Genomic DNA, 41,170 nt, shown 5'->3' with positions numbered 1-41,170 from the left:
GATTTTCGCGCGGCGGCTTTGCTGCGGATCGGGCGCGGCCCTTCGGCCGCGATTTTCGCGCGGCGGCTTTGCTGCGGATCGGGCGCGGCCCTTCGGCCGCGAGTTTCGCGCGGCGGCTTTGCTGCGGATCGGGCGCGGCCCTTCGGCCGCGAGGTTCGCGCGGCGGTTTTGCTGCGGGGCGGGCGCGGCCCTTCGGCCGCGAGTGGCCGGCTTCGTCGCGGCCCTGCGGCCGCGAGTTTCGCGCGGCGGTGGTGCTGTGGGGCGGCGGGCCATCAGGGGCCGGCAGCTTCGCGGATGCGCCGGACGATCGCCGGGTCGGTGGCGATCCCCAGGATCCCGTTGACGATGAACCGGATTCCGATGCACAAGGTCACGGAGGGCGTTGTCCGCCGACAGTTGGGGGCAGCGTGGACGGTCATCCTGCGCTGCATCGGCGATCTTTTCATAGCTGCGCAGAACGCCAGTCGCTATTCACGAAACATGGCTCTTTCGTGAATAGCGAGTCACGGAACCGCGCGATGAGGAGCGCTGGCCATCATTCCCGGCCGTTCGCGGAGCGACCGGACGACCACTGGCGGGGCGGCTGTTCACTCATGGCGTGAATGATATTCATTCGCCACGTGAATAATTATCGAGCCGGTCGGCGGCAGCCGTCAGGCGCTTTGCCGCAACTCGGCGGCGTCGAGCCTGCGTCGCTCGGCCTGCCGGTATGCGTGATGGATTCCGAGGCCGCCCGGAAGGATCGAAAAAAGCATCATCGCGCCGAGCAAGAGCGGCCACATCCAGACATGCCCTGGTTGGCCGAGGACCAGCGCCGTCGCGTGCAGCGCCATTCCCCCGAGTCCACTGGCGATCAGCAGCGCCATCAGGCCGTAGACGAGCGGCTTGCCTCGGCCGCGCGGCACCAGCAAGCCCGCCAGCGTGCCAAACAGGCCGCCGAGGGTTCCGTAGACCGCCCCGGCGGTTCCGAAAATCAGGCCGGTCGACATCTCGGACCACCACTCGTTCATGTGTCCCTCCTGTGTGTGCCTCCCGGCCGCGAACCCTGGCCGCGGACGAGATCGCGGATCGCCCGTGCGCCCGCGGTCGAAAGCTCTCCGCGTTCGACGAGATCCGCCACCAACTCGATCACCGGATCGGGCGTCCGCCCCGCGAGCACTTCCCTGAGGCGGGCGATGGTGCGGTCGAGCCGGGCCCGAATCGTCGGGTAACTCACCTCATAGGTAGCTGCCAGGTCCGTGAGCGATCCCGACGCGAGAACGAGCTGCACGACCAGGTCGAGGTCTTCGCGTTGGAGACTCAGCAGCGGATGATCGGCTGCCTCCTCGATCGACGCCCGCTTGAATGAATCGGAAGCCATGTTGAATAAAAATAAACTTGTTTTCGTTTTGTCAATCACCGTTTTCAATAGTCGTCATTTGATCCGCCGTGCCTCGGAACACGCAAGCAAAAGGGCACGCCGTTGCGTCGGCCGGAAGCGAAGGACACGATAGAGCGCCCGTTATGCAAGACGTTAATCAAAACAATGTCCGACAAACACGACATTCACTCCTCCTCGTCGCGGTCAATGCCGTTGCCAGCCCGCGCTGCGCTCGAGCGACTCGGCCGCGACCTCGCCCTCGCCCGCCGCAAGCGGCGGATTTCGACCGCCGACATGGCAGCACGGTTGTTCGTCAGCCGCGACACGCTGTGGCGGCTCGAGCGGGGCGACCCCGGTGTGGCGGTCGGAACACTGGCGACCGCGGTCTACGTGCTCCAGCTCCGTGATCGACTGGCGGCGCTGGCGGCGCCCGACCGCGACACGCTTGGTCTCGATCTCGACGCCGCGGCCCTGCCGCGCCGCATCGGCCGCCGCCGGCCCGCTGGGAAGCGAGCGACCTGATGGCGGAACGGATCGCCGTGTGGATCGAGTGGGCCGGGGCCACGGTCGAAGTCGGAACGCTGTATCCCGCCGATCGCAGCGCCGCGGTCGCGTTCGAATACGCCCGCGATTGGCTGTCTCGGCCCGATGCGTTCGCAGTCGACCCTCCGCTGCTACCGCTCCGTGCCGGCGTATTTCACACCGCCGGGCTCCCCGGAGCGTTTGCCGACTCCGGGCCGGACCGCTGGGGGCGGATCGTGATCGAGCGCTCCGTGCGACACGGTGTCCTCGAACGGCGGCCTTATCGGGCGATCGACTACCTGCTGGCGATCGAAGACGCCGGACGGATCGGAGCCCTCCGGTTTCGCCGGCCCGGGGCCACGGAGTTTCTCGGCGCGACGCGGGGCGTGATTCCGCCGCTCCTCCGCCTCCGCCAGTTGCTCGCGGCGACCGATGCCGTGCACGGCGACCGGGCTTCGTCTCGGGATCTGGCGTTCTTGCTCGGGGCGGGATCGCCGCTGGGCGGGGCCCGCCCCAAGTGCTTCGTGTCGCTTCCCGATGGAAGAGTGGCGATCGCCAAGTTTCCCAAGCCCGATGACACCCGCGACGTCGCCGTCGGCGAGGTGCTGGCACTCGCGGTCGCTCGCGCGGCCGGAATCCGTACCGTCGACCACCGCTTGGTGACGGTGGATGGTCGGGGCGTGGCGATCATCGAGCGCTTCGACCGGGAGGGCCACGACCGGATCCCGTTCGTTTCGGCTGCGACGCTTCTGGGACTCCTGCCGCTCGCCCACGGACGCCCAGGCATGCATCTCGACACTGTGGAACTGTACGGGCGGCGGGGGCGCGGGCCAGGGGCACGCCCTCGGCGCGGCAGCGTTACCCTCCGAACAGGGTATGGTGTACGATCCCCACTGCTGCCGAGCGACCGGTGGACGACGGCTCGTCGACCGTCGACGGTAGGTAGCGAATCCCGCCCCTGGCTGCACCGAGACCATGAAGATCGCCGAAGCGCTGCTCCTCCGGGCCGACATGAAGAAGAAGCTCGCGTCGCTCCGCGAGCGGATCGCCGCCAACGCGGTGGTCCAAGAGAAGGAGAAGCCCCACGAGGATCCGGCGAAGCTGATCAAGGAGGCGGTCGGCGTCCTCGCCGAGCTCGAGGAGATCGCGTTGCGGATCGATCGGGCCAACCAGGCCACGAAGCTCGCCGACGGCCGGGCGCTCGCCGTGGCCGTGGCGCACCGCGACACGCTCGCCCAGCACCACTCGCTGCTCCAGGCGGCGATCGTCGCGTCGCGGAAGGAGCCCGACCGCTACAGCATGAAGGAGATCAAATGGGTCGCCACGCTCGAGGTCGCCAAGCTGCAGAAGCAATGCGACGACCTCGCGAAGCAACTCCGTGAAACCAATGCCGCCATCCAGGCCACCAACTGGCAGGCGGACATCGACTGAGAAGTCCCGGGCGAGTGCCGACCCCGGCGCCGGGCCGAGGGGTTGAAAACATATCGGGCCGGCTCCATGTGCGCCGTGGGCGGGCGCGAAACGCTTACCCAACACGCCCCGACACCTGACATTTGAGCGGCCTCGGGCTGGTCACCTGTCACATTTCACCACCGGGCACTGACGGGACTTCTCTTTTTTATACGGTAGCGGGCTGTCTCCGGGGGCACCTTTGCGGGTCATGTGACGGGGAGCATGGCGATGGTCGTGCGCGGTGGACTCACGCTCGCCGTGGCGTTGGCCGCGCTGGTGGCCGGGGCCGCGGGCCCGGCCGGCGACGGCGCCGACGAGGTGGGGCTGCGGGGAGAGCTCGCGGCCGCGGTGCAGCCGGTGCTTGCCGAGTCGTGCGTCGGCTGCCACGACGCCGACACCCACGAGTCGGGCGTCCGCCTCGACGACCTCGCCGCCGTGCCCGACGACGGCGCGATCGCGCTGTTTGAGCGGATCGAACGTGAGCTCGTCGCGGGCACGATGCCGCCGGAGGATGCTCCGCAGCCGAGCGCCGAGCAGCGCGCGGCGCTGGTCGCATGGGTGCAGCGCGGCCTCGAGGTGGCGCGGTCGCGGCCGGTCGCCCGGCACGGGGCGACGCGGCGGCTCACCGTCGCCCAGATCCGTCACACGCTCCACGACCTGCTCGGCATCGACGACGACGTCACCGCCGGCCTGCCCCCCGACGCCGTGGCGCGCGACGGGTTCACCAACCAGATCGGCTCACTGCAGGTTTCCGAGCTCCACCTCGAGGCGTTTCTCGCGGCCGCCGAGCGGGCCCTCGACGCGGCGCTCGTCGACCCGCGCGTGCCGCCGCGGATCCAACGCTTCCGGGTGGACTTCGGCACCGGGGTCAATCCCGCGCCGGCGCGAGAGGCGCTCGTCCTCGGCCACATCAGCCAGTTGCTCTCACCGGCCGACGTCCTCGTCACCGAGCCGCCGGTCGCGAAGCCCTTTGCGTTCGAGGCCGTGGCGATGCAGCGGCAGTTCCGGTTCATCGAGGGTTATCAGGGCAACGACACGGTCCGCGGCTGGCGCGAGTTCGACGGCATCCACCATGCGGTGTTCGCCTGCCTGCGCGGCTCCGACGGCGACGACGTGCGCCGGATCGTCGACCCGCGCGGTCGCAATGCCGAGGTCGTCGGCGACGGGCTGCTCCTGCGGCCGTCGATCCCCGGCGCCCGATTCCTCGGCGACGCGAGCAAGTATGGTCCGCTCCCCAATTTCAAGATCGCCCTCCGCGAGCTGCCGAAGCGCGGGCGGTTCCGCGTCACGGTCCGGGCGGCGCGTGTCGACGACGGTCTGCTCGTCGGTGCTCTGCCGACGGCACACGGGCCCGGCGCGGCGGCGGTCGCGGCGACGCCCGGCGACACGGCGGGGCGGTTTACCGCCACGGTGGCCGAGCCGGGGATCCATCTCGTCCATGTCCGACTCGCCGGCGCCGCGCCACGGGCGCTGTTGCCCGACGGCACGCCGCCGCCGGAGGCGAAGGAGGTGGTGCTCGACGTCGGATCGCGCCATTTCGCCGCCCCGTGGTACCAATCGGGGTTCGTCGTCGTCCGCCTTCCCGCGGGACCGGTCGCGCTGGCGGCCACGACCGCCGGGAGCGAGCCGATCGAAGGCCTGGCGCTCGAGCGGCTCGACGAGACAGGGACGTTGGCGAGGCGGTTGATGGCTTTCGAACGCCGCACGCCGTGGCTCGGCGTCCACCTCGGCCTGCGGCGCGACTGCGGCAGCACGCTGGCGCCAGTCGGCGCGCCGCAGGCGGTCGGATCCACGGAGCTGGCTGAATTCCGGTTCGAGGGGGCGATCGCCAACTTCCCCGATCCGGACGTCGAGCCCGGCAACCCCAACTACCTCGCCGGTATCCGCGAGATCGCGGTCCGCAGCGAATACACGGCTGACCGCGACGTGCCGAGGGTGCTGGTGCGAAGCGTGGAGTTCGAGGGGCCGCTCGTCGAGTCGTGGCCGCCGCCGTCGCACCGGATGATCATCGACGTGCCGGGTGCCGACGTCTCCGATCGCGCAGCCCGCGCCCGCGCGATCCTCACGGCGTTCGCGACGCGCGCCTATCGCCGGCCGGTGACGGGCGTCGAAGTCGAGGCGCTCGTGGCGGTGTGGCGCGGAGCGGTCGAGTCCGGAGCCGACGACGAGGCGGCCCTCCACGACGCCCTGCTGGCCGTGCTCGCGGCGCCGCAGTTCTTGTTTCTCGTCGAGACGAGCACGGGCCCCGAGGCCGAGCCGCTCGGCGGCCACGAACTGGCCGCCAAGCTGTCGTATTTCCTCTGGAATTCCCCCCCTGACGACGCGCTCCAGAGCCGCGCCGCCGACGGCACGCTCGCCGCCGCGCTGTCCGGCGAGGTCGAGCGGCTCGTGGCCGACCGGCGCTTCTCGCGCTTCGCCGACGCGTTCGTCGGCGAGTGGCTCGGGCTCGGCCGGTTCGACGTCGTCGAGACCGATCGGACCCGCTTCCCGCGGCTTGGCGCCCATGCCAAGCCGTCGCTCCGTGCCGAGCCGGCGCGGTTCTTCGAGCACCTCGTCCGGACCAACGCGCCCCTCGGGCAGCTCGTCGCCGCCGACGTGGTCGTCGTCAACGAGGTGGTGGCCGACTACTACGGCTGCGGCGAGCGCGTCGAGAGCGGCTTCGAGTTCGTGCCGGTCGCCGTCGGCACCCGTGCCGATCTCGGCGGCCTGCTCACGATGCCGGCAGTCCTGGCGGGGCTGTCGGACGGGCGCGAGCCGAATCCGGTGAAACGCGGCGCCTGGTTCGCGCGGGCGATCGTCGGCCGGCCGCCTCCCGACCCGCCCCCCAACGTGCCGAAGCTCGACGACCTCACGGCGCTGCCGCTGCGCGAGCGGCTCGAGCGCCACCGCTCCGCGAAGGGCTGCACCGGCTGCCACGAGGGGATCGATCCGTGGGGGCTGCCGTTCGAGGCATTCGATGCCGCCGGGCGGCTGCGCAGCGACGCTGTCGACGCCGCGTCGCGGCTGCCCGACGGGACGGTCGTCGCCGATTTCACGGCGTTTCGCGACCATGTCCGGACGGCCCTGCTCGATGACGTGGTCGCCGAACTGCTGCGCCGCCTCGCCACCTACGGCTGCGGTCGCCCCCCGGTGGGAGCCGATGCGAAGATGTATCGCGAGCTCGCCGTCGCCCTCCGCGCCCGCGGGGCGGGTGTCCGCGATGCCCTCCAGGCGGTCGTCGCCAGCGCGCCGTTTCTGACCAAGTGAGGCCGTGATGAGCAACCGTGCCGTGCGCCACGCCGTCGCTGCCCGCCGGGTCGAGCGCCGTGCCGTCCTTCGCGGGATCGCCGGCACGGCGCTGGCCCTGCCGCTGCTGGAGGCGATGGGAGACGAGGTGGCGGCGGCGCCGCCGCGCCGGTTCTGTGCCGTGTACACCGCCAACGGCATGGCGCTGCCGCGGCCCGAGCTGGGGATCGACGAGTGGTTCTGGTTCCCGCGGGTCGGCGACGACGGCCGCCTCCGCCTCGGCACGTCGACCGCAGCGCTCGAGCCGTTCATCGACCGGCTGAGTTTTTTCGGCGGCCTCTCCCATGGCAACGGGCCCAAGGCCGACTCGCACATCTGCTCCGACATGTGGCTCACCGGTGCGCCGTTGCAGGCGCCTGCGCCCGGATCGTTCAACAGCGTGTCGCTCGACCAGACGGTGGCGCTGCACACGAAGCGCTTCTGCCGGCAGCCGTCGCTGGTGCTGTCGATCGATGCCGGCGTCGGGTTCATGTCGCGCACCAGCACCCTGTCGTACGACCAGGAGGGGAAGCCGATCCCCGCCGAGAACGACCCACGGCGCGTGTTCGAGCGGCTGTTTTCCGCAGGCGGGGAGGCCCGCGACCGGCGCCGCGCCGGCCTGCGCCGGAAGATGTCGCTGGTCGACGCGGTCCTCGGCGAGGCGCGGTCGTTTGCCGGCGGGCTCGGCCACACCGACCGGGAGACGATGGACACCTACCTGTCGAGCCTGCGTGAGATGGAGGAGCGGCTCGAGGCGGCGGAACGCTGGCTCGACGTGCCGCTGGTCGCTCCGGACCGGGCGACGCTCGATCTCGACGCCACGACCGACGGCGACCCGGCCCGCTACTACCGGACGATGTTCGACCTCGTCGCGCTGGCGTTCGCGGCCGACATCACCCGGTCGGTGACGTTCATGCTCAGCCGTGAAGACGGGATGGGGATCAGCGACACCTTCCCGCTCAAGCTCGGCCTCGGCGCGACCCACCACAACCTGTCCCATGCCGGCGATCGCGACGGCCTGCTGGCGTTCGCGAAATACGACCGGTTCCTTGCCGAGCAGATGGCATTCTTCCTCGGCCGGCTGGCGGCCCGCGACGAGCACGGGGCCAGCGTCCTCGACCACACGCTGGTCCTGTACGGCAGCGGGTGCAGCACGACCCACTGGCCGCGCGACCTGCCGACGCTCGTCGCCGGCGGCAGTCGCCTCGGCTTGGCGCACGGCCATTGCGTGCGCGATGGCGAGAAGCGGATGACGAACCTGTTCGTGAGCATCCTCCGCGCGCTGGCCATCGAGCAGGAATCGTTCGCCGACAGCACCGGCACGCTCGGCGACCCGGTCTTCGGGTGACGCGGTCCCCACGGGCGCCGGCCCGGCAGTCAGCGGGACCGCGTCGCGCGCGGGTTGGCGAGGAAATAGAGCCGACCGTCCTCGGCGCCGCCGAGGAAGTCGCGGATGCCGTCGCCGTCGAAGTCGACCGTCGTCGGGCTGACGTCGTGCCCCTCGATGTTGGCCGGCGCCAGGGGGCCGACATTCTCGAAGCGCCAGCCCTCGTCGTCGTCGGCCACCTGGCGGAGCCAGTCGGCGTTGCGCGAGTTGACGAGGATGTCGAACCGGCCGTCGCCGTCCCAGTCGGTGATGCAGAGCTTCCGCCGGCCGCTCTTGCCCGCGGTGCCGGTCGCCAGCCGCAGCGGCGTGCCCAGGGCATCGAAAAACGCCCGCCGCGGCGGGAGCACCACGCGATGCCCGGCGCGGATCGCCCGCTCGAACAGCGCGAGGTAGCCCTCGTGGTCGAGCATCACGAGGTCGGGGAGGCCGTCGCCGGTGACGTCGTGGACGACCGGCGTGGTGCGCCACTGCGTGAGCAGCCCGGCGCCCTGCGGCACGCGCCACCCCCAGGCGAGCCGCGGCTGCGGTCCCTCCCAGGCGACCTCGACCGGCGCGGGGCGGTCGAGGCGCGGCGCGCCGCGCATGCCGACGTTGCGCAGCCAGACGACGTCGCCGAGGATGCTGTTGAGGACGATGTCGGGGAGCGCGTCGCCGTCCCAGTCGGCGACGCTGAACGTCGTGTAGCCCCACTTGGCCTCGGCCGGTCCCTGGATGCTGCCGGCAGGGCCGGCCATCACGCGAAACGTTTCGTCGCCGGCCGTCAGCCGCCGTGGCGCGGCGAAGCGCGGCCGGGCGACCGCCGGCCCCGAGAGGTTCTCGAACCACTCGACGTAGCCGGCGGTGTTGCCGGAGAGGACGTCGTCGTCGCCGTCGCCGTCCCAGTCGTGGCCGACGGGAGTGGCCAGCGCGCCGCACTTGAGCCGGTCGGCTTCCTGGCGGAGGTATTCTGGCGCCGTGAAGAGCGGCGCCCCGTCGGCACCATGGCGACCGGAGTGGCGGGCGACCGCGACGCGGCCGTCCTCGTCGCCGATCACGAGGTCGGGGAGGCCGTCGCCGCTGAAATCGACGGCGACCGGCACGATCATCTGCAAATCCATGCGGAGCGGAATGCCGGCCACGGTCGGGAGCGGCACGCCGGGGGCGAAGTCGGGTCGGGTCGGCGTGCCGCGGTTGGCGAAGTAGGTGCAGCCGTCGAGGAACGAGCCGCAGAGGAGATCGAGGTCGCCGTCGCCGTCGAAGTCGGCGAGGTTCGGCGACGGGCAGCCGAAGACGTCGATCGGCGTGCCGCCGGCCGTGAGCTGCTCCGGTTCGCCGTACGTGCCGTCGGGCCGCGCGCGGAGCAGGAACACGAAGCCGTGGAGGGGCCCGTGCGTCCACCTGCCGGTGGCGTCGTAGCCGTCGTCCCAGCCGTAATCGCTCCAGTCCTCGATCCCGATGACGAGGTCGTCGTGACCGTCGGCATCGACGTCGGCGAGGCGCCACTGGTTGTGGCGGACCTTGGGCCCCTTCGGCTGGCCGTAGCGCGGCACGTACCAGTTGGCCGCGACCGGCAGCGGCCTGCGCTCCTCCGTGCCGCGGCGGAGGAAGTCGGGGAACTCGACACCCGGCCCGAGCACGCGCAGGTCACCGCCGACGACACTCGGCATCACGTAATGAACCGTGCGGCCGAGACGCCGGCCGGGCCGAAAGGCGGGCGGCGGAAACGAACCGGCCGGGTTCTCGAACAGCCAGACGCCGTTGGAGGGTTTGTCGGGGCAGGAGACGAGCAGGTCGAGGTCGCCGTCGCCGTCGGCATCGGCCGGCACGGGCCACGCCCAGAGGCCGACGCCGAGATCGACGACGAGCCCCGGGTGTTCGTAGCCGATCGGCGTCAGGTCGGCCGCCGGCGCACGCCCCGCCAACGCCGCGATCAGCGCGACAAGGGCCGCGACGAGCGGCGTTGGGCGTGCGAATGCGATCGCCACCGGGCCTCCCGTCATTCGTAGAGCAGATGGGGAGCGCGGCGGGCCATGAATTCGCGCACGCCGGCGGCGGCCCGGTCGACGGCCTCCTGTGGATCGCCGCCGGCGCGGATCGCTTCGAGCACCCCCTTGTTGCCGAGGAGGCGGCCGTAGCCGTCGACCTTCCAGGTGTCGGGGTGGAGCCGGCGCAGGGCGGCAGCGATCTCGAGTCCGGTCCGGACCGGTTCGAACGCCGCGCGGTCGGTGATCACGACGTTCACGCCGCCGCAGCGCTCCCCCTTGAACGTGCTCGACTCCGGCGTGAACGACACCGGGACGAACGCCACGCCGGGGATCCGCCGCGAAGCCAGCGCCCCGGCGAGCGCCGTTCCGTCGATCCACGGGGCGCCGAGGACCTCGAACGGCGTGTCGGTGCCGCGCCCCACCGAGACGTTGGTCGTCTCGAGCAGCCCGATGCCGGGGTACAGGAATGCCTCGGTGAGGCTGCGCATGTTGGGCGACGGGTTGACCCATTCCAGCCCCGTGGCCTCGAAGGCATCGGCGCGCCGCCAGCCCTCGCAGGGGACGACCACGAGGTCGAGACCGAGCTTCAGCTCGTCGTTGAACAGCCGCGCCAGCTCGCCGACGGTCATGCCGTGGCGCAGCGGGAGGGTGTGCCAGCCGACGAACGACTCGCTGCCGGCGTCGAGGACCGGCCCGGCGACGTCGACGCCACCGATCGGATTGGGGCGGTCGAGGACGACGAACCGCTTCCCCTCTGCCGCGGCGGCCTTCATCGCCTCCCCCATCGTCGAGACGTAGGTGTAGAACCGGCAGCCGATGTCCTGGATGTCGTAGACGAGCGTGTCGAGGTCGGCGAGCATCTCCGGCGTCGGGCGGCGCGTCTTGCCATACAGGCTGCGGACCGGGAGGCCGGTCGCCGGATCGCGGGCATCGGGCACGTCCGATTGGTCGAGCGCACCGGCGAACCCGTGCTCGGGGCTGAACAAGGCGACGAGGTCCATGCCGGGGGCGTTTTTCAGGACCTCGGGAGTGGTGCGGCCGGCGCGCGACCGGCCGGTGTGGTTGGTGATCAGGCCGACCTTCCGCCCGGCGAGCTGGCGGAAGCCGTCGCGCTCGAGGACGTCGAGGCCCGTGAGCACCTGCCGCGGGGGCTCGGCCACCGGGGCCGGGGCACGGATCGCCGCCACCGCCAGTGATCCGATCCGGGAGGCGAGCGGATTGACCGTGCCCTTGCCGTCGGGGTGGAGGCGGCTGGAGAGGAAGATCACGAACAGGTCGAGGCGTGGGTCGATCCACAGGCTCGTCCCGGTGAACCCGCCGTGGCCGAAGGCGGCGTCGGTATAGAGATCGCTGCGGTTGGAGGAGAAGCCGCTGCGCTTGTCCCAGCCGAGGCCGCGGAAGGCGCCCCCCGGCACGCGCCAGGAGCGCGTCATCTCGGCGAGCGCCTGCGGCGAGAGGATCGCGTCGGCGGCGGGGCGATCGGCGCGGAGGCCGGCGAGCAGGGCACTCGAGTAGCGGGCGAGGTCGGGGGCGGTGCCGAACAGGCCGGCGTGGCCGGCGGCGCCGCCGAGCTTCCAGGCGCGCGGGTCATGGACCTCGCCGCGGAGCATCGCCCCGTCGCGCGGCTCGGTGGGGGCGATCCGCGCGCGGAGGTCGGCCGCCGGCAGGTAGCCGGTGTCGGCCATCCCCAGCGGGCGGCAGATCCGCTCACGGACCTGGTCGGCGAGCGGGCGCCCCGAGAGCGTGGCGACGAGCTGGCCGAGGAGGATGAAGTTGACGTCGGAGTAGATGAAGCGCTCGCCGGGGGGGGCGAGCGGCTCGAGCTCCATGATCTTCTCCAGCGCCTTCTCCGGTCCGTCGGCGTAGTCGGCCAGCGCGTTGTCGGCGATCAGGCCGCTGGAGTGGACGAGCAGGTCGCGGACGGTGATCTTCTCCTTGCCCTTGGCGGCGAACGCCGGGAAGTGGCTGGCGACGGTGTCGGAAAGGCGCAGTTTCCCCTCGTCGACCAGCTGCATGATCGCCGTCGCGGTCGCCACCGGCTTGGTGAGCGAGGCGAGGTCGAAGATCGTGTCGACCGTCATCGGCTCGGCGGCGGGCGCCGCCTGCCGCTCGCCGATCGCCTCGAGCCAGGCGATCCGGCCGCCCCGGCCGATGCATACGACGCAGCCGGGGAGATTGCCCGCCGTGATCTCGGCCTCGACGAGCGGGCGGATCGCCCGCAGCCGCTCGGCGTCCAGCCCGACGGCCTCCGGGGCGGCCACGGCCGGTGTCTGTGCCGCCGCCATGCCCGCCAGCGCCGTCGCTGCCAGCCCGCCCATCACCACGAGAGCTCGTGCGATCATCCGTCCGTCCTCCGGGGAAACACCGCCGCCGCCGCCATGCCGGCCACGATCGTCGCCGTCGCGCCGACCAGCGCGTACCACGGCCAGGCAATCTTGATTCCCTGCAGGGGCAGCACGAATTGCACGGTCAGCAGGGCCGCGAGGCCGACGGCCGCCCCGACGAGCGCGGCCGCCTCGCCGACGCGCCGCGTCGCCACGCCGAGGGTGAACACGCCGAGGAGCAGCCCCGCCGAGTAGCCGGCGATCGTCAGCGCCCGGCTGACGACCGTGGCGTCGACGCGCGCCGCGGCGATGCCGACGGCGATCTGCACCACGCCGAACGCCACGGTCAGCCAGCGCGTCAGCGCCAGCGCCCTAGCGGCCGACAGCGGCGCCGTGCGCCCGGCCACCGCGCGGAGCGGCAGCCAGAGGTCGTGGATCATCGACGACGCCGAGGCGTTGAGCGAGCTGGCGATCGTCGACATCGCCGCGGCAAGAATCGCCGCCAGGAGCACGCCGATGAGGCCGGTGTCGGCCGGGAAGTGACGGATGATGAACGTCGCGAACACCTCGTCGGGGCGGGCCGGGGCGGCCTCGCCGCCGAGGTGGTGGAACGCTGCGAGGAGCACGCCGATACCGAGGAACAGCGCGAACTGGAGGAACACGACCACGCCGCTGGTCACCAGCGCCCGGGCGGCGTCGCGCTGGCCGCGGGCGCTCAGGTAGCGCTGGACCATCATATGGTCGGTGCCGTGGGTGCCGAGGCTGAGGACGGCACCGCCGACGAGCCCGGCCCAGAACGTGTAGGGGTTCGCCGGATCGAGCGAGAAGTCGAACACGCGCAGCTTGTCGCCGGCGGCGGCGAACTCCCGTGCCGCCGGCCAGCCACCCGGGATCCGCGCCACGATCACGAACACCGCCACGATCCCGCCGAACAGGTAGATCACCAGCTGCAGGCAGTCGTTCCAGACCACGCTCCGCAGACCGCCGAGCACGGTGTAGAGGATCGTCACCGCGCCGGTCACGACCACGCTCCAGGCCAGCGGCATCCCGCTGAGCTTGTGGAACACCAGCGCCGCGAGGAACAGCCGCAGCCCGTCGCCGAGCGTCCGGGCGACGAGGAACAACTGCGCCGCGGCGCGCTGGACGGCCGGGCCGAAGCGGTCGCGGAGCACCTCGTGGGCGGTGTTGAGCTCGCCGCGAAAATAGAGCGGAAGGAGGAAGCGGACGATCGCCAGCCGCCCCAGCATGTAGCCCAGGGGGAGCTGGAGAAAGCGCATCCCGGCAGCCCCGAAGCTCTCGCCGGGCACGCTCAGCACCGTGGCGGCGCTGGTCTCGGTGGCGACGATCGATCCGAGGATCACCCACCACGGCAGGTCGCGGTCGCCGAGCAGGTAGGCGTCGAGCGTCTTGGTCTTGCCGCCGGCGACCAGGCCGATGCCGATCGCCGACGCCAGGAAGGCGACGAGCACGGCGATGTCGACCGGGCCGAGCATGGGGTCCTCGCGTCGGGTCCACCACGGGCCGACGCTCGGCCGCCCTGGCCGCGAGCGCCGGCGGGCTCCGCGGCGACGGTGAGCGGGGAGTATAGTGTCGCCCATGCGTCCGCTCGCCACCGAGGCGGTCAATCCCGCCTCCGCCGCCATCGACTCGCTCGACGCCTGGGGGATCGTCGGCGTGATGGTCGCCGAAGACGCGCGCGTCGCCCCGGCCGTGGCGCGCGAGGCGGAGGCGATCGCCCGGGCGATCGACGCGATCGCCGCCCGGCTCCGCGCGGGGGGCAGGCTCGTGTACCAGGGTGCCGGCACGTCGGGGCGACTGGGCGTGCTCGATGCCAGCGAGTGTCCGCCGACGTTCAGCACGCCCCCGGAGATGGTCGTCGGTCTGATCGCCGGCGGGCCGACGGCGCTGACGCGCGCGATCGAGGGGGCGGAGGACCGGCCGGAGCTGGCCGTCGCCGATCTCGACGGGATCGGCTTCGGTCCCGGCGACGTGCTCGTCGGGATCGCCACCAGCGGGCGGACGCCGTACGTGCTCGGCGGGATCGAACACGCCCGGCGGCGCGGGGCGTTCACGATCGGCGTCGCCTGCTCGCCCGATTCGGCGCTCGCCGCCGCCGCGGACCTGGCGATCGTGCCGCTGGTCGGCCCCGAGGTGATCGCCGGATCGACACGGCTCAAGGCGGGGACGGCGACGAAGCTCGTCCTCAACATGCTGTCGACCGGCGCGATGATCCTCCTCGGCAAGACCTACGGCAACCTGATGGTCGACCTCCGCGCCACCAACTCCAAGCTCCTCGACCGTAGCCGGCGGATCGCCGCCCGGCTCACCGGGGTCGACGACGCGGCCGCCACCGAGCTCCTCGTGCGGCACGACGGCGAATTGAAGACGGCGATCGTCGCCGCGCGGCGCGGTGTGTCGACCATGGAGGCGCGGCGCCTCCTCGCCGCAGCCGGCGGCCAACTCCGCGGCGCGATCGGCACCGATCCGGTGCCGCGGCCCACCGCCGCGAGCCCCGATCTCGTGATCGGCGTCGACGGCGGCGGCAGCGGCTGCCGCGCGGTCGTCGGCCGCGTCGCTGCCGGCGAGCTCACGGTCCTCGGGCGCGGGAGCGGCGGCCCGGCCAACCCGCGGGCGATCGGCGGACCGGCGGCGGCCGCGAACATCCGCGCCGCCGTGGTGCAGGCATTCGCCGCGGCGGGGGTGCCGGCGGCCCCCGCGGCGCGCGCCTGCCTCGGCCTCGCGGGGGCGGGGCGCACCGACGATGCGGCCGCGGTCGCCGCGGCGCTGGCCGACGTGGCGACGGTGGTCACGGTCGTGACCGACGCCGATCTGCTCCTCGGCGACGCGGCGCCGGGCGCGGTGGTGGCGCTGATCGCCGGCACCGGCTCGATCGCCGTCGCCCGGGCCGCCGACGGCACGCTCGACCGAGCCGGCGGATGGGGCGCGGTGTTCGGCGACGAGGGGAGCGGCTGGTGGGTCGGGAGGGAAGCGCTGGCGGCCGTCACGGCGGCGGCCGATGGGCGCGGTCGAAACACGGCGCTCACCGCGCGGCTGCTGTCGCGCTATGGCGTCGATCGCCCCGGGCTCCTCGCCGCGGCGCTCTCGGGACCGGCCTTGCCGCGCGATCGGGTGGCGGCGGCGGCGATCGACGTCGTCGCCGCCGCGGCCGCCGGCGACGGCGTCGCAGTGCGGATCCTCGAGGCCGCCGCCACCGAGCTGGCGGCGCTCGTCCTCGCCGTCGAGCGCCGCCGGCCGGTGGCGGCAGCGCCATGGTGCCTCCGTCTGGCAGGCGGGCTCCTCGTCCATGCGCCGAGCCTCGCCGACGCGGTGACGGCGCGGCTGCGGCAGGAGGGGCGGCCGCCGGCGCGGGTCGAGGTGGTCGCCGACGCGGCCCTCGAGGCGGCGCGGATGGCACGGCGGGCCATGGCGCCTCGGCGCGACGGGTGAGTCACGGCCGCGCGGAGGCGCCCATGCTCTTCGGCATCGACCGGTTGCTCGCCGAGCGGCCGCTCCGCGAGCGCCTCCGCGGCAAGGCTGTCGGCGTCGTCGCCCACCCGGCGAGTGTCACGGCCGACGGGACGCACACGCTCGACGCCCTGGTCGCCGCGGGGATCGACGTCGTGGCGGCGTTCGGACCGCAGCACGGCCTGCGCGGCGAGAAACAGGACAACATGCGCGAATCGGACGACTTCCGTGACCCGCGCCTCGGGATCCCGGTCCACAGCCTGTACGGCACGGTGCGGCGGCCGACCGCCGCGCAGGTGGCCGAGTGCGACGTCCTCCTCGTCGATCTCCAGGACGTCGGCTGCCGCGTCTACACGTTTCTGACGACGCTCCGCTCCGTGCTCGAGGAGGCGGCAGCCGCGCGGCGCGCCGTGTGGGTGCTCGATCGGCCGAATCCGGCGGGACGGGCCGTGGAGGGATTCGTGCTCGAGCCCGGGCAGGAGAGCTTCGTCGGAGCGGGGCCGCTACCGATGCGCCACGGGCTCACGCTCGGGGAGGCGGCCGGTTGGTTCGTGGCGCGGCTGCGGCTCGGCGTGGAGTGGGAGGTCGTCCGCCTCGAGGGGTGGCGGCCGGAGGACGGCCCTGGCTTCGGGTGGCCCCTGGGAACGCGCTCGTGGGTCAATCCGAGCCCCAACGCCGCCAGCCCGTGGATGCCGCGCTGCTATCCCGGGACCGTGCTCCTCGAGGGCACGCACCTCTCCGAGGGGCGCGGGACGACCAGGCCGCTCGAACTGTTCGGCCACCCGGCGCTCGACGGCCACGAGTGGGCCGCGGAGATCGCCCGCCTCGCGCCGGAGTGGCTCGGCGGCTGCCGGCTGCGCCCCTGCTGGTTCGAGCCGACGTTCCACAAGCACGCCGGCCGCCTCTGCGGCGGCCTGCAGATCCACGTCGACGACGGCGCCTACGATCCGGCGCGGTGCCGACCGTGGCGGATCGTCGCCGCGGCGCTCAAGGCCTTCCGCCGGCTCCGCCCCGACGAGCCGCTGTGGCGGGATTCCGCCTACGAATACGAGTTCGAGCGGCTCGCGATCGACGTCATCGACGGTGGGCCACGGCTCCGCCGGTGGGTCGACGACCCGTCCGCCACGGCCGCCGATCTCGATCGCCTCGCGCGCCCCGAGGAGGACGCGTGGGCCGACGAGCAGGCGTGTCGGCTTCTCTACGCCGACGGCCCGGCGGCCCCGGGGCGCGGCTGAGCGGCTTCGCCCCGGGCCACGCGGTCGGCAACGGCGAGATCGGCGGTGACGTTGCAGGCCGTGGCGGCGATGTCGGGGACGAAGTCGACCGCCAGCAGGAGGCCGAGCGGTTCGACGGGAAGGCCGAGCGACTGGACCAGCGGCAGCGACGTGGAGAGGAGGCTCGCCTGCCCCGGCAGGCTCACCGCCCCGAGGCTGATCACGACCGCCAACGGGATCGCGACGGCCAGCGCCGTCGGCTCGAGGACCTTGCCTTCGGCCCAGGCGATGAAACTCGCCATCGTCAGGTACTGCGCCGGGCTCGTGATCCGGAACAGCGACACCGCCAGCGGGAGGACGATCCCGCTCACCGTCGGCGGGCAGGCTAGCCCGCTCGCCGCGCAGTCGAGCATCGTGGGGAGCGTCGCCAGCGAGCTCTGCGTGCCGGCGGCGACGGCCTGGGCGGGGAGGATCGCGGCGGCGAACCGGGCGAGCCCCGCTCCCCCGCCGGCGGCGACGACGTACACGAGCAGGGCGATCGCCGCGTAGACCGCCAGTAAGACCCCGACGTACAGCCCGAGGGCCCCGAGGGCGGCGCCGCCGGCGCCGGCCGTGACCGGGAGCACCAGTGCCGCGGCGCCGAGCGGCGCCAGGACCAACAGCCAGCGGACGATCACGAGCATCGCCTCGGCGACACCGCGGGCGACGGCGAGGATCGGCTCGCGCCGCTCGGCTTGCAGTCGCGTGAGTGCAGCGGCGAAGCAGAGCATGAACACCACCACCGGCACGACGCTGCCGCCGGCCAGCGCCGCGAACAGGTTGCGCGGCACGAGCGCCGCCACGCCGTCGGGCGCCGGACCGGCCGTCTCGAGCGCCGGGGACTGGGAGCGGAGCGTGGCGACCAGCCGCGCGTCGGGCGCCACCAGGCCGAACAGCAGCGGAGCGAGCACCGCCCCGACGATCGCTCCGGCCAGCGCCAGCACGACCATCAACGCCAGTGCCCGCCGCGCGATCCGGCCGCTGGCGACGGCGCTGGCCTCGTTGACACCGACGACGAGCATCGCGCTGACCAGGGGCAGGACCGTCATCTGCAGGCCCGACAGCCAAGCCCGACCGATCGGCAGCGCCCCGGCGACGACGGTGTCGGACCATCCCGCCGGCAGCCGTCCGAGGAGGAGCCCCGCGAGCCCGCCGGCGAGCAGCCCGAGAAAGACGCCGGCCGCGGCTCTCATCGGGCAGCCCCCGGCGCCCGCGGCACGGGAAGGCCCCATCCCGCGAGCCGCTGCGCTTCGGCCTGCGGGAGCAGCGCGAACAGCGGTCGGGCGTCGGCGCGGAGCCAGGCGAGAAGTGTGCGGAGGTCGCGCTCGGCGAATCCGGTGCAGCCCGAGGTCGGCACACCCGGGCCGGCGACGACGTGGCCGAAGATGCAGCTCCCCATCCCGGCCGTGCCCCGGGGATTGTGGCCGATCATGAAGCCGATCGCGTATTGCCCGTCGGCCGTCGGCGCGAGGTCGCGGCGCATCTGCTCGGTGCTGCCGACGACGGCAGCGTCACCGACGTCGCGGCGGTTGACCGTGCGGTTGTAGAGCGGCGATGCGGGCACGTCGATGCACCAGTCGTCGCCGTCGAGCGGGCGGTACGCGAGCCCGGTGTCGAGCGCCGGTGCCGCGCCGAACGCCGCACCGATCGCGAACACTCCCGCCGGCGAGCGGCCGTCCCCCTCGCGCTTCGCCGGACCCTCGAGGCCTTCGTGGTGGAGCCCCAGGCCCCAACCGCATCCCGCGCGGCCGACGGTCACGGATCCCGACCCGGCCTCCGTCCAGGCGCTCCCGGGCTGTCGGCCGAGCCAGGTGGCGACGCCGTTGGTCGCCTCCCACGAACGAGTCACCACGACCACCACCTGCCGCACCGACTCGTCGGCGACCGCAGCGCGCGCCTGCGCCGTCAGCCACCAGGTGGCGTTGACGGCGAGCAGCGCACGGCGGGAAACGGAACGTCGCGGCGGCATCGGGATCACGACTCGCGCTCGAGGAAAGTGGGGAAGAGCTTACCGCGACCGGGTCGGGGGCATTTCTCGGCGCCATCCGGGAGAACCGGCTGCCGCCCGATTGACGCCCCGGCCGGCCCGGTGATACTCCCGGGACAGTCGCGGTCGGACGGACCGGCCGCGAGCTCGAGCGGCTGAAGGAGCGTGGCATGGCCGGGCAAGGACCTGCCGACCGACCCCGGAGGCGGATGGTGCTGCTCACCGAGGGCCACTGCGCCGATCCGGTGATCGCCAAGACGGCCTCCTGCCTCCTCCGCTACTGCCCCGACGAGGTCGATGCGATCCTCGACGCCACGGCGGCGGGGCGCACCGCCGCGGTCGTGCTCGGCGTCGGCGGGGCGATCCCGGTGATCGGCCGGCTCGCCGACGCACCCCACGCGACGCATCTGGTGATCGGCATTGCCCCCCCCGGCGGCCGCGTTCCCGACGCCTGGCGGCCGGTCCTGCTCGAGGCGCTCGGCCGCGGGATGACGGTCGTCTCCGGCCTCCACGACTTCCTCGGCGATGATCCCACCTTGGCCGCCGCCGCGGCGCGGCATGGCGCCCGGATCGTCGACGTCCGCCGCAACGACGAGCGCGACGTCGCCTCGCGCCTCGGGATCCGCGAGGAGTGCACGCGGATCCTCACGATCGGGACCGACTGCTCGATCGGCAAGATGGTCGCGGCGGTCGAGCTTGCGCGCGGCCTCGGCCGCCGCGGGGTCGACGCCAAGTTCGTCGCCACCGGCCAGACGGGGATCATGGTCGAGGGGGACGGCTGCCCGATCGACCGCGTGATCGCCGACTTCGTCAACGGCGCCGTCGAGAAGCTCGTCCTCGCCAACCAGCACCACGACGTGCTCGTCGTCGAGGGGCAGGCGACGATCACCCACCCGCGCTATTCGGGCGTGTCGCTCGGCCTGCTCCACGGGGCGATGCCGCACGGGATGATCCTCGTCCACGAGCCGGGGCGGGTTCACCACGGCGGGCTGCCGCACGTGGCGCTGCCGTCGCTGGAACGCGTGATCGCCGCCTACGAGACGATGGCGGAGTTCTCCGGCGGCGGAAAGGTGATCGCCGTCGCCCTCAACACGCGCTCGCTCGACGCTGCCGCGGCCGCCGCGGAGCGCCGATCCATCGCCGATCGGCTCGGCCTGCCGACGGCCGATCCGGTCCGCGACGGCAGCGACGACCTCGTCGCCGCGGTCGAACGGCTCCGTCGAGAGCGTGGGGCTGCGCCCCGGGGAGGATCGGCATGACCACCGGGATCACGCTCGCCCACTCGCGCTTCGAGCTGCCGCTGCGGCACGTGTTCACGATCGCGCGCGGCAGCGTCGCCGTCCAGGAGACGTTCGTCGTCCAGCTCGGCGAAGGGGGCGAGCGCGGGTACGGCGAGGCGACCACCAACCCGTTCTACGGGCAATCGATCGGGCGGATGGCGGCCGCGGCCGAGCGTGTCCGGCCGATCCTCGCGGGGGCGACGACGGACGATCTCGACGCGACGCTCGCCCGTGTCGCCGCGGCGCTGCCCGACGAGCCGTTCGCACGCTGCGCCCTCGACATGGCGCTCCACGACCTCGCCGCGAGGCGCGCGGGGCAGGGCCTGGCGGCGTGGTGGGGCCTCGACCGGTCGCGCGGGCCGGTCTCCAACTTCACCATCGGCATCGACACGATCGCCGTGATGTGTGAAAAGCTCGCCGCCGCCGCCGACTGGCCGATCTACAAGATCAAGCTCGGCACCGCCGACGACCTGGCGATCGTCCGCGAATTGCGCCGTCACACCGACCGGCCGTTCCGCGTCGACGCCAACTGCGGCTGGTCGGCCGAGCAGGCGATCGCCCTCTCGCGCCCGCTCGCCGACCTCGGGGTCGAGTTCATCGAGCAGCCGCTGCCACCGGGCGATCCTGTCATGGCGGAGGTCTTCCGGCGCTCGGCCCTGCCCGTGTTCGCCGACGAGAGCTGCGCCGCGGAAGGCGACGTCGACGGCTGCGCGGGGCGGTTTCACGGGATCAACATCAAGCTGGTGAAGTGCGGCGGGCTGGCGCCGGCGCGGCGGATGATCGCCCGGGCGCGCGATCTGGGCCTGGCGGTGATGGTCGGCTGCATGACGGAGTCGACCGTCGGCATCTCGGCACTGGCGCAGCTCGTCCCGCTCCTCGATCACGTCGACATGGATGGCGCGGCCTTGCTCGCCGCCGACATCGCCAGCGGCGTGCGCGTGGTCGCGGGGCGGGCGACGTTTCCCGACCGCACCGGGACCGGTGTGGAATTGCTCGGCGGCGCGCTGTCGACGACGAGCCGGGCGGACGGAACCTGAGGGAGGGGGCGATGACGCGCCGACATGGTTCGCCGTGGATCCCGCGGCCGTGGTGGGCGGGCCCCGTCGTCGCCGCCGTGGCCCTCGTGACGTGGGGCACGTCCTTCGGCGCCGAGTCGGCCGACACCCTCGAAGACGCACTCTTGCCGCTGATCACCGCCCACGAGGGGCGGGTGGCGATCGCCGTCGAGCACCTCGGCACCGGCGAGCGCTACGCGCTCCGCGCCGACGAGCCGATGCCGACGGCGAGCCTGGTCAAGCTGCCGGTGATGCTCGCCGCGTACCGCGCCGTCCGCGACGGGAAGGTAGCGCTCGGCGAGCGGATCACGCTGGCGGCGGCCGATCGCGTGCCCGGGTCGCGCGTCGTCGACCTCCTTTCGGACGGCGCCGAGCTGGCGCTGGTCGATTGGATCCGGATGATGATCGCCGCCAGCGACAACACCGCCACCAACCTCGTCGTCGAGCGGATCGGCCGCCCGGCGACGACGGCGCTGATGGCCGAGCTCGGGCTCGGCGAGGTCCGGCTCAATTCGCTCGTCTACCGGCGCGACACCTCGCTCGACCCCGAGCGCAGCCGGGCGTACGGGCTGGGGAGCGGGACGGCGGCGGAATTCGTCCGGCTCCTGGCGATGCTCGAGCGCCGCGAGCTCGAGGCCCGGGGGATCGTGCCGGTCGGTGCCACGCCGGTGATCATCGGCCATCTGCTCGCCTGCGACGACGCGCGGATGGTGCCACGCGAGCTCCCGCGCGGCTGGCGCTGCGCCCACAAGACCGGCGGTGTGTCAGGGTCGCGCACCGACGCCGGCCTGCTGCTCGGGCCCGCCGGGCCGGTCGCCTACTGCCTGCTGACGACCGACAACAAGGACCGGCGCATCGACGGTGGCGCGGCGGAGGATCTCGCCGCCGCCTGCGGCAGGGAGATCGCCGCGTATTTCTCGGCGCGGCATGCCGAGGACCGCCCTGCCGCGCCGCAGGAGCTCGGCGAAGGGGCCACCGGCGTGCTCGTCGAGGAGCTGCAGCGTTCGCTCAACGCCCGCCTTCCGGCGGCCGAGCGGCTCGGCGTCGACGGCGACTTCGGGCCGGCCACGGCAGCCGGCGTGAGGCGATTTCAGGCGCTCGCCGAGCTGCCCGTCACCGGGCGCGTCGACTCGGCGACGTGGCGCGCGCTGGGACCGCTTCTGACCGCTGAGCCACCCCTGCCGGCGCCCGCAGAGGTCAACGGCCAGACGCTCCCTGTCGCGGAGGCCGACCGCCCCGGTGCGCCACCGCAGACGACGGCGCCGGCGTGGGTGATCGTCGACGCCGCCGACGGCCGGATCGTCGCCGGCAAGGAGCCCGATGCCAGACGGTCGCCCGCGAGCATCACCAAGGTGATGACCGCACTGGTGGTGTTGCGGATGGCCGAGGAGCGTCCCGGACTGCTCGACGAGACGATCACGGTCTCGACCCGCGCGGGTCAGGAAACCGGCTCGAGCGCGGCGCTGCGGCCGGGCGACCGGCTGGGCGTGGGGGAGATGCTCTACGGCTTGATGCTGCCGTCGGGCAACGACGCCTCGGTGGCGCTCGGCGAGCACGTCGGTGCCCATCTCCCCGACCCGGGTGCCGGCGCCGGGAAGGCGACCGATCCCCTCGACCGGTTCGTCGCGCGGATGAACGCGACCGCCGCCGAGCTCGGCCTCTCGGCCACGGGCTACCGCAACACGCACGGCAAGACCGAATCTGGCCACGAGACGACGGCCGTGGAGATCGCGAAGCTCGTGCGCGTCGCGATGGGGCTCGAACGCTTCCGCACGATCGTCGCCACCCGGCAGCGCGGCGCGACGATCGAGTCGGTCGACGGCTACCGGCGCGACGTCGTCTGGACCAACACCAACCGCCTCCTCCCGATCGCCGGCTACGCCGGGGTCAAGACCGGCACCACGACCGCGGCCGGCTGCTGCCTCGCCGCCTGGGGGAAGCGCGACGGCCGCGAACTGGTGGTCGTCGTCCTCGGATCGACTTCGTCTGACGCCCGCTACGTCGACGCGCGCAACCTGTTCGCCCACGGATGGGCGGTGACCGGCGCTGCCGAGTGACACCCGCCCCTGGTCACCGCGCGGGGGATGGCGGCAGGTAGCGCTGCACGACGGTGACGGCCTCGACCACGCTCCGGCCGTCGTCACGCAGCAGTGGTTCGAGCGGCGAGATGACGACCGAATTGGTCGGCAGCCGCCGCGGGCGGCCGTCGGGGCCGCGCACCGTGGCGGCGTGGGAGTCGTGGATGATCCAGGGGCCGCCTCCGTCGTGGCCGATGACCATCATCACGTGTCCGGGGACGTGGACGAGATCACCCGGCTCGAGCGCTCCCAGCAGCTTTAGCCGCGCCTCCCGGTCGGCGTGGGGCGCGACCGCCGTCCGGCCGAACGACGCCGTGCAGGCGGCCTGGTCGCGGCTGTTGCGCGGGATGACGAGCCCGAGGCTGCGGTAACACTCGCCGACGAATCCGCTGCAGTCGCGGCCCCCGCCACGGTGGCCCCAGCAGTAGCGCTCGCCGAGGAACTTGAACGCCTGGCGGAGGAGATTGGCCCGACTCGCCGGGAGCGGCCCGGGATGGGAGTCGGCGCCGCGGGGCAGCAGCGCGGGGGGGAGCACGAGCTTGCCGTCGGCGCCGCGCGACGGGAATCGGACGACGGTCGCCGCGAGCGTCCCCTGGCCGGCGAGGGGCTGGCCGAGCGGCCAGTCGGTCACCTCGGGAAGCGACACCCCCATGTCGACGACGATCTCCTCGGCCGCGCCGGCCGGTGGGGCCACGACCACCCGCGCGGTGGGGCCGGTGACGACGCGCCTCGGCTGGCTCCCCGCGAAGCCGAGCACCGTCGTGCGCTCTCCCTCTGCAAGTGCCGCGCCGGCGACCCAGGCGGCGTAGTGCGGGGCGACGACGAAGGCATAGCGGCCGTCGGCGCTGGTGTGGAGGATCGCCACCGGCGTGCCGGGAAACAGCGCCGATTCCTGGAACCGGTCGATGTCGGTGTCGGTGGGTTTGGCCCGCCCCGGGAGATCGGTGGGAAACGTCCGCAGGTCGGCCCGGCGGACCGCGAGGGCGAACCGCGGCGCGACCTCGGCGGGGATCGCGTCGCGGGCCACGAGCGTCTCGAGGTCGGGCACCGCGGCGGTGGGATCGGCGACGACGGGGAGGGCCTTGTTTCCCGCCGCCACGCCGGTGATCAGCGCCAGGACCTCGTCGCGCGACAGCCGTTCCGGCAGCCGCGCGAGGTCGTGGAGGCCGGGCCCGGCGGCGAGGACCGCGGCGTTCTGCCGGGAGACGGCCGCGGCATCGAGCAGCACCGTGTCACAGGCCGCGGCCCGGTCGATCCAGAATGCCGCGGTGAGCCGTTCGGCCGGGATCGTGTCGGGAAATGGCGTGCCGGTGCCGACCGGCGGCTCCGTCGCCACAGCGACGGCACTCAGCAGGCCGCCGGTGGCGAGGGCCATGGCCAGGAGGCATCGTGCGACGCTCATGACGCGGCTCCGGCGAGGGGGGAAAGCAGGGCCGTCAGACCGATCCCCGCCCAGGTTCCGAGAAGATAGCCGAGCAGCGCGAGGAGCACCGCGACGGGCACGAGCTCGCGGCGGTGCGCGGCGGCCAGGAGGGGCGTCGATGCGATCCCGCCGACGCTCGCCAGCGACGCGATCCCCACCAACGCCAGTTCGAGGCCGAACGCGCGAGCGGCAGCGGCGAGGAGGAGGCCGTGGATCGCCAGCGCCGTGAAGCCGACCGCGACGAGCCAGCCGACGGCTGCGAGCCCCTGCACGTCGCCGGCCGATGCCAGGGAGACGACGGCGACCGCCAACAGCGCTGCCCCGACCCCGCCCGCTCCCGGAATCCGTGCCAGCGGCGTGGGTGCCACCGCCAGGCCGGCGAGGGAGACCAGCAGGAGCGTCCAGGTGGCAGGCGTCAGCGGGCCGTCAGCCGGCAGGTGCGGTGCCGCGAGCGCGGCGGCGTTGCCCACGGTCAGCGCGGCTGCCAACCAGAGCAGCGCATGGCCCGGCGTGGTCGGACCCGACGGCTCGTCGACCGGTGTGGGCACGGCGATGCGGGCCGCGCCGCTCCAGCGGTCGAAGCGGTCCGCGAACGGCACCGTCGCGAACAGCAGGGCGACCCACGCGGCATAGCAGATCGTGTCGACGACCAGTGCCGCCCCCACCATCGCCGGCGCGGCTCCGGTGGCCTGACCGACCGCGTACAGGTTGGCCGTTCCCCCGACCCAACTCCCCGCCAGGCAGCCGACGGCCTGCCAGCCCTGTGGCGGCAGCAGGCCGTGCCAGACGCGCCAGGCCACGCCGAGTCCGAACACGATCGAGCCGGCTGCGCAGGCAAACGCCGCCAACGCCCGCGGCCCGAGGCCGAGGATCCCACGCAGGTCGCACTGCACCATCAACAGAAACACCAGCGCCGGGAGCAGCCGGGCAGACGCTTCGCGACGAACCTCGGCGATCCCCGGAACGTCGGCCCAGGCCCCCGCCATGGCCAACAGCGTGGTGGCGACATATGACCAGACGATCGGGGGCACGACCGCGAATGGCCTCGGCCACCGAGCGGCAAGAACGGGGAATAGTCCGGCGAGAGCCAGGACCGCGGCGGCGAATCCGGCGGCGGAATCGATCATGGAGGGAGCATAGCGAGGAGGACGCTGGTCCCACGAGCGGCCATGCGCCTGCACTGGCAGGCCCGGCGAAACCACCCCGGTTGGTCGCAAACCGACGCAATTCGCGATGCTTCTTCCAGGGCCGCGGTCGAGGACGTTGATCACCGGGGCTGTCGCTCCCTGAAAGTTTGCGGCTTTTCCCGGAACGGGCTAATCTCCCAGGGTCCAGAAGGGAGGCACCACCCCGGTTGCGGGTGGCTCTTCAGGTTCGGTGAATCGATCCGTCTCATCCCTGTCCGTCGGCGTGATTCGTCGCTGGTGACATCGGCCGATCATGCGTTCCCCATCGATTCCATCATCATCTTCGCGGAGAGATCCCATGTCCTCGTCCCGGGCCCGCGGCGGTTTCACGCTCGTGGAACTGCTCGTCGTGATCGCGATCATCGGCACTCTCGTCGGCCTGCTCCTTCCGGCCGTCCAGGCCGCCCGTGAGGCGGCCCGGCGGTCGAGTTGTGCCAACAACATGCGGCAGTGCGGCTTGGCAGCCCTCAACTACGAGAGCACCAACAAGACGCTGCCTCCGAATCGGCATTCAAAGGTGCTCCCGAACGCCAGTGGTGTTCCGACGACGTATTCGTCCGGGGCGGTGCCACAGGTATTGATCCTCCAGTACCTCGAGGAAGCGAATCGCTACCAACTCTTCGACCTCAACTACAACGTGAACAGCGACGCGGCGATCGCCCCGGGCATCCCGGCCAAGGTCGGAGCCAATTCCCGGGCCCGGCTTCAGGACGTGGCGTCGTACATCTGCCCGAGCGACCAGTCGCCGAACAACTACTTCGGCGCCGGCCGCAACAACCTGATGGCATGCACCGGGGGCGCCAACCAGCGCGGCGGAACGCCGATCGACGGGATCTTCGCGATGCCGTTTCCCGGGGCGGCAGCATCGGCCTCGTCGGCACAGGGTGGCCCGGCCGGCACGGCGCTCAAGGGGTATCGCACGGCGCAGGTCCCCGACGGCCTGTCGAAGACGGCGATGTTTGGTGAGGTGATCCGCGGTACGAAGACCTGGAACGATACCAATCAGTACGACAACACCACGGCCTTCAATTCGACCACCGCGTGGACGGTCGCCCAGGCGATGGACGGCCGCACCATTCCCCAGTGCCTTCCCAACGGCAACACGACGACATCGAGCTGGATCCGCTATACCGGGCATCAGTACTATCGCGACCTGCCCTACACGTTCTCGTTCAGCACGACGCTGCCGCCGAACTGGAATCGCAAGGTCTCCGACCTCACCCAGCAGCGCTACAACTGCGGCACGACGTCGTTCACCGTCGCGCACATCGCGGCATCGAGCTACCATCCGGGGGGTGCGATGATCGGCTACGCCGACGGATCGACCCGGTTCGTGTCCGACGACGTCGACTTCGCCGTGTGGCAGGCCACCGGCAGCCGCGAAGGGGGCGAGAACGTTTCCCTCGAGTAACCGTGCCGTCGTGTGCGATCGTCTCGCAGGGCCCCGACTTCGGCGTTGCCGTGGCAGCGCTTCGAGGATGACCGCGCCGAGGGAGGAAGACAGATGACGTCCGTTTCAGCCGCTCGCTGCCGTTCGCCGTGGTCATTCGCGGCCCTTGTCACCTCCATGGCGATCGCGGCGGCAGGATGCAGTGGCGGCGGGGGACCGAAGGACCCGGCGACCGCCGGCCCGAAGCCCAATGACGGGCTCCAGGACCTCAAGACCCTGCTCGACGCCGTCAAGTCGGGGCAGCAGAAGGCCCCGAAGTCAGCCGCCGAGATGGCGGCGATCGAGCCGATGTACCCAGCGGCCGGGGCGTTTATCCAGAACGGCTCGATCGAGTACGTCTGGGGGACGGCACTCGCATCCGGGCCCGATGCCGGGAAGCGGATGGTGGGCTTCGAGACGAAGGCCGCGAAGGAGGGGGGCTTCGTGCTCCTCCAGGACGGCACGCTCAAGGAGGTGTCGGCGGCGGATTTCGCTGGGCTGGAGAAAGCCAAACCCTGACCGTGGCGCGGCGGCTGCCGCTCAGGTCAGGCCGTACCGCAGCGCCCACAGCGCTGCCTGGGTGCGGTCAATCAACGCCGTCTTGCGGAGCACCGCTTGGACGTGCTCCTTCACCGTCTCGATGCTGATCCCGAGGTCCGCGGCGATCTCGAGATTGCTGCGGCCCCCGGCGATCAGCCGGAGGACGCCCGTCTCCCGGGACGTCAGCCCCGACTCGCTTCCGGGAGCCAGCTCGCCGCCACCGTCTTTCGAGCGCCGTTGGCCGCCGAGGCCGTGGTCGGCTTCGCCATCGACCACCCGCGAGAGCGCCGCGACGAGGTCCGCGATCGGCACCGACTTGAGGACGTAGGCCCGGGCGCCCGCGGCCGCGGCCCGGCTCACGTAGGCGCGGGGCGCGAAGGCGGAGAAGACGACGATGCGCGCCCGGGGGGCGGCGTTGCGGAGCGCCGGAATCGCGGCCAGCCCGTCGTGGTCACCGAGCCGCGCGTCGAGAAGGATCACGTCCGGTGCCGAGTCGGCGGCCGCACGGATCGCGCTGTCGGCGTCGGCGACCGTCCCGACGACCTCGAACCCGGCGCCGTCGAGGACGCTCCGGCATCCGAGGTGGACCAATTCATGGTCGTCGACGACGAGCACCCGGATCGCCATGCGCGCACCCCCACGGCACTCGGTGCCGCGCGAGCGCAGCCGCGCGCGGACCCCGAACCCCGAAGAAAAGTCCCCACCACCCGGGCAGAGATATACTCCGGCCTTCGGGCACTCTGCAAGTCGGCCGGTTCGTGCCCCGTGGCCACCCCTGCGGCTCTCCGATGACCGTCGCCGACCCGATCGTCGTCAGTCGGCAGGCGGGGGTGATGGTGGTGGCGAAACCGCCCGGGCTGCCGACGCAGGCGCCGCCGGGCATCGACTCGGTCGAGTCCTGGGCGCGCCGGCGCGTGGTCGGTCCCGGCGGGTATCTGGGGATCCCGCACCGTCTCGACCGGGCGGTGTCGGGTGTCTTGCTCCTCGCGGAGACGCCGCGGGCCGCACGGAAGCTGTCGCGGCAGTTCGAGCGACGGCAGATCGCGAAGCGCTACGCCGCGCTGCTTGCCTGTACGGTGGCCGAGTCGCGTCCCCGGCCCGGTGATACCTGGACGGACTGGGTGTGCAAGGTGGCCGACGAACCACGCGCACGGGGCGCGACGGCAGGCGAGCCGGGCGCGCGCGAGGCCGTGACGATCGTGCAGGGAGCGCTGCCCATCTCCGACGATCGGGTCGCCGTGCTCCTCGAGCCCCTCACCGGTCGGATGCACCAGCTCCGGCTGCAGGCGGCACTGCGCGGCACGCCGGTCGTCGGGGACACGCTCTACGGAGGCCCGTCGCTGGACGGGGCGGAATGGCTCGTGGTCGATCACCGTATCGAGCCGATCCTGCTCCACGCCCTCGAGATCACCTGGCGCGATCCCGACGACGACAGTTCTGCCCGGGCCGTGGCACCGCTGCCGTCGTCGTGGCCGGCGGCGATCGCAGCGACGATCGCCCGACTCGTGGAAGTCACTCCGGCAGCCAGCCCCCGTGGATGAGCCACTGCTGCATCCAGGGTGGAGCCCAGGGATTCCATGTCGGGTAGGTGACCGAGAGCACGGACAGCGCGAGGAGCGTCAGCGCCAGCGCCCGTCCGGCCCGGCTCCGTGACAGCCGATCGGCCGCCGGGACGACGGCCGCCACCCACAAGGGAGCGAGCCACAGCGCCCAGCGGAAGCAGCAGACGACGCCGCCATAGTTGCGGTCGATCTTCGGGCGCGTGAGGTAGAAGGCGAGCACGACCGCCGACACCAGGCCGATCGCCATGGCCAGGAGCGTGGACGGTCGCGCGTGGCGGTGCGGAGCGGCCAGCAGCATCAGGCCCGGGACGACGAGCAGCCATGCCGGGGTGAGCGAGAAGATGCCGTGGTGCCCGACGAGCACGTGGAAGGCATACCACGGTGCCGACGCTTCACCACGGTCCACCCCCTTGGGATCGCGCCAGTAACTGGTGAGCACCTTGCCGGAGGGGAGGGTGATCGCGTAGTCGTACCAGTTCGCATCGGGTCCGCCTGCCTCCGCCGGGGCGGTCCCGCGGTGGGAGTAGGCCGGCCAGGGGGTGCCGTGGGCGGCGTGGTTGGCGGCGAGGGCGGCCAGGGCGACCACCGCCGCCGCGGGCACCGCGGCAAACAGCGTCTTCCGCAGGTCGGACACCGCCAAGACCGCGAGGACCGCCGCCGTCCAGGCCAGCGCCGGCAGGTCGAAGGCGGCGGCCAGCGCGGCGGTCAGTCCCGTCGCGGCGAACGTCCCCGGGGCGCGCACCCCGTCGCCGCGGATCCGTTGCACCCCCCAGGCGCTGGCGGCCGTGCAGGCTGCCGCCGGGAGGTGGTTTGTGAAGGCGACGACGAACGTCGAGAGGAGCGTGCCGCAGGCGGCCAGGGCGAACGCGAAGATCCGCCCCCAGTCGGTGGTGCCGAGCCGCTCGACGAGGCGGCACGTGAACACGAGCGTCACCGCCAGCGGCAGCAGGGCGAGGGGAAACAGCAGCATCCGGCCGACTTCGAACGGGTGGTCGCCGAGCGTCCAGCCGGTGAGGCGCGTGAGGATCCAATACGGCACGGTGGCGAGCAGACCGAGCAGCGGCGGCTTGCTCGAGTACAGGCGGAGACGGCCGCTGCCGTCGTCATGGGCGACGGCGTCGATCGTGTCCCATCCCGGCTCACCGACGAGCCCGTCGATCGCGAACGTCCCCTGCTCGACCAGAGCCCGTACCGTCAGCCAGCGGCTCCGATCGTTGGCGGACAGGAACGGGCGCACGAGCCGCTTCTCGCGCTCGATCCGGCTGCGGATCGCGGCCGGGTCGGCCGCTTCGCCATCGGCTTTGGCCTTGGCGACGGCCTCGGCCACGAGACGCTTCTCGAGCCCCCAGCGATCGACGCTCGACACCGCACCGATCCGTCCCGCCGCACCCCCCAGGGCCACCGTCACCAGCACCGCGGCCACGGCGTGGCGCGTCGCCGCCGGAGCGGATGGAGGGGGCGACGGGGCCACCAGCAGCCCGCGGCCGCGGATCCGGCCGGCGACCCGGAGCAGGTCGACCAAGCCGGTGAAGAAGCGACGGACGCCGTATTTCGAGTGTCCACGCAGCCGCGGCCGGTGGTGGACCGGCTCCTCGACGACCCGGTGCCCGGCCGCCGCCGCGAACGCGGCGATGAACCGGTGCATGTCGGGTTCGTCGAGCGGCAGCCCGTGGGCCACCGCCGAATGCATCGCTTTGAGGCCGCAGTTGTGATCGTGGAGCCACAGGCCGGTGACCGCGCCGACGAGGAGGTTGAAGACGCGCGACGGCAGGGTCTTGTGCCAGGGGTCGAGCCGCGGGTGCTTCCAGCCGTTGACCAGATCGGCGCCGGCGTCGAGCCGTGCCAGGAGTCGGGGGATCTCGGCGGGGTCGTCCTGGCCGTCGCCGTCGAGCATCACGACCCGCTCCGCCCGGCAGCGGGAGAAGCCGGCGGCGAGCGCCGCCGACTTGCCCAGGCCAGCAGGCTGGCGGATCCCGGCGACGCGCGGGTCGGCCGCGCCGGCGGCGGTGATCTCCCCCCACGATCCGTCGCTCGAGCCGTCGTCGACGATCCAGGCTTCCCAGGCGAGCCCGGCACCGTCGAGCGCCGTCCGGATCTCCGCCACCAGCGGGGCGATGTTCCCCTCTTCGTTGCGCACCGGGACGACGAGCGAGACGTCCGGCGTGGCCATGGTGGGCAACCAGGAGGTCGTGGGCGGATGCGGCGCGCGACCGGCTCGGGGAAGGCGAGGCGGAGCGGGCAAGGATAGCCGCCCCGGTTCGCGGCCGCCATGCCGACGGCGGTCGGCGCGGCGTGGCGACGGACCGTAGAATCGACGGGCAACGACCCGTGACACGGCTGCTCGGCAGAGGCGGTTCCCCGATGGCGCGCATCATCTCCCTGGCAGTGATCCTCGGCCTCGTCGCCGTGTTCGGGCTGCTGTCGCTGCGGGTGATGTCGAGCTTTCTCCTGCCGCTGCTGCTGGCGGCGATGCTGGTGGTGATCTTCGGGCCGCTCCACCGCTGGCTCCGCGACCGGTTCACCTGCAGCGATTGGGTGGCGGCCGTGGCGACGACCGTGTTCGTGCTGGTGCTGGTGTTCGTGCCGCTGGTGCTCCTCGTCGTCCGCGCCGGTGGCGACGCGGTGACGATGCTCAAGAGCCCCGGTGGACCGAAGCTCGACCAGGCGGTCCTCGACGGCCTGATCGCGTCGGTCAACGACGCCACCGGCCTGCATGTCACCTCGGAGGAGGTCAATGGCGAGCTCCGTCGGCTCGCCGAGGATTGGATCGGGCCGATCGCCGCCGGCGCTCCGGTGAAGATGGTGAAGCTGATCATCGGACTGGTGGTGACGATCTTCAGCTTCTTCTACTTCCTCGCCGACGGACGCCGGATGCTGGCGGCCGTCACCCGGTTGATCCCCCTCGACGCCCATTACCAGTGGCAGCTCCTCGAGGAGTTCGAGGAGGTCAGCCGGGCGGTGGTCAGCTCGACCCTCCTGGCCGCGATCGTCCAGGCGATCCTGGCGGGGATCGGCTTCTACGTCGCCGGTTTGAAGGGGGTGTTCCTCCTCACGCTGCTCACGTTCTTCGGCGCCCTGGTGCCGTTCGTCGGGGCGGCGAGCGTGTGGGGGACGGCGAGCTTGTACCTGCTGTTCTTCGTCAAGCACACGTGGGCCGCCGTCGGCCTGGCGTTGTGGGGCCTGTTGGTGGTGTCGACGATCGACAACCTCATCAAGCCGATCGTCCTCCACGGGCAGTCCAAGCTCCATCCGCTCCTCGCCCTGCTGAGCGTCCTCGGGGGGGTCGGCGCCCTGGGGCCGATCGGGATCTTCGTCGGGCCGATCGCCGTCGCCTTCCTTCAGGCGGCCCTGACGATGCTCCAGGTGGAACTGGACACCTTGTCCCGCGACACTCCCGGCGATAGCGCGGGCCCGGGGGGCGAAAACCGCGTCCGAACCGCGGTTGCACAAACCGCGGTGGAGAGGGTGAAATCCTCCTGACCGGGGCGGCGCCCAGCGGGCCGCCGGATCCCGGACCTCGGCACGAATGCCGCACGCGGGCGGCGACGCCGGGCGGCGCTTGGCAGGGAAGGGGGCGACGATGGGACGGATGGCTCGGCTGCCTGTGGTGATGGCGGTCCTCGCGGTCTTCGGCGTGCCGACGGTGGCGCCCGCCATCGAGTCGGCCTACGTGCCTGCCGAGGGGGGCGGTTCCGAATACCTGCTCCGTGTCGAGCCCGACCTGGTCCGGCACGGGTTGCCGCACCCGCTGACCAGCGAACTGGGGGGCGAGATGCGCGACGTGCGCCGGGTGCGGATCTACGTCGCGGACGCCTGGCCGCCGAACGTCGAGCGGGCGGTTGCCGACGCCGCACGCCGGCCGACGGCATCGCTGACCGCTGCGTCACTGGCGGGCGGTGTCGCCACTGCGGCCGTCGACGGGGCGGTGCCCCGCACCGCGTCGCACTCGTGGCCGCTGCTCATCGGCAGCTGGCTGACGCTGTTCATGTCGCTGGGAGCCAACGCCTACCTCGGCCTGCTCCTGGCGGGAATGCGGCAGCGCTACCACCGCGATCTGCGCGAGGGATTGATCGAGTCCGACGCCACGACCTGACGCTGTTCGTCGGGGCCCGTGCCCGGCGACGATGGTGACCGTTCAGGCGGGCTTGGTCGTTCGTGCCCGACGCCGGGCCGGCTTGTCGTCTGCCAGGACGGGGCCGGTGCGATCGCCCGCCACCGTCGCGTGCGGGGCGTGGAGTTGCAGCCTCACCGGCCAACCGCCGCTGGCGGGTGCCATAGTCGCCAGCCCGACGGTCGCCTGCGTCGGCCGCGGGAGCGCGATCCCGCGTGGGACCCAGGGGTTGCCTCCGGGCGGAGCCGAGCGTGTCAGCGGCACCGGTGGCGACGGGAGCGCGTTGACCACGACACGGCGTGTCGTCGCCCGCTCTCCCTCCACCACCGCTGCGGGCACCGGCACGGGTGGGACGGGGCGTGGTGCGGGGAGGTCCCATGCCATCCGCGGATCGGACAGCGACCGGACGTGGGCACCGACGGCGGCGAAGATCGTCGCCACGTGGGCATGGCAGGTGAGGACGAGGAATTGCCGGCCCGGCCGCTCGGCGGCGAACTCGGCGAGCACCCGGGCCGCCGCGTGGGCGCGCTGGTCGTCGAAATTGACGAGGGCGTCGTCGAACACGACCGGCAGGTGGACACCGCGGCGCTCGAGATCCTTGACCAGCGCCAGCCGGAGGGCGAGGAACACCTGCTCGCGCGTGCCGCGGCTGAGCCGATCCGGGCTCCACACCGCGTGGGCCCCGTCGTGGATCTCGAGCCGGGCTTCGTGGATCGAGGTCGTGACCGACGCGTAGCGCCCCTCGGTGAGCCGCTCCAGCCAGCGCGACGCCTCGCGCAGGACCGCCGGCTGGTGATCGCGGGCGAACCCGTCGCGGGTCTCCTCGAGCAGGCCCCGGGCAGCCTCCAGCAGCGTGCGCCGGCGCAGCTGGTGATCGATGTCGCGGTCGAGCTGCGCGATTTCGCGCTGCAATCCCTCGGTGCAGTGATCGCGGCCGGCGGCCTCGACCCGCGCCGCGGCGGCCGCACGCTCGTCACGCGCCCGGGCGACCGCGGCCGTCGCTTGTGCGGTGGCCGCCTCGGCGGCGACGACGACGTCGTCGAGCGCCACCCGCTGGGCATCGGTGAGCAGCCGATCGACGTCGAGCCTCCCTTGGTAGCGGCGCCGGGCCTCCTGCCAGGCAGCATCGGCGGCCAGCGCGTCCTTGCGGGCGGCCTCGGCCGCGGGGCGTCGATCGACGAGCGCCACGAATGCGTCGGCGGTGTCGACGTTCCACCGCGCCAGCACGTCGCGGACGCGGCGCTCGGCCAGCGCGAGGCGGCGGAGACCGTCGCGGTGACGGTGCCGGGAGCGCTTGAGCCGCTTCGTCAGCAGCGCCCGGCGCCGTTGACCACCCGCCTCGCGGTCGAGGCGCTCGCGGAGGGTCCGGAGCTGCTCCAGCGCCGTGCCTTCCACGAGCATGTCGCAGTCGACGAGGAATTGCTCGATCCGCTGGCCGATCGCCGTCATCTCCTCGGCCCGGGCCCGGGCCTCGTCGCGGGCGGCGCGGCGCTCGTCGTCGAGGGTGAGCAGCGTACGGCGGTGGTCGGCGAGCCGGCGGACGTCGCCGGGGGAGAGGTCGTCGGGCAAGCCGCGCTTCTGCAGGCTCTGCTGCCAGCGCGACCGGGCCACTGCCGCGCGGCGCCGGGCCGCGGCCAATTCCTGGCGGGCCGAGGCGACCCGGTCGGCGAGGACGTGGATCGCCCCCTCACGGGCCGCGATCGCCTCGAGCCGCTCGACCTCGGCGGCCGCCGCGGCCGCGTGGCGCCGCAGCCAGTCGCCGCGCTCGGCACCGGGCCGGACCGGCTCGAGCCGGAGCCCGTCGATCCGTTTGTCGAGAACGCCGCACTGCGTGGCCGCATCGGCACGCTGGCGGCGGACCATCTCGCGCTGCTGGCGGACGGCATCGAGGCGGTTGGCCGCGGCGCGGTCGAGCGACCAGGTCGCGACCGAGGCCACGCCCGTGCCGGCGAGGCCGAGTGCGGCCAGTGCGTAGGCCATCGAACCGGTGACGTCGCCGGGGAGCAGCAGCCCGGAGAGCAGCATCGTGGTCCCGAGCACGAACACCGTGCCGAGGCCGACGAGCCACGGCACCGGAAGCAACTGCCCGTCGACCTGCGTGACCAGCTCCCCCTCGAGGCGGACAAGCGAGCGGTCGAGGTCGCCGACCTGGTCGCCGACGGCGATGCGGTTGCGGAGCAGGGTCGCGCGTCCGGCGGCCTCCTCGATCGCGGCGGCGATCGACAGCCCCTCGATCGACTGCGTGGCGCCGTGGAGGGCGGCCTTCGACCCCTCGGCGTCGCGCCGGGCCGCCGCGAGCGTTTGCCGGGCGGACTTGACCTCGCGGAGGGCCGCGGCGAGCGCGGCGCCACGTGAGCGGAGCGGCTTGAACGAGCCGACGAGGCCCGCCGGCAGCACCGGATCGGCCGCGGCCTGGGTCGCGGCGAGGCGGGCCAGTCCGGACGCGCCGAGCTGCTCGCCGAACCGCCGCGCCACCTGGCGGGCAGCGGCCTCTGCCCGCGCCGCCTCGGCGAGCGCGCGCTCCAGCCGCGGCTCCTCGTCGCACAGCGCCTTCACGGCCGTGCGACGCTTCCAGATCGCGGCATCCGCTTCGAGGGCCTTCAGCGCCCGGGCGGCGCGTGAGCGGGCCCGTTTCCGTGCCCGGACGATCCGCTCGACGCCGTCGCGGTGCTGGCGGGCGAGCTGCCAGGCGTCGAGGTCGGCGTGGACCAACCAGTCGGATTCGATCGCCGTCAGGCGCCGGGAGGTCTCGACCCGGGTCCGCCACAGCGGCTCGAGGGGGAGCGCGGCGCGGATCTCGGCCTCGTGGAGCTCCGCGGCCTGCCGGGCCTCGGTCAGCGCGGCGATCGAGGCGTCGACCCGTGCGAGGTCGGCGGCCAGCGCTCCGGCGGCGACCGCGGGCGCGTTCATCGCCGCCAGCCGGGCGACCGCGCCGGCGCGCTGCCGGCGAAGGGCCTCCAGTGGCGAGACCTCGGGATCGGACGAGTCGAGGCGGGAGACGGCGTCGCGGAGATTGCCGAGGGCGACGGTCACCGCGGCGCGGTCGAGACCGCTGGCCAGTTCGTAGAGACGGCTGCCGCAGCCGTCGGCGTCGAGGGTCCGCAGTTCGTGGAGCTCGTCGAGGCCGAACGCGAGGACCGCGGTGAACGTCCCCTCGTCGATGTCGCCGACCTCGTCGCGGAGGAACAGCGGCGTGGCGGCGGCATCGGCGGTGACGACACGCAGATCGTCGGCGTCGACGGCGCGGCCGGGGGCGTGGTGCCGTTCGATCACGATCCGCCGATCGTCGAGACCGCCACGCACGGTGAGCCGGCCGCCGCAGGCGCGCGCGGGGTCGAGCACACCGCGGCGGAACGAGCCGGCGAACCCGAACAGGACGGCGCGCACGAATTCGAGGAGCGACGTCTTGCCGGTTTCGTTCGTGCCGTGGAGGACCTCGACGCCGGGGCCGAGGTGGTCGATCGTGACGTCGGCGATGCCGCCGAAGCGCTCGACTTCGATCCGTTCGATGATCATCGCCCGCTCCCTTTCACCACGTCAGGTCGATCCCATCAATTCCAGCGCCATCCACCCGGCCTCGCGGTGGAGAGTGGAGGGGGAGGCCGCCTCGCGCGCGGCGACCAGCGTCGCCAGGGCCGCCGCGAAGGCGTCGGTCGCGCCGCCGCCGCCGACGTGCCCGTGGCCGGAGGGCCCACGGGCGAGGATCGTCATCGGTTCGAGCGGGTCGGGGCCCAAGTCGTGGCACCAGATCCGCGCCGCGGCCTCGTCGGGCAGCCGCAGCCGCGCCATCGTCTCCGCCACCAGTTCGGCGACGCGGACGCGCCGCGAGACGCTCGTGCCGCACTCGACGTTGACGCGGACCACCTGCAGCGGCCCACGCGGGTCGACGACGAGGGCGTCGAACGCCGCCTGGATGACGGCCGCCAGTTCCTCGTCGCCGCCGACCGTCGAGGCCACCGAGAGGGCGCGCCACACGACGCGGTGCGTGGGGACCTCGCGCCAGCCGATGGCGGCAGCACCGCGCCCGGCCGTCGCGGCACCCGCGGAGGTGCCGTCGGCGAGCGCCGCGATGCCGGTGAACCCGAGCACGCCGCAACTCCCCGGCCCCGCCTCGCGCGGTCCACGGGCTTGGAGGGCCGGAAGCTGGAGGACGCCGGCGGCGATCGGCTGCGGCCGGCGCGATCCCCACACGAAGCTGGTCGCGTAGCTGCCGGCGCCGGCGGTGGAAATCGGGGAGGCGACGGCGTGCGCCACCTGGCTGCCGGCCCACGATTCGTCCCAGCCGACGACGATCCGGTGCTGGGCGGGAAGGAGCGAGGCATGTTCCGACGCGAACGAGGGTGCGACTCGCGCCGGGGCGGCGATTCCCCGCGACTCGGCGGGGAGGCAGACGAGGTCCACCGCGACGCCGTGGACGTCGAGGCGAAGCGGCGACAGCGGCGACACGAGCGTCAACCCGGCCGGCTCGCCCAGCGCCCGGGCCAGCGCCGTGCAGGCGGACGGCTCGTCGACCATCCACACCGTACGGCAGCCGTCGGCCGTCAGGCCGGCGATGGCGTGGCGCACGGAGGCCGCCTGCGCCGGGCTGGCGCGGAGCGGATCGAGCGTGTTTCCCAGGAGCACCAGTGCCGCAGCGTGCGTCTCGCGTGCGGTGGCCACCGCGGCGGCGAATGCCTCCCGCGGGGCGTCGGCCAGCGCCGCCCGGACGCCGGCGGGGGCCGCTTCCGGCTCGGGAATCGGTCGGTCGAGCGCCGCGTCGAACGCGAACACGAGATCGGCCACGGGCAGGCCTCCATGCCGGTCCGCCGTCGGGCGACGGCGGGCGCCAGGACCCCGACCGGCCAGCAACCAAGCCAGCCGTCGCCGATCCGTGGCAAGCGGGGAAAACTCGGTGGGCAATGTACCCCCCGCCGGCTTTCCGACTCCAGCGCAAAAACCGCGCCGCAATCGCCGGGAAAACGCCAGCCGGATCAGGCTGTGAGCGGTGGTGGCTCGGCGTCGAGGTGGTCGAGGAGGCGGACTGCCCAGGCATCGTCGCCGGCGGTCGGGCCGACGGCGGCCAGCACGCGTCCGCGGAGCAGAACCCCCTTCTCGACGCGGCCGGAAAACAGCCCGCAGCGCACCGTCACCCGGTCGGGTGCGATGCCGACGGTGAACGACCGGCGATCGGCGGGATGGACGGCGATCAACACGGAGCGCTGGTCCGGGCCGCGGACCAGCGCGGCATTCGCCACCGGATCGGCGCCGACGCGCCACCGCGGCGGAGCGGCCGTGGACGCCGCCCAGCGCACGCAGTTCCCCGGGATCCGGCTGTCGACCGCGATCCGCGGATCGCTGTCGAGCAGCGCCGTCTGCGCCGACACCACCACCATCCAGGCGGCGATCCCGGCCGGGGCCGCGACACCGCTCTCCAGCCAACGCCACATCGCCGTCGTCCGCAACCGGCGGGCGTCGGCCGGTTCGTACACCGCGACGACGTCGTCGCCGCGCACCCAGTGGTCGATCAGCGCCGGAGCGGCCCCGAGATCGACGGCGAGGAGGCGGCATGCCGCACCGCCGGAGGGCCCGACGGCCAGGCCGTCCGCGGGGCATGCCGGATCGAGTGCTGCAGTCGTGCCGTCGCGGGTGCCGCTGAGGCGGTGTTCACCCACCGACCATGTCGGTCGCACCGTGGTCGGATTCACTCGCCTGCTCCAGGGAAGGAGGAGCGACGCGATCCCCTCCGGGGCGAACGATCGCCGCGTCGGTAGTGTACCGCCCGGCTACAGCGGCGCGGCGTTTCCCCGGCGTCCACCCCGACACCGCGGCTACACTTCGGGTTCGATCCTGTGCCGCACCGGAGAGCCCGCATGCCCGATGAACTGGAGGTCTGCGAGGCTGCCGCGCGTGCCGGGGGCCGGGTGCTGCGGGAGTGGGTCGGCCGGTTCGGCGTCTCTGCGAAGGGGCCGCGCGACTTGGTGACCGAGGCCGATCTCGCGGCACAAGAAGAGATTCGCGGGATCCTCCTCGGCGCGTTTCCCGATCACGGGTTCATCGGCGAGGAAGGGGGCCACGTCGGCGGCGGTGCCGACGCCCCGTGCTGGTACGTCGATCCGCTCGACGGCACGACGAACTACGTCCACGGCTTCCCCGCCTACTGCGTGTCGGTGGCACTGGCGCGCGGCGACGAGATCCTCGTCGGCACGATCTACGATCCGCTGCGTGACGAATGCTTCACCGCCCGTTCGGGTGCCGGCGCGTGGCTCGACGGCACGCCGATCCGGACCTCCGGCACGACCTCCGCCGCCGACGCCCTGGCGACGGTCGGTTTTCCTCCCAACGTCGACCCCGACGAGCCGGCGGTCGCCGATTTCCTCGCCGTCCTGCCGGTGTTCCAGGGGATGCGGCGAACCGGGTCGACCGCGCTCAACCTCGCGTTCGTCGCCTGCGGCCGCTGCGATGCCTTTTGGATCCGCCGCATCGCCCCCTGGGACGTCGCCGCCGGACTGCTCCTCGTGGCCGAAGCCGGCGGCGTGGTGCTACCGATCGGGCCGTCGTACGGCTCCCGGGTGTCCCTCCAGCGCCCCGCCTTCATCGCCGCCGCGTCGCGCCCGCTCGCCGAGGCGATCGCCGTGGCGCTCGCGCGAGAGCGGTGATCCCGGGCCGCTGGAACACCGGTCGCAACGCAGGTGACGATCGTGCCGGCGGGACCCTGAGGCCCGCGAAGGCAGGGGAGGGTGCGTCACCTTTGCCGGCAGGCTAGTTTTGAACACGGAATCGCGCTCGAACTCACCCCGTGCGAGGGGGCCGGCATCCGCTGTGCCGGCGGGGGTCTCGAGTCCCCGGATCGAGCCTCGACAGAGGGAACCGACGAGATCGGGAGCCCGCGCGGATGATGTTGTGCCCCGATCACCGCCGCTCGAGCGCCGTCCGCGGTCGCCCGGGTTCGTGGTCCGCGCGGCAGCCGCATCCGAGCCGCGTGCGGCGCCTCGCGCCGGCATGTGTCGCGGTGTTTCTCGCGTGCGTCGCGGGGATCCCCGCCATCCCCGGCCAGGAACCAGCGGCCGGTTCCGGCAGCCCCGCGTCTGGATCCCTGGAGGGAAGCGCCGGCCCGGTACCGTCTCCCTCCGCCGACCCCACGGCTGCGGCCGCGCCGGGGCGTGGCCAGGGAGTGCCGCTCCTGCCCACCGCACCCGACATCTTCTACCTCGAGGACGACCGCGGTCGGCTCGTGCCCGTTCCGGGATTCGGCTACGCCGACTTCATGGAAATGCTCCGCCTCCGGCAGGGGCTCCCTGGCGTCGGCCAACCCCCCCCCGCGCTGCTCCAGTCGCTGACGCTGACGCTCGACCTGCCCGGCGCCGGCGGTGGCCGCGACTGCCGCGCTGCCTTCGACGCCACGCTCCGGCAGACGCGCGCCGGCTGGTGCAGCGTCCCGCTCGACCTGGCCGGACTGATCCTCGACGGTCCACCGACGCACGAGGGGGATGGCACCGTCGTCATCGATGCGGAGTCGGTCGGCGGGCGCGGCGGCGACGGCCCGCCGGG

At 72.9% G+C, this 41,170-nt stretch carries 29 protein-coding genes and 1 pseudogene; 16 read left to right on the top strand and 14 right to left on the bottom strand.

Translation table 11 applies throughout. From position 1 onward, the window contains the following. Positions 1-653: 653 nt before the first annotated feature. On the bottom strand, positions 654-989 hold the full coding sequence (locus FJ309_01485; GenBank protein MBM3953291.1) for a hypothetical protein: 336 nt from the start codon (positions 987-989) through the stop codon (positions 654-656). Positions 990-1,006: 17 nt separating this feature from the next. Next, positions 1,007-1,408 carry a DUF2089 domain-containing protein gene (locus tag FJ309_01480; protein ID MBM3953290.1) on the bottom strand — a complete coding sequence of 134 codons (402 nt, stop codon included), beginning with the start codon at positions 1,406-1,408 and terminating at the stop codon, positions 1,007-1,009. A gap of 117 nt (positions 1,409-1,525) precedes the next feature. On the opposite strand from FJ309_01480, the gene FJ309_01475 reads away from it, so the two are divergent. The 5 genes and pseudogenes from FJ309_01475 to FJ309_01455 all read left to right on the top strand — a co-directional run bounded on the left by FJ309_01475 (position 1,526) and on the right by FJ309_01455 (position 7,946). Continuing rightward, a complete protein-coding gene (locus tag FJ309_01475) occupies positions 1,526-1,882 on the top strand; it encodes a helix-turn-helix domain-containing protein (GenBank protein ID MBM3953289.1) in 357 nt (118 codons plus the stop codon). 233 nt (positions 1,883-2,115) lie between these two features. Continuing rightward, a pseudogene (locus FJ309_01470) lies at positions 2,116-2,589 on the top strand (HipA domain-containing protein). Positions 2,590-2,857: 268 nt separating this feature from the next. After that, the gene (locus FJ309_01465; protein MBM3953288.1) at positions 2,858-3,313 is read left to right on the top strand and encodes a septicolysin; all 456 of its coding nucleotides are present in this window, start codon (positions 2,858-2,860) and stop codon (positions 3,311-3,313) included. A gap of 243 nt (positions 3,314-3,556) precedes the next feature. After that, positions 3,557-6,580 (top strand): DUF1592 domain-containing protein, encoded by a 3,024-nt coding sequence (locus tag FJ309_01460; protein ID MBM3953287.1) that lies wholly within the window; start codon positions 3,557-3,559, stop codon positions 6,578-6,580. Positions 6,581-6,587: 7 nt separating this feature from the next. Continuing rightward, the gene (locus FJ309_01455) at positions 6,588-7,946 is read left to right on the top strand and encodes a DUF1552 domain-containing protein (protein ID MBM3953286.1); all 1,359 of its coding nucleotides are present in this window, start codon (positions 6,588-6,590) and stop codon (positions 7,944-7,946) included. A gap of 29 nt (positions 7,947-7,975) precedes the next feature. Here the strand turns inward: FJ309_01455 and FJ309_01450 are convergent, their stop codons facing one another. From FJ309_01450 to FJ309_01440, 3 genes are read right to left on the bottom strand one after another with little or no spacing between them, the layout of a single operon-like run. Then, on the bottom strand, positions 7,976-9,964 hold the full coding sequence (locus FJ309_01450; protein ID MBM3953285.1) for a VCBS repeat-containing protein: 1,989 nt from the start codon (positions 9,962-9,964) through the stop codon (positions 7,976-7,978). Further along, positions 9,961-12,291 carry a DUF1343 domain-containing protein gene (locus FJ309_01445; GenBank protein MBM3953284.1) on the bottom strand — a complete coding sequence of 777 codons (2,331 nt, stop codon included), beginning with the start codon at positions 12,289-12,291 and terminating at the stop codon, positions 9,961-9,963. The genes FJ309_01450 and FJ309_01445 overlap by 4 nt, the downstream gene beginning before the upstream one ends. Beyond that, complete coding sequence (locus tag FJ309_01440) at positions 12,288-13,766, bottom strand: sodium/solute symporter (protein ID MBM3953283.1); 1,479 nt, start codon at positions 13,764-13,766, stop codon at positions 12,288-12,290. The genes FJ309_01445 and FJ309_01440 overlap by 4 nt, the downstream gene beginning before the upstream one ends. A 103-nt stretch (positions 13,767-13,869) precedes the next feature. On the opposite strand from FJ309_01440, the gene murQ reads away from it, so the two are divergent. Both murQ and FJ309_01430 read left to right on the top strand, forming a co-directional pair. Next, positions 13,870-15,720: an N-acetylmuramic acid 6-phosphate etherase gene (murQ, locus tag FJ309_01435; protein MBM3953282.1), complete on the top strand. Its 1,851-nt coding sequence runs from the start codon at positions 13,870-13,872 to the stop codon at positions 15,718-15,720. 23 nt (positions 15,721-15,743) lie between these two features. Further along, positions 15,744-16,973, top strand: coding sequence for a DUF1343 domain-containing protein (locus FJ309_01430; protein ID MBM3953281.1), 1,230 nt, complete (start codon positions 15,744-15,746; stop codon positions 16,971-16,973). Here the strand turns inward: FJ309_01430 and FJ309_01425 are convergent. Beyond that, entirely contained in the window at positions 16,937-18,184 is a 1,248-nt protein-coding gene (locus FJ309_01425; protein MBM3953280.1) for a dicarboxylate/amino acid:cation symporter, read from the bottom strand. The two genes, FJ309_01430 and FJ309_01425, sit on opposite strands and share 37 nt — an antisense overlap. Further along, positions 18,181-18,960: a hypothetical protein gene (locus tag FJ309_01420; GenBank protein MBM3953279.1), complete on the bottom strand. Its 780-nt coding sequence runs from the start codon at positions 18,958-18,960 to the stop codon at positions 18,181-18,183. Before FJ309_01420 ends, FJ309_01425 begins: the two co-directional genes overlap by 4 nt. 188 nt (positions 18,961-19,148) lie before the next feature. Here FJ309_01420 and FJ309_01415 point away from each other — a divergent pair, with 188 nt between their 5' ends. From FJ309_01415 to FJ309_01405, 3 genes are read left to right on the top strand one after another with little or no spacing between them, the layout of a single operon-like run. Continuing rightward, a complete protein-coding gene (locus tag FJ309_01415; protein ID MBM3953278.1) occupies positions 19,149-20,237 on the top strand; it encodes a DUF1611 domain-containing protein in 1,089 nt (362 codons plus the stop codon). Further along, on the top strand, positions 20,234-21,295 hold the full coding sequence (locus tag FJ309_01410) for a dipeptide epimerase (GenBank protein ID MBM3953277.1): 1,062 nt from the start codon (positions 20,234-20,236) through the stop codon (positions 21,293-21,295). Before FJ309_01415 ends, FJ309_01410 begins: the two co-directional genes overlap by 4 nt. A gap of 11 nt (positions 21,296-21,306) precedes the next feature. Further along, on the top strand, positions 21,307-23,370 hold the full coding sequence (locus tag FJ309_01405; GenBank protein ID MBM3953276.1) for a hypothetical protein: 2,064 nt from the start codon (positions 21,307-21,309) through the stop codon (positions 23,368-23,370). Between the two features lie 13 nt (positions 23,371-23,383). On the opposite strand, the gene FJ309_01400 is transcribed toward FJ309_01405, so the two are convergent. Both FJ309_01400 and FJ309_01395 read right to left on the bottom strand, forming a co-directional pair. Then, the gene (locus tag FJ309_01400) at positions 23,384-24,793 is read right to left on the bottom strand and encodes an NlpC-P60 family protein (GenBank protein MBM3953275.1); all 1,410 of its coding nucleotides are present in this window, start codon (positions 24,791-24,793) and stop codon (positions 23,384-23,386) included. Continuing rightward, positions 24,790-25,941, bottom strand: coding sequence for a DUF819 family protein (locus FJ309_01395; GenBank protein ID MBM3953274.1), 1,152 nt, complete (start codon positions 25,939-25,941; stop codon positions 24,790-24,792). The genes FJ309_01400 and FJ309_01395 overlap by 4 nt, the downstream gene beginning before the upstream one ends. 313 nt (positions 25,942-26,254) lie before the next feature. Here FJ309_01395 and FJ309_01390 point away from each other — a divergent pair, with 313 nt between their 5' ends. Together FJ309_01390 and FJ309_01385 are read left to right on the top strand one after the other, a co-directional pair. Further along, entirely contained in the window at positions 26,255-27,412 is a 1,158-nt protein-coding gene (locus FJ309_01390) for a DUF1559 domain-containing protein (protein ID MBM3953273.1), read from the top strand. A gap of 93 nt (positions 27,413-27,505) precedes the next feature. After that, positions 27,506-27,949 carry a hypothetical protein gene (locus FJ309_01385; protein ID MBM3953272.1) on the top strand — a complete coding sequence of 148 codons (444 nt, stop codon included), beginning with the start codon at positions 27,506-27,508 and terminating at the stop codon, positions 27,947-27,949. A gap of 21 nt (positions 27,950-27,970) precedes the next feature. On the opposite strand, the gene FJ309_01380 is transcribed toward FJ309_01385, so the two are convergent. Next, the gene (locus FJ309_01380; protein MBM3953271.1) at positions 27,971-28,597 is read right to left on the bottom strand and encodes a response regulator transcription factor; all 627 of its coding nucleotides are present in this window, start codon (positions 28,595-28,597) and stop codon (positions 27,971-27,973) included. A 161-nt stretch (positions 28,598-28,758) separates the two neighbouring features. Here FJ309_01380 and FJ309_01375 point away from each other — a divergent pair, with 161 nt between their 5' ends. Continuing rightward, the gene (locus tag FJ309_01375) at positions 28,759-29,511 is read left to right on the top strand and encodes an RluA family pseudouridine synthase (GenBank protein MBM3953270.1); all 753 of its coding nucleotides are present in this window, start codon (positions 28,759-28,761) and stop codon (positions 29,509-29,511) included. Here the strand turns inward: FJ309_01375 and FJ309_01370 are convergent. Continuing rightward, complete coding sequence (locus FJ309_01370) at positions 29,483-31,702, bottom strand: glycosyltransferase family 2 protein (protein MBM3953269.1); 2,220 nt, start codon at positions 31,700-31,702, stop codon at positions 29,483-29,485. The genes FJ309_01375 and FJ309_01370 overlap by 29 nt on opposite strands. 191 nt (positions 31,703-31,893) lie before the next feature. Here FJ309_01370 and FJ309_01365 point away from each other — a divergent pair, with 191 nt between their 5' ends. Both FJ309_01365 and FJ309_01360 read left to right on the top strand, forming a co-directional pair. Beyond that, entirely contained in the window at positions 31,894-33,012 is a 1,119-nt protein-coding gene (locus tag FJ309_01365; GenBank protein MBM3953268.1) for an AI-2E family transporter, read from the top strand. 109 nt (positions 33,013-33,121) lie between these two features. Continuing rightward, on the top strand, positions 33,122-33,625 hold the full coding sequence (locus tag FJ309_01360) for a hypothetical protein (protein MBM3953267.1): 504 nt from the start codon (positions 33,122-33,124) through the stop codon (positions 33,623-33,625). A gap of 42 nt (positions 33,626-33,667) precedes the next feature. Here the strand turns inward: FJ309_01360 and FJ309_01355 are convergent, their stop codons facing one another. The 3 genes from FJ309_01355 to FJ309_01345 form a co-directional block, all read right to left on the bottom strand. Further along, positions 33,668-37,159 carry a hypothetical protein gene (locus FJ309_01355; protein MBM3953266.1) on the bottom strand — a complete coding sequence of 1,164 codons (3,492 nt, stop codon included), beginning with the start codon at positions 37,157-37,159 and terminating at the stop codon, positions 33,668-33,670. Positions 37,160-37,180: 21 nt separating this feature from the next. Beyond that, the gene (locus tag FJ309_01350) at positions 37,181-38,425 is read right to left on the bottom strand and encodes a hypothetical protein (protein ID MBM3953265.1); all 1,245 of its coding nucleotides are present in this window, start codon (positions 38,423-38,425) and stop codon (positions 37,181-37,183) included. 188 nt (positions 38,426-38,613) lie between these two features. Continuing rightward, complete coding sequence (locus FJ309_01345; protein MBM3953264.1) at positions 38,614-39,327, bottom strand: hypothetical protein; 714 nt, start codon at positions 39,325-39,327, stop codon at positions 38,614-38,616. Between the two features lie 165 nt (positions 39,328-39,492). On the opposite strand from FJ309_01345, the gene FJ309_01340 reads away from it, so the two are divergent. Then, positions 39,493-40,278, top strand: a complete 786-nt coding sequence (locus tag FJ309_01340) for an inositol monophosphatase (protein MBM3953263.1) — start codon at positions 39,493-39,495, stop codon at positions 40,276-40,278. Positions 40,279-41,170: the final 892 nt, after the last annotated feature.

It is taken from the genome of Planctomycetota bacterium, from assembly GCA_016872555.1.
Classification (GTDB): Bacteria; Planctomycetota; Planctomycetia; order Pirellulales; family UBA1268; genus F1-20-MAGs016.
This window is presented reverse-complemented; position numbering and strand designations above follow the sequence as displayed.

What these genes read in the sequence shown, in the direction of transcription:
- FJ309_01355 (MBM3953266.1), bottom strand. Translation starts at nt 37,159, where the DNA reads ATGATCATCGAACGGATCGAAGTCGAGCGCTTCGGCGGCATCGCCGAC.
- FJ309_01455 (MBM3953286.1), top strand. Translation starts at nt 6,588, where the DNA reads ATGAGCAACCGTGCCGTGCGCCACGCCGTCGCTGCCCGCCGGGTCGAG.
- FJ309_01365 (MBM3953268.1), top strand. Translation starts at nt 31,894, where the DNA reads ATGGCGCGCATCATCTCCCTGGCAGTGATCCTCGGCCTCGTCGCCGTG.
- FJ309_01375 (MBM3953270.1), top strand. Translation starts at nt 28,759, where the DNA reads ATGACCGTCGCCGACCCGATCGTCGTCAGTCGGCAGGCGGGGGTGATG.
- FJ309_01405 (MBM3953276.1), top strand. Translation starts at nt 21,307, where the DNA reads ATGACGCGCCGACATGGTTCGCCGTGGATCCCGCGGCCGTGGTGGGCG.
- FJ309_01385 (MBM3953272.1), top strand. Translation starts at nt 27,506, where the DNA reads ATGACGTCCGTTTCAGCCGCTCGCTGCCGTTCGCCGTGGTCATTCGCG.
- FJ309_01380 (MBM3953271.1), bottom strand. Translation starts at nt 28,597, where the DNA reads ATGGCGATCCGGGTGCTCGTCGTCGACGACCATGAATTGGTCCACCTC.
- FJ309_01370 (MBM3953269.1), bottom strand. Translation starts at nt 31,702, where the DNA reads ATGGCCACGCCGGACGTCTCGCTCGTCGTCCCGGTGCGCAACGAAGAG.
- FJ309_01430 (MBM3953281.1), top strand. Translation starts at nt 15,744, where the DNA reads ATGCTCTTCGGCATCGACCGGTTGCTCGCCGAGCGGCCGCTCCGCGAG.
- murQ (MBM3953282.1), top strand. Translation starts at nt 13,870, where the DNA reads ATGCGTCCGCTCGCCACCGAGGCGGTCAATCCCGCCTCCGCCGCCATC.
- FJ309_01395 (MBM3953274.1), bottom strand. Translation starts at nt 25,941, where the DNA reads ATGATCGATTCCGCCGCCGGATTCGCCGCCGCGGTCCTGGCTCTCGCC.
- FJ309_01420 (MBM3953279.1), bottom strand. Translation starts at nt 18,960, where the DNA reads ATGCCGCCGCGACGTTCCGTTTCCCGCCGTGCGCTGCTCGCCGTCAAC.
- FJ309_01360 (MBM3953267.1), top strand. Translation starts at nt 33,122, where the DNA reads ATGGCTCGGCTGCCTGTGGTGATGGCGGTCCTCGCGGTCTTCGGCGTG.
- FJ309_01400 (MBM3953275.1), bottom strand. Translation starts at nt 24,793, where the DNA reads ATGAGCGTCGCACGATGCCTCCTGGCCATGGCCCTCGCCACCGGCGGC.
- FJ309_01415 (MBM3953278.1), top strand. Translation starts at nt 19,149, where the DNA reads ATGGCCGGGCAAGGACCTGCCGACCGACCCCGGAGGCGGATGGTGCTG.
- FJ309_01450 (MBM3953285.1), bottom strand. Translation starts at nt 9,964, where the DNA reads ATGACGGGAGGCCCGGTGGCGATCGCATTCGCACGCCCAACGCCGCTC.
- FJ309_01475 (MBM3953289.1), top strand. Translation starts at nt 1,526, where the DNA reads ATGTCCGACAAACACGACATTCACTCCTCCTCGTCGCGGTCAATGCCG.
- FJ309_01440 (MBM3953283.1), bottom strand. Translation starts at nt 13,766, where the DNA reads ATGCTCGGCCCGGTCGACATCGCCGTGCTCGTCGCCTTCCTGGCGTCG.
- FJ309_01460 (MBM3953287.1), top strand. Translation starts at nt 3,557, where the DNA reads ATGGCGATGGTCGTGCGCGGTGGACTCACGCTCGCCGTGGCGTTGGCC.
- FJ309_01410 (MBM3953277.1), top strand. Translation starts at nt 20,234, where the DNA reads ATGACCACCGGGATCACGCTCGCCCACTCGCGCTTCGAGCTGCCGCTG.
- FJ309_01485 (MBM3953291.1), bottom strand. Translation starts at nt 989, where the DNA reads ATGTCGACCGGCCTGATTTTCGGAACCGCCGGGGCGGTCTACGGAACC.
- FJ309_01340 (MBM3953263.1), top strand. Translation starts at nt 39,493, where the DNA reads ATGCCCGATGAACTGGAGGTCTGCGAGGCTGCCGCGCGTGCCGGGGGC.
- FJ309_01390 (MBM3953273.1), top strand. Translation starts at nt 26,255, where the DNA reads ATGCGTTCCCCATCGATTCCATCATCATCTTCGCGGAGAGATCCCATG.
- FJ309_01465 (MBM3953288.1), top strand. Translation starts at nt 2,858, where the DNA reads ATGAAGATCGCCGAAGCGCTGCTCCTCCGGGCCGACATGAAGAAGAAG.
- FJ309_01445 (MBM3953284.1), bottom strand. Translation starts at nt 12,291, where the DNA reads ATGATCGCACGAGCTCTCGTGGTGATGGGCGGGCTGGCAGCGACGGCG.
- FJ309_01425 (MBM3953280.1), bottom strand. Translation starts at nt 18,184, where the DNA reads ATGAGAGCCGCGGCCGGCGTCTTTCTCGGGCTGCTCGCCGGCGGGCTC.